This window comes from Bacillus sp. NPDC094077, from assembly GCF_050279465.1.
GTDB lineage: Bacteria > Bacillota > Bacilli > Bacillales > Bacillaceae_G > Bacillus_A.
On the sequence record NZ_JBNNUF010000016.1, the window covers coordinates 1 to 57671 of the forward strand.

Annotated in this window: 57 protein-coding genes, 1 pseudogene and 1 riboswitch (1 of these 59 running past the window's edge); of the genes and pseudogenes, 35 read left to right on the forward strand and 23 right to left on the reverse strand. The window is 35.3% G+C overall.

Annotated elements, in window-relative coordinates; genetic code table 11:
- Nucleotides 1–133: 133 nt before the first annotated feature.
- A complete protein-coding gene (locus ACQKNR_RS24835) occupies nucleotides 134–1591 on the reverse strand; it encodes an ArnT family glycosyltransferase (RefSeq protein ID WP_427321535.1) in 1458 nt (485 codons plus the stop codon).
- Nucleotides 1592–1682: 91 nt separating this feature from the next.
- Entirely contained in the window at nucleotides 1683–3236 is a 1554-nt protein-coding gene (locus ACQKNR_RS24840) for an ABC-F family ATP-binding cassette domain-containing protein (RefSeq protein ID WP_427321537.1), read from the reverse strand.
- 171 nt (nucleotides 3237–3407) lie between these two features.
- Between ACQKNR_RS24840 and ACQKNR_RS24845 the strand changes: the two genes are divergently transcribed.
- Together ACQKNR_RS24845 and ACQKNR_RS24850 are read left to right on the forward strand one after the other, a co-directional pair.
- Nucleotides 3408–3980 carry a TetR/AcrR family transcriptional regulator gene (locus tag ACQKNR_RS24845; protein WP_427321539.1) on the forward strand — a complete coding sequence of 191 codons (573 nt, stop codon included), beginning with the start codon at nucleotides 3408–3410 and terminating at the stop codon, nucleotides 3978–3980.
- Nucleotides 3981–4034: 54 nt separating this feature from the next.
- A complete protein-coding gene (locus ACQKNR_RS24850; protein WP_427321541.1) occupies nucleotides 4035–4967 on the forward strand; it encodes an NAD(P)H-binding protein in 933 nt (310 codons plus the stop codon).
- Between the two features lie 66 nt (nucleotides 4968–5033).
- Here the strand turns inward: ACQKNR_RS24850 and ACQKNR_RS24855 are convergent, their stop codons facing one another.
- The 3 genes from ACQKNR_RS24855 to ACQKNR_RS24865 form a co-directional block, all read right to left on the reverse strand.
- Nucleotides 5034–5855, reverse strand: coding sequence for a glycosyltransferase family 2 protein (locus tag ACQKNR_RS24855; protein ID WP_427321543.1), 822 nt, complete (start codon nucleotides 5853–5855; stop codon nucleotides 5034–5036).
- A 29-nt stretch (nucleotides 5856–5884) separates the two neighbouring features.
- The gene (locus ACQKNR_RS24860) at nucleotides 5885–7339 is read right to left on the reverse strand and encodes an oligosaccharide flippase family protein (protein ID WP_427321545.1); all 1455 of its coding nucleotides are present in this window, start codon (nucleotides 7337–7339) and stop codon (nucleotides 5885–5887) included.
- Nucleotides 7340–7792: 453 nt separating this feature from the next.
- Complete coding sequence (locus ACQKNR_RS24865) at nucleotides 7793–8305, reverse strand: acyl-CoA thioesterase (protein WP_427321547.1); 513 nt, start codon at nucleotides 8303–8305, stop codon at nucleotides 7793–7795.
- A gap of 320 nt (nucleotides 8306–8625) precedes the next feature.
- On the opposite strand from ACQKNR_RS24865, the gene ACQKNR_RS24870 reads away from it, so the two are divergent.
- Entirely contained in the window at nucleotides 8626–9939 is a 1314-nt protein-coding gene (locus ACQKNR_RS24870) for an ArnT family glycosyltransferase (protein ID WP_427321549.1), read from the forward strand.
- 92 nt (nucleotides 9940–10031) lie between these two features.
- Here the strand turns inward: ACQKNR_RS24870 and ACQKNR_RS24875 are convergent, their stop codons facing one another.
- The 3 genes and pseudogenes from ACQKNR_RS24875 to ACQKNR_RS24885 form a co-directional block, all read right to left on the reverse strand.
- A complete protein-coding gene (locus ACQKNR_RS24875; RefSeq protein ID WP_427321652.1) occupies nucleotides 10032–10733 on the reverse strand; it encodes a methyl-accepting chemotaxis protein in 702 nt (233 codons plus the stop codon).
- Between the two features lie 102 nt (nucleotides 10734–10835).
- Nucleotides 10836–11330: pseudogene (locus ACQKNR_RS24880) on the reverse strand (protoglobin family protein); the annotation flags it as partial.
- Nucleotides 11331–11455: 125 nt separating this feature from the next.
- Nucleotides 11456–12088 carry a trimeric intracellular cation channel family protein gene (locus ACQKNR_RS24885; protein ID WP_427321551.1) on the reverse strand — a complete coding sequence of 211 codons (633 nt, stop codon included), beginning with the start codon at nucleotides 12086–12088 and terminating at the stop codon, nucleotides 11456–11458.
- Between the two features lie 271 nt (nucleotides 12089–12359).
- On the opposite strand from ACQKNR_RS24885, the gene ACQKNR_RS24890 reads away from it, so the two are divergent.
- The 8 genes from ACQKNR_RS24890 to ACQKNR_RS24925 all read left to right on the forward strand — a co-directional run bounded on the left by ACQKNR_RS24890 (nucleotide 12360) and on the right by ACQKNR_RS24925 (nucleotide 21655).
- The gene (locus tag ACQKNR_RS24890) at nucleotides 12360–13766 is read left to right on the forward strand and encodes an O-antigen ligase family protein (protein WP_427321553.1); all 1407 of its coding nucleotides are present in this window, start codon (nucleotides 12360–12362) and stop codon (nucleotides 13764–13766) included.
- A gap of 75 nt (nucleotides 13767–13841) precedes the next feature.
- Nucleotides 13842–14942 carry a glycosyltransferase family 4 protein gene (locus tag ACQKNR_RS24895; protein ID WP_427321555.1) on the forward strand — a complete coding sequence of 367 codons (1101 nt, stop codon included), beginning with the start codon at nucleotides 13842–13844 and terminating at the stop codon, nucleotides 14940–14942.
- Nucleotides 14943–14957: 15 nt separating this feature from the next.
- Nucleotides 14958–15698: a WecB/TagA/CpsF family glycosyltransferase gene (locus tag ACQKNR_RS24900; RefSeq protein ID WP_427321557.1), complete on the forward strand. Its 741-nt coding sequence runs from the start codon at nucleotides 14958–14960 to the stop codon at nucleotides 15696–15698.
- A 305-nt stretch (nucleotides 15699–16003) separates the two neighbouring features.
- Nucleotides 16004–17203, forward strand: a complete 1200-nt coding sequence (locus ACQKNR_RS24905; RefSeq protein ID WP_427321559.1) for an MFS transporter — start codon at nucleotides 16004–16006, stop codon at nucleotides 17201–17203.
- Nucleotides 17204–17343: 140 nt separating this feature from the next.
- Nucleotides 17344–18060, forward strand: a complete 717-nt coding sequence (locus ACQKNR_RS24910) for a LytR/AlgR family response regulator transcription factor (protein WP_427321561.1) — start codon at nucleotides 17344–17346, stop codon at nucleotides 18058–18060.
- A gap of 122 nt (nucleotides 18061–18182) precedes the next feature.
- Nucleotides 18183–20258 carry a carbon starvation protein CstA gene (gene cstA / locus ACQKNR_RS24915; RefSeq protein ID WP_427321563.1) on the forward strand — a complete coding sequence of 692 codons (2076 nt, stop codon included), beginning with the start codon at nucleotides 18183–18185 and terminating at the stop codon, nucleotides 20256–20258.
- On the forward strand, nucleotides 20251–20454 hold the full coding sequence (locus ACQKNR_RS24920) for a YbdD/YjiX family protein (RefSeq protein WP_427321565.1): 204 nt from the start codon (nucleotides 20251–20253) through the stop codon (nucleotides 20452–20454). Before cstA ends, ACQKNR_RS24920 begins: the two co-directional genes overlap by 8 nt.
- Nucleotides 20455–20599: 145 nt before the next feature.
- Nucleotides 20600–21655: a diguanylate cyclase gene (locus ACQKNR_RS24925; RefSeq protein WP_427321567.1), complete on the forward strand. Its 1056-nt coding sequence runs from the start codon at nucleotides 20600–20602 to the stop codon at nucleotides 21653–21655.
- Nucleotides 21656–21739: 84 nt separating this feature from the next.
- Here the strand turns inward: ACQKNR_RS24925 and pdxK are convergent, their stop codons facing one another.
- The gene (gene pdxK, locus ACQKNR_RS24930) at nucleotides 21740–22564 is read right to left on the reverse strand and encodes a pyridoxine/pyridoxal/pyridoxamine kinase (protein WP_427321569.1); all 825 of its coding nucleotides are present in this window, start codon (nucleotides 22562–22564) and stop codon (nucleotides 21740–21742) included.
- Nucleotides 22565–22698: 134 nt separating this feature from the next.
- Between pdxK and ACQKNR_RS24935 the strand changes: the two genes are divergently transcribed.
- From ACQKNR_RS24935 to ACQKNR_RS24945, 3 genes are all read left to right on the forward strand, one after another.
- Nucleotides 22699–24270: a GAF domain-containing protein gene (locus ACQKNR_RS24935; RefSeq protein ID WP_427321571.1), complete on the forward strand. Its 1572-nt coding sequence runs from the start codon at nucleotides 22699–22701 to the stop codon at nucleotides 24268–24270.
- A gap of 20 nt (nucleotides 24271–24290) precedes the next feature.
- Nucleotides 24291–24938, forward strand: a complete 648-nt coding sequence (locus tag ACQKNR_RS24940) for a response regulator (protein ID WP_427321573.1) — start codon at nucleotides 24291–24293, stop codon at nucleotides 24936–24938.
- A 190-nt stretch (nucleotides 24939–25128) separates the two neighbouring features.
- Nucleotides 25129–25755 (forward strand): FMN-dependent NADH-azoreductase, encoded by a 627-nt coding sequence (locus ACQKNR_RS24945; protein ID WP_427321575.1) that lies wholly within the window; start codon nucleotides 25129–25131, stop codon nucleotides 25753–25755.
- A gap of 59 nt (nucleotides 25756–25814) precedes the next feature.
- Here ACQKNR_RS24945 and ACQKNR_RS24950 read toward each other — a convergent pair whose 3' ends face one another.
- Nucleotides 25815–26486 carry a transcriptional regulator YeiL gene (locus tag ACQKNR_RS24950; protein ID WP_427321577.1) on the reverse strand — a complete coding sequence of 224 codons (672 nt, stop codon included), beginning with the start codon at nucleotides 26484–26486 and terminating at the stop codon, nucleotides 25815–25817.
- 107 nt (nucleotides 26487–26593) lie between these two features.
- Here ACQKNR_RS24950 and ACQKNR_RS24955 point away from each other — a divergent pair, with 107 nt between their 5' ends.
- On the forward strand, nucleotides 26594–27289 hold the full coding sequence (locus tag ACQKNR_RS24955) for a YjjG family noncanonical pyrimidine nucleotidase (protein ID WP_427321579.1): 696 nt from the start codon (nucleotides 26594–26596) through the stop codon (nucleotides 27287–27289).
- A gap of 42 nt (nucleotides 27290–27331) precedes the next feature.
- Here the strand turns inward: ACQKNR_RS24955 and ACQKNR_RS24960 are convergent, their stop codons facing one another.
- On the reverse strand, nucleotides 27332–28564 hold the full coding sequence (locus ACQKNR_RS24960) for a chloride channel protein (protein ID WP_427321581.1): 1233 nt from the start codon (nucleotides 28562–28564) through the stop codon (nucleotides 27332–27334).
- 373 nt (nucleotides 28565–28937) lie between these two features.
- A riboswitch (SAM riboswitch) is annotated at nucleotides 28938–29042 on the forward strand.
- Between the two features lie 145 nt (nucleotides 29043–29187).
- On the opposite strand from ACQKNR_RS24960, the gene ACQKNR_RS24965 reads away from it, so the two are divergent.
- The 3 genes from ACQKNR_RS24965 (at nucleotide 29188) to ACQKNR_RS24975 (ending at nucleotide 32967) form a co-directional block, all read left to right on the forward strand.
- Nucleotides 29188–30486 (forward strand): bifunctional O-acetylhomoserine aminocarboxypropyltransferase/cysteine synthase, encoded by a 1299-nt coding sequence (locus tag ACQKNR_RS24965; RefSeq protein ID WP_427321583.1) that lies wholly within the window; start codon nucleotides 29188–29190, stop codon nucleotides 30484–30486.
- Entirely contained in the window at nucleotides 30470–31375 is a 906-nt protein-coding gene (gene metA / locus ACQKNR_RS24970; RefSeq protein WP_427321585.1) for a homoserine O-acetyltransferase MetA, read from the forward strand. The genes ACQKNR_RS24965 and metA overlap by 17 nt, the downstream gene beginning before the upstream one ends.
- Nucleotides 31376–31671: 296 nt before the next feature.
- The gene (locus tag ACQKNR_RS24975) at nucleotides 31672–32967 is read left to right on the forward strand and encodes a homoserine dehydrogenase (RefSeq protein WP_427321587.1); all 1296 of its coding nucleotides are present in this window, start codon (nucleotides 31672–31674) and stop codon (nucleotides 32965–32967) included.
- A gap of 30 nt (nucleotides 32968–32997) precedes the next feature.
- Here the strand turns inward: ACQKNR_RS24975 and ACQKNR_RS24980 are convergent, their stop codons facing one another.
- Nucleotides 32998–33624, reverse strand: a complete 627-nt coding sequence (locus tag ACQKNR_RS24980) for a YczE/YyaS/YitT family protein (protein WP_427321589.1) — start codon at nucleotides 33622–33624, stop codon at nucleotides 32998–33000.
- Between the two features lie 97 nt (nucleotides 33625–33721).
- Here ACQKNR_RS24980 and ACQKNR_RS24985 point away from each other — a divergent pair, with 97 nt between their 5' ends.
- The 5 genes from ACQKNR_RS24985 to ACQKNR_RS25005 are packed head-to-tail and all read left to right on the forward strand — an operon-like array spanning nucleotide 33722 to nucleotide 38187.
- Nucleotides 33722–34699, forward strand: coding sequence for a LacI family DNA-binding transcriptional regulator (locus ACQKNR_RS24985; RefSeq protein WP_427321591.1), 978 nt, complete (start codon nucleotides 33722–33724; stop codon nucleotides 34697–34699).
- A 10-nt stretch (nucleotides 34700–34709) separates the two neighbouring features.
- Complete coding sequence (locus tag ACQKNR_RS24990; RefSeq protein WP_427321593.1) at nucleotides 34710–35591, forward strand: SGNH/GDSL hydrolase family protein; 882 nt, start codon at nucleotides 34710–34712, stop codon at nucleotides 35589–35591.
- Entirely contained in the window at nucleotides 35588–36505 is a 918-nt protein-coding gene (locus ACQKNR_RS24995) for an ABC transporter ATP-binding protein (RefSeq protein ID WP_427321595.1), read from the forward strand. The genes ACQKNR_RS24990 and ACQKNR_RS24995 overlap by 4 nt, the downstream gene beginning before the upstream one ends.
- Entirely contained in the window at nucleotides 36498–37490 is a 993-nt protein-coding gene (locus ACQKNR_RS25000) for an ABC transporter permease subunit (RefSeq protein ID WP_071710833.1), read from the forward strand. The genes ACQKNR_RS24995 and ACQKNR_RS25000 overlap by 8 nt, the downstream gene beginning before the upstream one ends.
- A 19-nt stretch (nucleotides 37491–37509) precedes the next feature.
- Nucleotides 37510–38187, forward strand: coding sequence for a uracil-DNA glycosylase (locus tag ACQKNR_RS25005; RefSeq protein ID WP_427321598.1), 678 nt, complete (start codon nucleotides 37510–37512; stop codon nucleotides 38185–38187).
- A gap of 38 nt (nucleotides 38188–38225) precedes the next feature.
- Here the strand turns inward: ACQKNR_RS25005 and ACQKNR_RS25010 are convergent, their stop codons facing one another.
- The 3 genes from ACQKNR_RS25010 to ACQKNR_RS25020 form a co-directional block, all read right to left on the reverse strand.
- Nucleotides 38226–38516: a DUF3817 domain-containing protein gene (locus ACQKNR_RS25010; protein ID WP_427321600.1), complete on the reverse strand. Its 291-nt coding sequence runs from the start codon at nucleotides 38514–38516 to the stop codon at nucleotides 38226–38228.
- Nucleotides 38517–38725: 209 nt separating this feature from the next.
- A complete protein-coding gene (locus ACQKNR_RS25015) occupies nucleotides 38726–39547 on the reverse strand; it encodes a Cof-type HAD-IIB family hydrolase (protein WP_427321602.1) in 822 nt (273 codons plus the stop codon).
- 357 nt (nucleotides 39548–39904) lie between these two features.
- The gene (locus tag ACQKNR_RS25020) at nucleotides 39905–41188 is read right to left on the reverse strand and encodes a purine/pyrimidine permease (protein ID WP_427321604.1); all 1284 of its coding nucleotides are present in this window, start codon (nucleotides 41186–41188) and stop codon (nucleotides 39905–39907) included.
- Nucleotides 41189–41283: 95 nt separating this feature from the next.
- Between ACQKNR_RS25020 and ACQKNR_RS25025 the strand changes: the two genes are divergently transcribed.
- The 3 genes from ACQKNR_RS25025 (at nucleotide 41284) to ACQKNR_RS25035 (ending at nucleotide 43003) form a co-directional block, all read left to right on the forward strand.
- Nucleotides 41284–42276 carry a potassium channel family protein gene (locus ACQKNR_RS25025; protein WP_427321654.1) on the forward strand — a complete coding sequence of 331 codons (993 nt, stop codon included), beginning with the start codon at nucleotides 41284–41286 and terminating at the stop codon, nucleotides 42274–42276.
- A 6-nt stretch (nucleotides 42277–42282) separates the two neighbouring features.
- A complete protein-coding gene (locus ACQKNR_RS25030) occupies nucleotides 42283–42570 on the forward strand; it encodes a YwdI family protein (protein WP_427321606.1) in 288 nt (95 codons plus the stop codon).
- A gap of 64 nt (nucleotides 42571–42634) precedes the next feature.
- Nucleotides 42635–43003: a DUF423 domain-containing protein gene (locus ACQKNR_RS25035; protein ID WP_002174422.1), complete on the forward strand. Its 369-nt coding sequence runs from the start codon at nucleotides 42635–42637 to the stop codon at nucleotides 43001–43003.
- Between the two features lie 29 nt (nucleotides 43004–43032).
- On the opposite strand, the gene gerQ is transcribed toward ACQKNR_RS25035, so the two are convergent.
- The 4 genes from gerQ to hemQ form a co-directional block, all read right to left on the reverse strand.
- Nucleotides 43033–43476, reverse strand: a complete 444-nt coding sequence (gene gerQ, locus ACQKNR_RS25040; protein ID WP_427321608.1) for a spore coat protein GerQ — start codon at nucleotides 43474–43476, stop codon at nucleotides 43033–43035.
- A gap of 27 nt (nucleotides 43477–43503) precedes the next feature.
- Nucleotides 43504–43926 carry a cell wall hydrolase CwlJ gene (gene cwlJ, locus ACQKNR_RS25045; protein ID WP_427321610.1) on the reverse strand — a complete coding sequence of 141 codons (423 nt, stop codon included), beginning with the start codon at nucleotides 43924–43926 and terminating at the stop codon, nucleotides 43504–43506.
- A gap of 173 nt (nucleotides 43927–44099) precedes the next feature.
- Complete coding sequence (locus tag ACQKNR_RS25050; protein WP_427321612.1) at nucleotides 44100–45371, reverse strand: serine hydrolase; 1272 nt, start codon at nucleotides 45369–45371, stop codon at nucleotides 44100–44102.
- 202 nt (nucleotides 45372–45573) lie between these two features.
- Entirely contained in the window at nucleotides 45574–46317 is a 744-nt protein-coding gene (gene hemQ, locus ACQKNR_RS25055) for a hydrogen peroxide-dependent heme synthase (protein ID WP_427321614.1), read from the reverse strand.
- A gap of 267 nt (nucleotides 46318–46584) precedes the next feature.
- Here hemQ and pta point away from each other — a divergent pair, with 267 nt between their 5' ends.
- Nucleotides 46585–47556: a phosphate acetyltransferase gene (pta, locus tag ACQKNR_RS25060; RefSeq protein WP_427321616.1), complete on the forward strand. Its 972-nt coding sequence runs from the start codon at nucleotides 46585–46587 to the stop codon at nucleotides 47554–47556.
- 49 nt (nucleotides 47557–47605) lie between these two features.
- On the opposite strand, the gene ACQKNR_RS25065 is transcribed toward pta, so the two are convergent.
- Nucleotides 47606–48451 carry a lipoate--protein ligase family protein gene (locus ACQKNR_RS25065; protein WP_427321618.1) on the reverse strand — a complete coding sequence of 282 codons (846 nt, stop codon included), beginning with the start codon at nucleotides 48449–48451 and terminating at the stop codon, nucleotides 47606–47608.
- A 151-nt stretch (nucleotides 48452–48602) separates the two neighbouring features.
- Nucleotides 48603–49295, reverse strand: coding sequence for an RsfA family transcriptional regulator (locus ACQKNR_RS25070; protein ID WP_427321620.1), 693 nt, complete (start codon nucleotides 49293–49295; stop codon nucleotides 48603–48605).
- A gap of 284 nt (nucleotides 49296–49579) precedes the next feature.
- On the opposite strand from ACQKNR_RS25070, the gene ACQKNR_RS25075 reads away from it, so the two are divergent.
- The 6 genes from ACQKNR_RS25075 (at nucleotide 49580) to ACQKNR_RS25100 (ending at nucleotide 55515) form a co-directional block, all read left to right on the forward strand.
- Nucleotides 49580–49804, forward strand: a complete 225-nt coding sequence (locus tag ACQKNR_RS25075) for a DUF1450 domain-containing protein (RefSeq protein ID WP_193413828.1) — start codon at nucleotides 49580–49582, stop codon at nucleotides 49802–49804.
- 236 nt (nucleotides 49805–50040) lie between these two features.
- On the forward strand, nucleotides 50041–51096 hold the full coding sequence (locus ACQKNR_RS25080; RefSeq protein ID WP_427321623.1) for a FecCD family ABC transporter permease: 1056 nt from the start codon (nucleotides 50041–50043) through the stop codon (nucleotides 51094–51096).
- The gene (locus ACQKNR_RS25085) at nucleotides 51093–52109 is read left to right on the forward strand and encodes a FecCD family ABC transporter permease (protein ID WP_427321625.1); all 1017 of its coding nucleotides are present in this window, start codon (nucleotides 51093–51095) and stop codon (nucleotides 52107–52109) included. The genes ACQKNR_RS25080 and ACQKNR_RS25085 overlap by 4 nt, the downstream gene beginning before the upstream one ends.
- A 15-nt stretch (nucleotides 52110–52124) precedes the next feature.
- Nucleotides 52125–52937, forward strand: a complete 813-nt coding sequence (locus tag ACQKNR_RS25090) for an ABC transporter ATP-binding protein (RefSeq protein WP_427321627.1) — start codon at nucleotides 52125–52127, stop codon at nucleotides 52935–52937.
- Nucleotides 52938–53125: 188 nt separating this feature from the next.
- Entirely contained in the window at nucleotides 53126–54064 is a 939-nt protein-coding gene (locus tag ACQKNR_RS25095) for an ABC transporter substrate-binding protein (protein ID WP_427321629.1), read from the forward strand.
- A 146-nt stretch (nucleotides 54065–54210) separates the two neighbouring features.
- Complete coding sequence (locus tag ACQKNR_RS25100; protein WP_000262739.1) at nucleotides 54211–55515, forward strand: HD domain-containing protein; 1305 nt, start codon at nucleotides 54211–54213, stop codon at nucleotides 55513–55515.
- Nucleotides 55516–55554: 39 nt separating this feature from the next.
- On the opposite strand, the gene ACQKNR_RS25105 is transcribed toward ACQKNR_RS25100, so the two are convergent.
- On the reverse strand, nucleotides 55555–55740 hold the full coding sequence (locus ACQKNR_RS25105) for a 2-hydroxymuconate tautomerase (RefSeq protein ID WP_001147171.1): 186 nt from the start codon (nucleotides 55738–55740) through the stop codon (nucleotides 55555–55557).
- A gap of 112 nt (nucleotides 55741–55852) precedes the next feature.
- On the opposite strand from ACQKNR_RS25105, the gene ACQKNR_RS25110 reads away from it, so the two are divergent.
- On the forward strand, nucleotides 55853–56527 hold the full coding sequence (locus ACQKNR_RS25110; RefSeq protein ID WP_427321631.1) for a site-2 protease family protein: 675 nt from the start codon (nucleotides 55853–55855) through the stop codon (nucleotides 56525–56527).
- Between the two features lie 25 nt (nucleotides 56528–56552).
- Nucleotides 56553–57062 (forward strand): YwhD family protein, encoded by a 510-nt coding sequence (locus ACQKNR_RS25115; RefSeq protein WP_427321633.1) that lies wholly within the window; start codon nucleotides 56553–56555, stop codon nucleotides 57060–57062.
- Between the two features lie 221 nt (nucleotides 57063–57283).
- Here the strand turns inward: ACQKNR_RS25115 and ACQKNR_RS25120 are convergent, their stop codons facing one another.
- Nucleotides 57284–57671 carry the 3' end of a transglycosylase domain-containing protein gene (locus ACQKNR_RS25120; RefSeq protein WP_427321635.1) on the reverse strand. 1664 nt of this gene lie beyond the right edge of the window, so only the last 388 of its 2052 coding nucleotides appear in the window; the start codon falls outside the window, past its right edge; the stop codon is at nucleotides 57284–57286.

Below are 57671 nucleotides of genomic sequence, written 5' to 3' on the forward strand. Positions count from 1 at the left end.
TAGGGCGTTTCCTGTTCAAAATTGAACAAGAAGCGCCCTATCTTTCTCGAAAATGAATTTATTTATAAAAAACGCAAGTTTTTCAGTGCCCTCGTGTTGCACCGAGCTCACGCCTTTTTTATTTGGCTTTATTTTATATTTTTGTAGTCTTTCTTTTAGACATGAGACGATAAACTACATATAGTCCATAACCTTGAATGATTGTAAAGCTAGGGATGATAAAATATCGATATCTTGTTTGATATTCGATTAAGAAGTGAATCGTTATATAACCAATTATTAATAATAAAAATAGCGTGTAATGTGTGTTGTTTTGCTTAGTTAATATGAGATAAAGGGTTGCTAACGTACCAAATAACATAGTTGTGATATATATATACTTGTCGTATGTCTTAAGGTCGTCTTGTAAGGTAACCATATCACTCTCTGTGTTACTTAGTGTTGCTAGGCTCCATACTGGGGCGGAATCATAATCTGCCCACATAATCGTGAATTTATCACCAAATAAAGATAAAACCTTTTGTGGATCAGCTAGTCGCTCTTGAATCAATTTCTTCTCAACGGCTTCTCGTTCTTTTCCAAGCTCAAAGGACATAACATATTCTACATCTGCTGAAGAATATCCACCTCTTGTTTCGTGATTAAGTCCTACTGTGAATTTCCAGAGAGGATCCCGGTTAGATAGCGGATATTGGGTAATTCCGGCAGATATAAATGAAGAACTTATAATGTAATGAACAAGGTAAAAAACGATGAAAATCCCAGACAATTTTTTTATAGAAGTTAAAATATCCTGTTTTGATTTTCCTAATATACCTTGTAAAAAGACATAAAGAGCTACTGCAATCAAAACTAAAGCGCCAAGTGGACGCATAATATCTCCTAAAGCTAGGGAGATCCCTATAAAAATCCACATATATTTATGGGTTAGGCCTTTTGTAATTAATAAATAAAACCCAAGATAAAATAGGAATGTGGCAATATGTTGATTCGTTAGTACTGAGCTCATTACAATGCTTGGGATATATAATGCATATAGTAATCCAGCCATTCTTCCAGACCATTCATTAAAAACATAGGAAGTTATTTTGTAAATTAGCAATGTTGTTCCTGTGCAATACATTATATTTAAAAGTTTTAGAAGGAAAGGCCCTTCACCGAATAACTTAATAATGAAGGCTTGGTACATTGTAAATCCAAGTTGATAAACCCATGAAGTATAATAGTCATCTTGTGCAAAACTAAAATCGCCTTTAGTAGCTTGAATAGCACTATTGTACATCACTGAAAAATCTGATTCGATAGGAGTTGGAACGTTGAGAACCCAAATTAATCGAACGGAAAAAGCTAAAATAATAAGTAAAACGGTAAATATAAATGTAGACATATACTTATTAGAAATATAGCCAATAAGCAAAAATAGAAGACCTATTAGAATAATAATCGGGATTATAATAAAGGAAAGTGTGTCGGTTTTTTCTTGAATTACGCTTATTGATTGCCACGTTATAGCAGCAGAAATAATTAGACACAGTACTAATAAGCACTTTACAAAAAATGTATTAAGCTTTAGGGGGAATGTGCGTTGCATTATTAAAAACTCCTTATCAAATTGTATGGTTATTTTAAAACGAAATCCCTTTACACACTAAATATCAGTGTAAAGGGATGTTTTTAGGCGATTAAGAATTTTCTTGGGCCCACTTTTCTACATCCCAAGTTTTTGTGACCCAATCTTCATAAAAGTCCGGTTCGTGACATACAAGGAGAATTGTTCCTTTATATGCTTTCATCGCTTTCTTTAATTCGTCTTTAGCTGTAACATCAAGGTGGTTTGTTGGCTCATCAAAGAGTAACCAGTTGCTTTCTTCACCCATTAGTTTACATAAACGAACTTTTGCTTGTTCGCCACCGCTTAATTGATTCAGTGGACGAGAAATGTGTTCGTTTTTTAAACCGCATTTCGCTAACATCGCACGTACTTGATGTTGGTCTAAACTAGGGAATGTATTCCAAACATCATCAATTGGTGTTATATTATCAGCTTTCACTTCTTGCTCGAAGTACGATGGGTTTAAGAAGTCACCAAGACTTGTTTTTCCGTTTAATGGTTTAATTTTACCTAAAATTGTTTTTAAAAGTGTTGATTTACCGACACCATTACATCCAACAATTGCAATTTTTTCACCACGTTCAATTGTCATTGTTAATTTTGGTAATAACGGATGTGTATATCCAATTTCTACATTTTCCCCTTCAAAGACGAATCGACTACTTGCACGACTTTCTTTAAATGAGAACTCAGGTTTAATAGCTGTTTCAGGACGATCGATACGTTCCATACGATCAAGTTGTTTTTGACGGCTCTTTGCACGGCCTGTCGTTGAGTAACGAGCTTTATTTTTCGCAATAAAATCTTCTTGCTTTTTAATAAACTCTCGTTGCTTTTCATAAGCGTTTATATGTTGGTTTTTATTGATTTCTGCTAGCTCTAAGAATTTTTCATATGTCGCTGTATAACGCGTCATTTTTGTGAATTCTAGATGGAAAATAACATCGACACATTTATTCATAAATTCCGTATCATGGGAAATTAATAGGAATGCATGTGGATATTCTTTTAAATAAGTTGTTAACCAATGAATATGTTCAACGTCTAAATAGTTGGTAGGCTCATCTAATAGTAGTACTTCTGGTTGCTCAAGTAGTAACTTTGCAAGTAATACTTTTGTACGTTGTCCACCACTTAATGCAGCAACATCACGATCTAAACCAATTGCGTCAATTCCAAGACCACGCGCTGCTTCTTCAATTTTAATATCTAATAAATAGAAACCACCTGCTTCAAGGGCATCTTGAATTTCTGCCATTTGCTCAAGAAGCTCTTCTAATTCTTCTGGTGTAGCAGTTCCCATTTTTTCTGTAACTTCGTTTAAAGCTTTTTCTTTTTCAAATAAAGGTAAAAACGCATCTGCTAATACATCACGAATTGTGCGACCAGGTGTTAAGATTGTATGTTGGTCTAAGTAACCGTAATTTGTACCAGGTGTCCATTCTACACGACCTTCATCATGGATAAGCTGACCAGTAATTATATTCATAAATGTTGATTTACCAACACCGTTTGCTCCAACTAATCCAACATGTTCCCCTGCAAGTAAGCGCATGGATACATCTTTAAATAATGTACGATCACCAAATGTATGGCCTAATTTTTCAACAGTTAATAAGCTCATAATGTCCTCCGTTCATTTCTAAATAGTGTCTTGAATCATGATACTAAATTCTTTGATAGAATGCTATCATTTCAAAAATGTATATTTTTATAAAAACAGATAGTTGCATTATTTTGGAAAAAATATATAATGTAATTGAACGGTGGTTAATTAAATTGTGAGGTATAAAAAATGTCGCCAAGAAGAGCAGTTAAACAAGAGTTAACAAGAGAAATGATTATGAACGTAGCAAGAGATTTATTCGTGCAGCAAGGATATCAACACACTTCAATGCGTAAAATTGCGACGGAACTAGGATATAGCCATGGTTCAATTTATTACCATTTTAAAAATAAGGCCGAACTTTTTTATGCGATGGTAGAACAAGACTTTCGATTGTTAAATAAAAAGTTAGATGAAATTAGTAAAAGAAACTTATCTCAAGAGGAGCAGTTAAAAGCAGTTTTATTTGGTTATATAGAGTTTGGTTTGAAAAATCAAAGTCATTACGAAATTATGTTTTTAATTAAAGATGAAGAGCTAAAGGAATGTTTAGCAGACGGTCCAAATGTTAGTTATGAAAAGTTTGCAAAGGTTATTTTTTCTTTATGTAATAAAAAAATAGATACAATGACAATATGGTCTGTCTTTTTATCATTACATGGGTTTGTCGCACATTATTGCGGAAGTGGGCAAACATTTGACGAGTTAAAGGGGCTCGCTCAAATGCATGTAGAGTTTATTTCAAAATCGCTTCTAATGTAAGTGATTTTATTTTTATAATTAATTGAACGGTGGTTAATTAAAGGGGGAATTGTGATGAAAAAGGCGTTAGTACTGGGAGCATCTGGAGCAATGGGATATGCGATTACAAAGGAGTTGTGTAATAGAGGGATTGATGTGATTGCTTTTGCAAGAAATAAGGGGAAGTTGGAGAATTTATTTCAAGGAGAAGAACATATACAAACAGTAGCAGGGGACGTATTTGTAAAGGTGGATATATTGGATGCCGCAAAAGACGTAGATGCTATATTTCATGCTGTAAATATCCCATATTCAGATTGGGAAGAGAAACAACCCAAATTATTAAAGAATATATTAGAAGTAACAAAAGAGAAGGATATTAAGTTAGGAATCGTTGATAACATTTATGCATATGGAAGGCAAAATCAAGGTCTTGTTAAAGAAGATGTAGAAAAGAAGCCTCATACGAAGAAGGGGAAAATTCGATTGCAACTTGAAATGATGGCAAAAAAGAGTGGGGCCAAAATGTTTATTGCTCATTTCCCGGATTTTTACGGTCCAAAAGCAGAAAGTACACTCGTTCATCATACTTTAAATGGCGTACTGGCAAATAAAATGTCTAGCTTTGTTGGAGATAAGCGGATTGCGCGTGAGTACATTTTTACGCCAGATGGTGCGAAAGCAATGGTTGAGTTAGCGCTATGCGATGAGGCTTATGGGCAACATTGGAACATACCAGGTTGTGGTGTTATTACAGGAGAAGAGATGGTTCAACATATACGTGAATTAACGGGATATACAAAACGAGTAATGACTGTAAAAAGAGGTATGATCAAGTTCATTGGTTTATTTGATAAGCAGATGAAAGAATATGTAGAAATGCTATATTTGACAGAAAATCCAGTTGTATTGAGTGGAGAGAAATATGAAATGCTTATTGGAGAATTACCGAAAACACCTTACCGCGAAGGATTAAAGGAAACCATTTTATCCATGCGAGGGGAATAAAAAACAAGGTGTAACCATTTAATAAAAATGGTTACACCTTGTTCATATTCATAGGGAGTATATAGCTTATTTTAAATATCCACGAATAATCCCGCGTAAGCGATTCGCGTGGAATTTACGCTTATCATTAGAGATGTTTTGTGTCATGCGGAATGTTGCCGCAGCGACAGCACGTAAGAAATAAGGGAATCCATAATGTAAACGAATAACTCTACCAAAACCACCAGCATAAGAAATAGCACGTTTTAATGATTGCTCATTTATAACTTCTTCTTTTACAGGATGATATACGAACAGGTCTTTTCTAAATAGACCTGTATAATTTTGTTTCATGCCACGTAGTACAAAGTCAGTTTCTTCACCAGCCCCATAAATTGTTCCAGAGCCAACACCTAAATCTTCATCAAATGTACCTACATCTTGTACAAATTGTTTTGTGAAGAATAGTGTGAAAGAAGGTCCCATGAATCCATATTTATTATTTAAAATAATGTCTGTATTCGGTGCGTGTATTAAAGAACCCGTTCCTTCAACATTTGTAGTGTTTGTTGATATAAATTGAATATCTTTATTAGAGTTGAAGGTTTCTAATATACTTTCTAATACGTTTGTTTCATAAATACAATCATCATCTGGAAAGGCGATGATATCGCCATCAGCTACTTGTAAGCCTGTATTACGAGCTCTAGATAGCCCTTTAATAGGTGTATAAATGTAGTTAATGGGAAACTTTTCTTTGTATTCATCAAAGAGATCAGAAATTGGATTATCATTTTGATCTACTACAATGAGCTCGAAATTTTGGTAAGTTTGTTTTTCAAGTGACTCCAGTAAGTCAAGAATATCATCACGTCTGCCACAAGTAGCCATGATTAAAGAGAATTTCAATTTTAACAGCTCCTTTTAAGAATTTACGTTTAAGCTTTTTTAAATCGTGCTTGTATTTTTTCTATTAGGGTAAAGAGAATTTCATCCTTTGTTATGAAAAGGATAAGGGCATATGTTAATCCGCACGCTATTATCACTAGGACAACTTGTAGTATTTGTCCAGATACGATCATATTAATAACGAATGCTATTGGTACAAATGTTAGTGAATAAAATAGATATTTAAGTTTTTGTATATCGAATAATGTATAATTCACTTTTAATTTCTTTTTCACATAAATATATTCAAATGTGATTAAGAAACAATTCGCAATTGTTGTTGTGAAAATTGCGGTTGTTGGTGTAAGTACATGGAAGAATATTAGTGCAATATTGGATGCTAAGTTGATAAATCCGCAAATAAATAAAAATCGCACTAAAATGCTTTCTTTCTTTTTCACATAGATAATTTGATTCGATAAAATGGACTCAATACCAACTGTAATCATATAGAAGGCGAAAACAATTAATGTATTACCAGCCCCAGCAAATTCTTGTCCACCGTAAATAACAACAGCTCCATGAGCAATGAGCATTAAACCAATTGCGGCAGGGAATAGGGTAATGAAATATACTTTTGAAATTTTATTTAATAAAGATTCATACTCCATTTCAGATGCATTTCCTGATAGATAAGACAGCCTTGGAACGGTTACTTGTACAACACTTAACATAAGTGTATTAATAATGGTCATAATTTGAAATGCCATTACGTAGTATGCAACTTCTACTTTTCCGACATATTCCCCTAAAACAAGACGATCTAATTGTGTATATAAAATATTAGCATTTGAAAAAATCACGACTAATAGTAACGGTTTTAAATGAGGAATAATAGTTAAGTCGGAAAAATCAAATTTGACTTGGCGTTTCACATATACAAAACTAATGGAGTGATTTAAAAATGTCGATAATACTAATAAACCAGCAAATGTTTTATAATCGTCAACTCCATGAACCAAAGAGAAAAGAAGAACAACATAGATTAATCGAACGATAACTGTTTTTTTAGTGATGAAGTCATAATTTTCATATGCTTCATTGAACCATTCCACATAAAACATGTTGGAAATAAAATTGAAACCGAAAATAAGAAGAACAGGAAATAAACTTTCATGTCCATATCCAATATAACTAAAAAGTACAAAGGCTAATAAGGCCAAAATACTAGTTGTAAAGTTAATTACATAGAGACTTGTAAATAACTTAGAAACTTTTCTTTTATCGTTTTTAATTAAGCTGATTTCACGTAAACCATATTGATATACACCAAATACGGCAAATACGAAAAAGTAATTAAAAAGAGTTTCAGCAAAGTTAACTGTTCCTATTGAATTTGCTCCTAACGTTCGATATGCGTAAGGACCAACTAGAATTGGAAGTATAATATTAAACGTGTTGAGCAGTATTTTATAAAAAATATTTGAAGCAATTGATTTCTGCATAATTTCACCTTTCCATTAAAGTAATACAATTTAATTAAAATAGTTGTTATATTAAGGCTTTTCTAAGTAGAGCTACTTACTTCAATTTATATGAAATTGTTTTTAATTGGTAAAGCATAATGATAGATCTTGATTGTATTTTGATATAGTGAAATATAAGGTGTTTTCTACACAATTTGCAAACCTTTAAATGTGTTTGCTGACCGCCCGTATAAGTGTACCCTACATAAACTTTGTAAAGCAACTATTCCTCGAGTAGAAACGTGTTATAAGTGGGATTTTATAAATTAGAAAAAGTTAATGTAGAAATAGTTGAGCTGAGATATGTATAAAAATATTACATAATATTTGTGAAAAGATGTAGAAATTGTAGGGGAGACTAAGGCTGTTTATAAAGAAATGAGCGAATACAAGTTAGTTATCCGCTCAGAAGGTACTTTCAATATTGAAATGTTATACACTCCAAGGTTTATTTAAAGTTAATACCTCAGCCATTTCTTTGCTTTTTAAGCGTCCTTTTTTTCGGGCCTCAGCACGTTCGGAACCAGTTTTATGCAACCAATGCTCTTCCTCAGTTTCTGGTAATACTTGTGGTACAGAAGAAGGTTTTCCATCTTTTAATGCAACGAATGTAATAAAGCAAGTAGCAGCGATACGGCGTTCTCCCTCTAATAAATTTTCTGCGATTATTTTCACGAAAACCTCCATAGATGATTTCCCAGTATAGCAAACAAATGCCTCATAACAAACAGAATCAGCTTGATGAATAGGTGTTAAAAAATCAACGGAATCAATGGATGCAGTCACGCAATGCTTACGGCTATGTCTTGCTGCTGCAATAGAGGCAATACTATCAATTTCGGCTAATAATTTGCCACCAAATAATGTTTGATGGTTGTTTAAATCATTTGGAAAAACACGTGTTGTTTTAATTGCTTTTGATTCTCTCATAAATTTCTTTTCCATATAATCAGCCCCTAGTTTACATTTTCAATCAGAGTGACATGTTTTTTATGATATAAAAGGAGGATTAGTTCCTATTTGATTTTACTGGATGTTTAAACAAGTAAAATGTATGAGTAGAGGAGTAATAACGCTTCTGCAAGTATATTCATGTAACTGAAAGAAAATTTATTTTGTCTAAAGTGTAGTGTAAAAGAGGATTCGCTTACATTGCAAGTGAAAAGTGAAGACTATACATTTGTCATATAAATTCCCTACCAGCCGTACGCCTATTCATGATAGAATCGTTTTGTTATGAATGGAAATAGAGGTGCAATAGACATATGAATCATATACAAACGAATTTTTCATCTTTCTTCAGTAAAGTAATAATCGGTACGATGCTCGCATTTTTTGTTTATAGTTGTTGGTCAGCATTTGAAACAAGTAAGCAATTTTTTGGAGGAAGTACAACAAGTGTAACAATCGTATTGGCGATTTTCGTCATCCTTATATTGTTAGTGGCATCAATTTTACAATATCGTTTTACAGATAAACAATTTCTTATTTTTCTTATGAGCATATCTGTAGTTGTGAGACTTAGTACGGTTCTATTTGTAGATGTTCCGATAGTCGGTGATATGAAAGCGATGTATGAATCTGCAAAGCAGATTGCAATTGGCAATAATATAGAGAATGTAATGCAATTACCTTTTATTATTTATGAATCAACTGTTATGCGTATATTTGGTGATACGATATTTGTTTTGCAGTTATTTAATATTTTATTTTGTACAGGAACCGCATTTTTCATTTATCGTATTGCATCAATTGTTTTTGGGGAAGAATGTGGTCGTATTGCGTCTATATTTTACGCTTTATATATTCCAAATATATTTATGAGCTCCTTATTAACACAGGAATCGCTCGCAATATTTTTATTTTATTTTGCTTGTTACATACTTTTATATAAAGGATTAGATCATCCTTATATGTGGGTGTTTTCAGCGAGTCTATTTGCATTTAGCAATATGATTTTCCCAATGGGGTTATTTCTTCCTATTTTTATCTCTGTATATGTATTGTTAATTGAATTATTCCAATCAGCAACGAAACAAAAAGTGCTATTAAAGATGATAGGGATACTTATTCTATTTTATAGTACTCATTTTGGTGTGAATTATGGAATTAAGACAATGGGAATGTCACAATATACAATTTCGAATGAGATGTATGTTCAATCTGTCTTAATTGGAAAAGGTAAAAATGAGGAGAAAATGCCGAAAAATCAAAGTGTAACAGAACATATTGATCAAAAATTAAAAGAAATCGAAGATGAAAGATTTAAACTTTTAAAACCAGTAATGAATCAGTTTTCAGACGAGGGAATAAATTCTATTCTTTTCAAATGTGAAAAACTTATATATATAGCCGTGACATTATTTATGGCCATAGCTTTATTACACTTTCTTATTAAGAAACAACAAAATGAAGGATATATGTTGTTCTTATTGTTAATTAGTGGATATGTATTGTTAAGACTCTTCCAAGTAGATATGGCATATTACAATATTATTATGCCAGCTTTGTTTATTTTACAAAGTTTTGGCGTTTATATGAGTTATGTGTATTGTCAAAAAATATTTTTCAGAAAATAAAAAGAATCCATTTTGGATTCTTTTTTTGTAGATGGATGATAAGGATTAATACAAAGGGGAGATGAAGAATCTCCCCTTTGTATTGGTTCGCCTTATCGGTTTAATTCTAGCTGCAAACTATCCGCTGTTAAGGCCATTTTCGAGGAATCGTCTTGAATACTCTTCATTACCTGTGAAATAGTTTCTAACTCATTTTCAATTTTTTTATTTTGCTCTTTTGAATTAGACATATCTTTTACGATTTCTTGGAAATATTGATCCGTCGCATGCATACTATCTGTCCCATCAGATACAAGAGAACTAATTTGTTCTACGGAAGAAGAGACGTGGATAATTTGTTTATTAGTTTTTTCAACGAGTTTTGTAACGTTGGAAATGGATTCTTTCGTTTGCTCTGATAACTTTCGAATTTCCCCTGCTACAACTGAAAAACCTTTGCCAAATTCGCCAGCACGTGCAGACTCAATAGCAGCATTTAATGCGAGTAAATTTGTTTGCTCAGCGATTGATTTTACAATATCAATGATTTCGTTAATTTTATTAGAAATATCAAGAAGTTCACGAGTATCTGTAATAATAGTCTCCATATTCGTTTGAATGCTTTCCATTCGTTTGTTTTGCAGATTTAATTGTTCTTTTCCTTTATTCGCTTTTTCTTCCGATGTCGTAGCTAATGATGTACCTGTCTTTGCAATTCCTACTATATTTTCTGATCTAGATGTTAATTTTTGAATAGAAGAGCTTGTTTTTTCAGATACAGCTGCTAGTTCCGTTGCAATATGTGTAATCGTCATAGCAGTCAGTTCTTTTTCTTTTTCATGTTCTTTTTGAATTCTTTCGTATTCAGACTCATAGGCCGCAATAACAAGTTCTTGTTCTAGTGTGAATAATTTGTTTATTACATTTATAGAATAAGAGAAATCGTCTATCGTTGTAATCTTTGTTTTCAAAATCTTCATGATGGAACGGAATAATTCTTGATAGGCTGCAGTATACCATTTTCTATGTAAACCAATTTGTACATGCCTTTTTGCAATTCTAATACGTTGTTCAATAAAGTCTTCATGCATATTTCCACTGAACAATTCTTTAATATGTGTCTTTAAAGTCTGTTTTAATTTTGGAATAGAGCTGTAACGTTCAATAATAGTAATTAAATTAGGTTGTTTTGTAATATTGGTATAAAATTTTTCTGTGATCCAATCTATTTCCTCATAAATAAACGGCTGTAATACTTTTACAATTTGTAAATCTTCCTTTGAAATATGTAGCATATCCATTTGAGTTTTTAGTTCAGAATTAGCAGGCACGTTAAATATTATTTGTTGGCCTTTACTTATTTCAATTACACTGGTGTTTGTTTTATTTTTTTTAAAAACCCCAAGCATCATTCTTCCCCCTGTTTGTAAAACGTTTTCATTTTTGTATTCTTATGTAATTATATATTGTTATATGAAATTACTCTATAGTATATGGAAGTGTATATAAATATAAGAGAATTCTATTTAGAATTCTCTTAATGACCTTTATTAATTTTTGCATGTGTTTTAAAGAAAACAGGGAAATGTACATTATATATTACAGTGACGACACGGATAACGAATGTTATTAATAAACAAACGTAGAAAGCTAATACGTGCGCCCCCATTGTATGTGTGATTAAGAAGCTAATTGCTCCTAAGATAGAAGCGATTGCGTAAATCTCTTTTCGGAATACGTAAGGGATATCTTGAGCACAAATATCACGCAAAATACCGCCTCCAATACCTGTAATGACTCCCATGGAAACAACTAAAAATGAGGCGTCAACATGATGTGACATTGCCGCATTTGCCCCAATAGCTGTAAAAACACCTAAGCCAACAGCATCAGAAAGCATAATAACGACTTGTAGTTTATTGATACGCTCAAAAAACATACAAGTAAATAATGCTGATAATACGCTTACGAAAAAGTAAATGGGTTTTACAAATGCGACAGGAGGCAGGTTACCGATCATAATATCACGAATAATACCGCCGCCGAGCGCAGTAGCTACAGCTAAACAAAGGACACCGAAAAAATCTAAATCTTTTTTTAAACCAACTAATGTACCAGAAATAGCAGCGGCGATAATGCCAAGAAACGTAAATATATCGATTAATAACATGGCTGTAATCCCTTCTTCTTAAAGATATTCCAGAGAAAAAATATACACTAAAGTTATGTAAATAACAATGTATTTTCGTTACATGTAGAAAAAAAGAAAAAATAAGGAAAGAAAGCGCTTGAAAATACAAATTTGCTTTTTCTATAAGGTAAGGTTGGATAGAAATGTGAGACGTTTAATTAAAAAATATATGCTATAATAAATACTTGAAATAAGAAAAATAATAATAATTGCATAGAGTGAAATTAGGTATTAGTTATGGAGGTTCTAGATGTTAAGGGAAAGTAGTAAAAGTAATAAATTTGAAAATTTTCTATTAATCTTTATTTTGTTGCAACCCATTTTAGATTTGCTCACAGCATTCTGTATAATGGTTTTAAAAATTGATACGACTATTGGAGTTATTACCCGCTTATTCGTTATGTTTCTAAGTGGAATATATATTTTAATTCAAACAAGGAAAAGAGAGAGTATAAAATATATATCGTATATAATCCTAGTTGGAATAGTTTTCACTATTGGGTTGATAAATAATAAATTTACAAAGAATCCTATGGTGCTTACAGAAGAAATTAAATTTATAGCAAAAGCTTTATATCCGTTTGTTATGCTTACTTGCTATGTGTTTGTTTTTAAATCGTTAAAAGAAAAAGGGCATTCAAAAATGCGTGACTATATTACGTATGCATCGTTAATCATAGGAGTAGTAATGGTAGCTTCGATTGCGACGGGGACAGATTACAATAGTTATGAATGGTTGAAGTTGGGATCACGTGGTTGGTTTTATGCAGGTAACGAACTAGGCTCTATTTTAGCCATCATGTGCCCAATTGTTATTTTGTATTCAATTGAAAAAACAAAAAGTATAGGTAAAGTATACTATTGGATTCCTTCAGTTTTAGTTGTTTATTCACTATTTGCAATTGGGACAAAGGTTGGTGTAGGAGCAATCTTTGCAACAATGGCTATTGCAGTTGTTATGTGCTTTATCCAGGCATTTACACAACGTAAAGATGGAAAGAAAAATGTCTATTTATTAAACGGTTTTGTTGCAATGACTGTTTTTGTAGGCATATTGGCATATACACCTTTTTCGCCATTTATGAAAAATATGGGAGTTCATTTCCAATTGATTGAACAACAACAAAGTGCGAAACAGGAAGAGAAAAAGAAAGAGGAAGCGAAAGAGCATAAACTTCCAGCTACAGAGAAAGAAAAAGCGCAAGAAAAAGAAAGAGAGAAAGAAAAAGCAGCGGAGAAGAAGGAAGAAACTCAAGCTATTATTTTCAGTGGGCGTCAATTATTTGAGCAAATGTATAAAGATTTCTATAAGGAAGCTCCAACATCTCAGAAGTTACTAGGGATGGGTTATGCTGGTAACTATAAAGAGCAGCCGAAATTAATTGAACGCGATTTCCATGATTGGTTCTACTCTTTCGGAATTATAGGGTTTATTTTACTTATAGTGCCATTCTTATACTTTGGCATTAAATTTATTGTATGTGTGTTTACTAAGTTTAAACAAGTATTTACAGTGAGGTATGCAATGGTAGTTGCAGCGATACTGCTAGGATTAGGTATTTCATTTATCGCTGGGCATATTTTAATGGCACCTGGAGTGAGTTTTTATCTAGTGTTACTCATGGCCTATTTAATAGTTGACTTGGGAATTGAATGATAGAAAAATAAAAGCTAGCATATGTTAGCTTTTATTTTTGTTATAGTAAATAAAAATAAAATGGAGGATTAAGAAATGAAAGTGTTGCATATTAATGCTGGTGCAGAAGAAGGTGGGGGAAAAACACATATTATTTCACTTTTATCTCAGTTTCCGAAGAAAGAAGTGGAATTAATGGTATTTGAAGAAGGTGCGATCGCTAGAGAAGCGAGGGACCTTGGTATCCAAGTACATGTTTTTACTCAATCATCTCGGTACGACTTATCAATCCTTTCAAAAATAAAGTCATTTATTAATGAAAGCCAATTTGAAATTGTGCATACACATGGCGCACGAGCGAATTTCTATCTCTCCCTCTTGAAAAAAGGTATAAAAGCGAAATGGATAATGACTGTCCACAGTGATCCAACCTTGGATTTTATGAAGAGGGGATTAAAAGGATGGGTATTTACGAAGTTAAATTTACGTTCTTTCAAGAAAGTAGATTTGTTTTTTGCAATTACGGAAAATTTTAAGGAAAATATAATAAAACTCGGTGTACCAGGAGAAAAGATTTGTACAGTTTATAATGGGATTGAGTATGATAATATTCCAGCAAAACCTTATGATAAGAGTGAATTTGGCATCGATAAAGGAGTATTTACAGCCATTCAAGTAGCTCGTCTTCATCCTGTTAAAGGTCATAGCATTTTATTTGAAGCGTTACAAAAAATTAAGATTCCAAATATAAAGGTACTTTTACTTGGTGATGGACCTATAGAGATAGAATTAAAAGAGATGGTGAAACAAAAAGGCTTAGAGGATAAGGTGATTTTTCTAGGTTTCCGTACAGATTCAAAAGAATTATATGCATCTGCACACATTAATTTGTTAACCTCTTATAGTGAAAGTTTCCCCCTTGTTTTATTGGAAGCTGCAAATCAACGTTTAACATCTATTGCAACAAATGTGGGTGATATGAAAAAGTTAATAGTTGATGATACGTATGGATGGATTGTACCGATTGGTGATGTAGATTCGCTAACAATTGCATTAGAAAATGCTTATGAAAAATGGCTAAGTGGTGAATTAGAAGCGATGGGAAATCGTTTATACAATCATGCATCTACTCATTTCTCGTTAAAGAATTTGTATGAAGATACTCGTAATGCTTATAAGAAACTTTTATTGAAATAGAGAGGATAGTTAATTATGGAAGTACAAACGGTTGATATTCTAGGTGTTCCTTTCTCTACAATGACAATGGATGAAACAGTTCAATATTTAAAGGAACAATTAGAATTGGAGCAAGCTCATACTTTTCAGGTAGTAACAGCAAATCCTGAAATTGTTATGTGTGCAAAAAAAGATGAAAAGTTCCATAAAACGTTGTTAAATACGGATTTGATTACACCTGATGGTATTGGAGTTGTAAAAGCAAGCGGTATGCTTGGCACGCCTTTAAAAGAACGGGTAGCAGGGTTTGATTTAATGTGTAATTTATTTGCGAAGTTATCAGAAGAGCATAAACCAGTATCTGTTTTCTTATTAGGTGCAAAACCACATGTTGTACAAGCTGCAGCAGATCATTTAACGAAGACATATTCGGCCGTATCTATTGTGGGTACACAAGATGGATATTTTAAACAAGAAGAAGAGGAAAATATTGTTTCTCGTATTCAAGAAGCAAAACCAGATCTATTACTTGTTGCACTTGGTTTCCCAAGACAAGAAAACTTTATCCAAAACAATAAGCATCGTTTAGAAACAAAAATGGCTGTTGGAGTAGGTGGTAGTTTGGATGTTTGGGCTGGAGAGGTAAAGCGTGCTCCAAAATGGATTCAAGCGATTCATTTAGAGTGGTTTTACAGATTATGTAGTAATCCAACACGCTGGCGTCGTCAGCTAGTATTAGCGGAATTTTTAAAAGAGGTAATGCGTTCAAAAAAGTAGCGGAACATCGCTACTTTTTTATTTGTTCATTTTTGATAAAGTGAAACTTTAATCAGTGGGGGCTTTGTTCATCCCCCACTGATTATTAGTTGAACCAATCGGGCGTTTACGGGCAGTTGATCTCCCAACTAACTTCTTTGCTCTAGCTGGATTTTGAGGTGGGAGTTTTACTGCCCGTTAATGCGGGATAAATACTTTGCTTTTTGGGAATGATGAAGGAGAATTTTTTACACGAAAATATTTTACTTATACAATTCACACATGTAAAATGATGTGTAAAGACACCTGTGTGAGGAGGACTTCTTGTGGGTAAGGTAAAAGAAATTTCAAAGCGAAAGCTACTTGGTATAGCGGGGCTTGGATGGCTGTTTGATGCAATGGATGTCGGAATGCTTTCATTTGTAATGGTAGCACTGCAAAAAGATTGGGGATTAAGTACTCAAGAAATGGGCTGGATAGGTAGCATTAATTCAATTGGTATGGCAGTAGGAGCGCTCCTTTTTGGGATACTATCAGATAAAATAGGGCGGAAATCAGTCTTTATTATTACATTATTACTATTTTCTATCGGTAGTGGTTTAACTGCTTTAACGACGACACTCGCGATGTTCCTCGTTTTGCGATTTTTAATTGGTATGGGGCTTGGCGGAGAGCTTCCAGTTGCCTCTACGCTAGTATCAGAGAGTGTTGAAGCACATGAACGCGGCAAAATAGTTGTGCTATTAGAAAGTTTTTGGGCAGGTGGCTGGTTAATTGCAGCTCTTATCTCATATTTCATTATTCCGAAATATGGTTGGGAAGTTGCGATGGTATTGAGTGCAGTTCCGGCACTATATGCTTTATATTTAAGATGGAATTTACCAGATTCCCCGAGATTCCAAAAGGTTGAAAAAAGACCATCTGTTATCGAAAATATAAAGTCAGTTTGGTCTGGGGAGTATCGTAAAGCAACAATTATGCTATGGATTCTATGGTTTTGTGTTGTCTTTTCCTATTATGGAATGTTTCTTTGGTTACCTAGTGTAATGGTATTAAAAGGATTTAGTTTAATAAAAAGTTTCCAGTACGTACTCATTATGACATTAGCTCAACTTCCAGGGTATTTTACAGCTGCTTGGTTTATTGAACGCCTTGGTCGTAAATTTGTTTTGGTTACGTATTTAATCGGTACAGCGTGCAGCGCTTATTTGTTTGGAGTTGCGGATTCATTAACAGTTTTAATCGTGGCAGGTATGTTACTATCCTTCTTTAATTTAGGTGCTTGGGGTGCATTATACGCTTATACACCTGAACAGTATCCAACGGTGATTCGTGGTACAGGTGCAGGGATGGCAGCAGCATTCGGCCGTATTGGTGGTATTATCGGGCCACTATTAGTGGGATACTTAGTTGCTTCACAAGCTTCGCTATCACTAATATTTACGATTTTTTGTGGATCAATTTTAATTGGAGCATTTGCTGTAATTGTACTTGGGCAAGAAACGAAGCAACGGGAATTAATATAAAAGGATAGGGGAACCGTGGTGGTTTCCTTTTTTCTGTTTTTTTAGATAAATAATGGTATAGTAAGAAAAAGGGATTGTTTCTTATAAAAGCGAATGTATACAATAGGACATACGGACAAAAGAATTAGGTGGTTGAAGAAATGAAAATTTTACTGATCATGGAAAATGCAGAAGAACGAAGAGTTTTAGCTGAAAAATTTACTGAAAATATGCGAAATGTAGAATGTTTTGAAGCAAAGACAGGAACAGAATCTTTATTTATGATGAAAAAACATACACCAGATTTTGTTTTTTTAAATTCAACATTATTAGATGGTACGGGTTTTGAATATGCGAGTTTATTACGGGAAGTAAATTGCTATACGAAATTTATTTTTATGGGTGAAGATATAGAAGAATCCATTACAGCTTTTCGTTTCCAAGCATTTTATTATTTACTACGACCATTTCGTGAAGAAGATTTACAATTTCTCTTATATAGAATGGGTAAAGAGCAAGGTGAGAGAGCAAAGAGTTATTTGCGAAAACTACCGATAGAAGGTCAAGAAGGAATTCGTTATATTTTCCCGGAGGATATTGTATACGTAAGTAAAAATAAGGAAAATAAAACAGTTTCAATTTATACAACAAATAATCAGTATATTTCAACATATACACTTCAGGAATTAGAAAATAAACTAAATGCATATGATTTTTTACGTGTACATAAAAGCTATTTAATTAATATGTCATATGTACAAGAACTGAAACCTTACTATAATGGCACGTATAATTTGTATTTAGATAGGTATGATGAGCAACCGATTCCAGTCAGTCGTAATTACGTAAAACGCCTTCGAAATAAAATTGAATTATAGCAGGTAATGAGAGTATTTTAACATGATAAACTAAAAATCCTTCATGATAAGGAGGATTCAACTTAAATATTCAGAAAATTTAGTACAATCACCACTAAGAAGTAGTATTGGGGGGATTGTATGTGAAGACATTGAAGTCAATCTTACTTTGGGGAGTTATTGCAGCAGTAGGAGCAGGTGCGTTTGGAGTAATAGCTTTATCACAAGGTGAAACAATTAATGCTGTATGGCTTTTAGTAGCTGCGGTATGTGTATATGCAGTTGCTTATCGGTTTTATAGTAGATTTATAGCGAGAAAAGTTTTTGGCTTAGATAATAATCGCCAAACACCAGCCCATACATTAAATGATGGGAAAGACTATGTTCCGACAAATAAGTGGGTATTATTCGGGCATCATTTTGCAGCAATTGCTGGGGCGGGACCTTTAGTAGGACCGATTCTGGCGGCACAAATGGGATATTTACCAGGGACAATTTGGATTATTGTTGGGGTAGTTGTCGCTGGAGCTGTACAAGATTTTGTAATTTTATTTGCTTCGATGAGACGTAATGGTAAATCATTAGGAGAAATGATTAAAGATGAGATTGGTCCTGTTACAGGGTTAATTGCAATGATAGGTATTTTAGGAATTATGATTATTTTATTAGCGGTATTAGCATTAGTAGTAGTAAAGGCACTTATCGGAAGTCCTTGGGGAATGTTTACAATAGCAGCAACGATTCCTATCGCTATTTTAATGGGAGTTTACATGCGCTACATTAGACCTGGAAGGGTCGGTGAAGGATCAGTAATTGGTATTATTCTACTTATTTTATCTCTTGTTGGAGGACAATATGTAGCTGAAAACCCAACACTTGCAAGTATGTTTACGTTTAGTGGTGAAACGATTGCTATTATGCTCATTGTATACGGATTTATTGCATCGGCATTGCCCGTTTGGATGCTTTTAGCGCCGCGTGATTATTTAAGCACATTTTTAAAAGTGGGAACAATTGTTGGATTGGCTATTGGTATTTTAATTGTAGCACCAGATTTAAAAATGCCAGCAGTTTCACAATTTATCGATGGAACAGGTCCTGTTTTCTCTGGGAACTTATTCCCGTTCTTATTTATTACGATTGCCTGTGGTGCGGTGTCTGGATTCCATGCTCTCGTTTCATCAGGTACGACGCCAAAAATGATTGAACAAGAGGGACATGCACAACCGATTGGTTATGGAGCGATGTTAATGGAGTCATTCGTAGCAGCGATGGCTATGATAGCGGCGTGTGTATTAACGCCAGGAACTTATTTTGCAATTAATAGTCCGGCAGCACTTATCGGTACGGATGTATCGCAGGCGGCTCAAGTTATTTCTTCATGGGGATTTGCTATTACACCAAATGAATTAAAAGATCTTGCTGTAAACGTTGGAGAGCAAACGATTTTATCACGTACAGGTGGTGCACCAACGTTAGCGATAGGTATGGCACATATTTTCTCACAAGTAATAGGTGGAACGGCAATGATGGCATTTTGGTATCATTTTGCTATTCTCTTTGAAGCTCTATTTATTTTAACAACGATTGATGCAGGAACGCGTGTAGGACGATTTATGATTCAAGATATTTTAGGGCATGTATATAAACCGTTTGCGAAAACGGATTCTACATTAGCGAATGTAATAGCTACAACGTTATGTGTATTAGGATGGGGATATTTCTTATACCAAGGGGTCGTAGATCCGCTTGGTGGAATTAATACATTATGGCCACTTTTCGGTATTGCAAATCAAATGTTAGCAGGTATTGCATTATTACTTGGAACGACAATTTTGTTCAAAATGGGGAAAAAGGCATATGTTTGGGTGACACTTATTCCAACTGTCGGATTGCTTATTGTAACAATGACAGCTGGTTATCAAAAGTTGTTTCATGAAAATCCTAAAATAGGATTTTTATCCCACGCAAAGGTGTTTCAGGGAGCGTTAAATGAGGGGAAAGTGTTAGCGCCAGCTAAAAATGTCGCTCAGATGAAGCAAATTATTTTCAATGATTATATTGATGCAGCACTATGCGGGATTTTTATGATAGTTGTAATTGCTGTATTAATTTCTGCACTTCGAATTTGGATTCAAGTAATAAGAAATAAGCCGATGCCGTTAAAAGAGGCGCCATATATTCCTAGAGATGAAAGTGAGTCGAGGAACTATGCTTAAAAGAATGTGGCGAGTATGGGGAAAAAGGAAACAATTTATTAGTTTACTTGTTGGAGTACCCAGTTATGAAATATATGTAGACCATATGAAAAAGCATCATCCGGAAAAAGAGGTGGTATGTCAAAAACAATTCTTTGCTGAGGCGCAAGAAGCTAGATTTAATGCAAAAGACGGAAAGATATCACGTTGCTGTTAATAAAAAGGACGAATTTTCGTCCTTTTTATTTTTTGCTGTTTCACGTGGAACAGCAAAAAATAAATAAAAATATTTAGGAATTATAGGCATTTCGTATACAATAAAATAAGGAAAGGGATAGATGGAAAAGTAGGGAGATTATTTTATGTTAAGGGATCTATTTGTAAACACAACAATTATTCTTTCCTTTATCTTTATTGGAGGTCAGCTTTTAAGAGATAAACCATTAAAAGAAGGATTCTCTTTTTGGCAAAAATGTGTAGTAGGTATTTTTACTGGAATATTAAGTATACTGTTGATGCATTTTGGTGTACATATTGAAGATATTATGTTGGATCTACGTTATCTAGCTGTTATTTTGGCAATTATAATTGGAGGTCCGATAGCTAGTAGTATAACAGTTATTGTTATTTTAATCACTCGGCTAGTTTTTACTGAGTACTCTTTAGCTTCTGAATTGGCTTGTTATACTATTGTATTGATAGGTATTGGAATTATCTTTATTTGGCGGATGAAAGTTTCTATATTTACAAAATGGATAGGGTTTAATGTGTATAGTTTATCTATTTTTATAGTACCGCTTTCCGTTTTATTCAAGGATATATCTATAGTGGCATTATATTTAGTTTGTAGTAGTGTCGCAGCATATATCACATTTATAAGCGCAAATTATGTATTGCAATCCAATGAATTATTTCAAACGATGAAGCAATACGCAACGATAGATGCATTGACAGGTCTAGGAAACGTAAGGCAGTTTGATTTAGAGATGAATCGTCATATTAGTAATAAGCGTATGAAAAATGATTCACTTTGTTTACTACTTATAGATATTGATCACTTTAAGCATGTAAATGATACGTATGGACATCCTGCAGGAGACGAAGTGTTAAAACAAGTAGGGCGTATTTTACGAGAAATTTCAACATTTCCGGATTTGGCTTTTCGAAAGGGTGGAGAGGAGTTTGCGCTTTTGATACCGAAGAAGGGAATAGCTTATGGAATTCGTATGGGGGAACAAATTCGTACAGCTGTTGAAAAACATTCATTTCAATTGTTAGATGGAACAAAAATAAAAATTACGGTTTCAGTAGGAATTTCAGAGTATGAAGAATCACCAGAGCAATTTATTCAAGCAGCTGATGACGCATTATATTACTCAAAAAGAAATGGTAGAAATCAGGTCAGTTCTGCATCTTAAAGGTAAGATGACCAGAAGACATAAGCTTATTAAAAAACACCCACAGAGGCAATGTATGAACTCTGTGGGTGTTTTATTTATATATTAGACAAGTTCATTCGATGCAACGAATTTACGATATGCACCATGATGAGTTGGACCTACGTATTCGTTAATTTTGAATGAGTAACGAATAGCAGCTGTGATAAATTCTTTAGCAGTTTTTATTGCTTCTTTCACAGGTTTTCCTTTTGCGAGTTCTGCTGTAATTGCAGCAGAATATGTACAACCTGCGCCGTGTGTATTTGTAGTATTAATTTTTTCCGATTCTAGAAGATCAAATGTTTCTCCATCATATAGGACGTCGATTGCAGTTTCCGTACCAAGTTTGCTACCGCCTTTAATTAGGACGTATTTAGCACCTAAAGCATGGATTTTCTTCGCTGCTTCTTTCATGTCCTCAAGGGAATTAATTTTCACACCACTTAATTGGTAAGCTTCAAATAAGTTTGGTGTTACAACTAATGCTTTTGGAACAAGAACGTCACGTAAGCAATCGTTCGTTTCAGGATGTAATGCTTCATCTGCACCTTTACATACCATAACAGGGTCAACTACTACATTTTTGAAATTGTGCTTTTCAATTGTATCCGCAACCATTTCAATAATTTCTACAGATCCAAGCATACCTGTTTTTAAAGCATCTACTCCAACGCCTTCAATTGTTGTTTCTAATTGTGGTTTTAATGTAGAAGCTGGAATTGGGAATACGTTATGTGCCCAACCGTTATGTGGATCCATTGTTACGATAGTCGTAAGAGATGTCATTCCGTATACGCCAAGTTCTTGGAATGTTTTTAAATCTGCTTGTATACCAGCACCGCCACTTGTATCAGAACCAGCGATTGTAAGTGCTTTATTTAATGTCATTATGAAAGCCCCCTCAAGTGATATAATGAAAACTATGTTTTCACCATTATATCAATGTTACGAATAAGTACAAAGTGAAAAGTAGATGATTTATTTTAGAAGCGATTTAAAATCTTGTATGTAGGAGACTGAGTATGTTCCGAGATAATCGTACAAATGAATTAGTTATATTAAAAGAAATTGCGGAAACGCTAAATACATCAAATGATACATATCATGTATTGCAAGCAGTCTTAGAAAAATTGCTAAGTGTCACAGGCTTGACGACAGGATGGATTTTTCTTGCAGATGAAAATGGGAAGTATACGAAGTTGATCGATTACCAGTTACCAGAGGCACTTACATATGAAAACAAACGCCCAATGTGTGAAGGTGAGTGTTGGTGTTTACGAGGTTTTGTAGATGGAAAATTAGAGCGAGCTGTTAATATTATTGAATGTAAAAGAATTAATAATGCAATTGAATACAATTGGGGAGATACAGAGGGCGTTCTTCATCATGCTACGGTTCCTTTAAAAGCGGGAGGAGAAAAGTTTGGTGTATTAAATGTGGCGAGCCCAGGTAAAACACATTTTTCAGAAGAAGAATTAGTATTGCTTCAAGCCGTTGCGTTCCAAATTGGGACGGCCTTAAAACGAACAAAATTATATGAAAATGAAAAGCGAAGAGCACATTATTATGTGAAATTGGAACGTTTTATTCAATCGTTAAAAACGATTCATAAGTTTAATGTATTACCTGAAAAAGTTGTAAATCATGTAGGTGAAGTATTTCAATGGAATCAAGTGGCGTTTTTTATTAGGGAAGAAAAAGAATTATCTTTGCGGGCGTCTTATAGCCAGGAAGAGTTACAAGAGGATGTCAAAGAAGCAGCAAAGAAGGCATTAGAAAAAGATGAGCCTGTTTTATTAAAACGCCAAATTGGTCATATCGTACATCCAAATCGAGCTGTTATTGCTACGCCAATACACATTCAAAATCATATATTTGGTGTTTTATGTGTGAATTCAAATAATGGAGAGTTTGATGTTAATACAATCGATGTAATTCAGGCACTATCGAATCATATTTCGTTAATAATAGAGAATTTAAGATTAAATGAGCAGCGCCGTGAACTTGTACGAATGGAAGAAAGAAATCGATTAGCAAGAGATTTACATGACTCTGTTTCACAAAAATTATTTTCATTAACATTCATGACGAAAGGCGCTGAGGCAGTTTTAAAAGGTCAAAATGAGAAGGTAGATCAATCCCTGTATGAGATGCGTGAATTAGCACAAGGTGCTTTAAAAGAAATGAGGACGTTAATTTGGCAGCTCCGTCCGGCAGGATTAGAGAAAGGTTTATTACCAGCTTTAAAGCAGTACGGTGAAAACTTAGGATTGAAAATTAGGGAACAAGTTACGGGGGTTCGTGACTTACCCCGTGTAGTAGAAGAAGCATTGTGGCGCATTGGACAGGAAGCGCTAAACAATGTAAGTAAGCATGCAGGTGTAAAGGAAGCGACGATTTATTTTAAAGTGACTGAGAAAAATGTATCATTAGAAATAGTGGATCGAGGCAATGGATTTATAGAAAAGGATATAGAAGAGAAGAAGTCACTCGGCATGACGACGATGCGTGAAAGGGTAGAGTTGATTGGTGGAACAATTAAAATTGTAAGTGAAAAAAAACGAACGAGTATAAAGGTAAATGTACCATTATGATGTGAAAATGAGGGAAGTTTGTGAAAATAAAAGTATTGTTAGTTGACGATCATACAGTTGTTTTAAAAGGATTAGCATTTTTCTTAAGTACACAAGAAGACTTAGAGTTAGTCGGAGAAGCAAATAACGGGAAAGAGGCTTTAGAAAAAGTAGGAGAGACAAATCCTGATGTTGTACTCATGGATTTATATATGCCTGAAATGGATGGTGTTGAAGCAACAGCTTGTATAAAACAAGAATATCCAAATGTGAAAGTAATTGTACTAACTAGCTTTTCTGATCAGGCGCATGTTTTACCTGCATTAAAAGCAGGAGCAAGTGGGTATATTTTAAAAGATGTAGAACCAGATCAACTTGTTGAAGCGATTCGAAGCGCTTATAAAGGGAATATTCAATTACATCCCGATATTGCAAGCGCACTCCTCTCTCAAACATTGCCCCAAGAAGAGAAAGAAGAGGAAAATGTCGTTCATATAGATGTACTAACAGCGAGAGAAAATGAAGTGTTACAATTGTTAGCAAAAGGAATGAGCAATAAAGAAATTGCTTCTGTTTTAGTTATTACAGAAAAAACGGTTAAGGCGCATGTAAGTAGTATTTTGAGTAAATTAAACTTATCCGATCGTACGCAAGCTGCATTATATGCAGTGAAAAATGGGATTGTATAAGACGAAAGTCGTAAGACCTAGTTCGCCTTTAGAAGGTGGACTTTTTTTATGGAAAAATACGTCTATGTGAGGACGAAATTGTCTTGATATAAAGATAAAATAAGTTTGTAAGCAACAAAACAACAATTATAAGGGTTACCTTTTTTAAAGCATATAACAATGTAAGAGTGAGTATTAGGAGGAAAAAATAATGGCAACAGTTTTATTCGTAAAAGCAAACAATCGCCCAGCGGAACAAGCAGTTAGTGTGAAATTATACGAGGCATTTTTAGCAAACTATAAAGAAGCACATCCAAATGATACAGTAGTAGAACTTGATTTATATAAAGAAGAATTACCATATGTAGGCGTAGACATGATTAATGGTACATTCAAAGCAGGTAAAGGATTTGACTTAACAGAAGAAGAGGCAAAAGCGGTAGCAGTTGCTGATAAGTATTTAAACCAATTTCTAGAAGCTGATAAAGTTGTTTTCGGTTTCCCATTATGGAACTTAACGATTCCAGCGGTACTGCACACATATATTGATTATTTAAACCGTGCTGGTAAAACATTTACGTATACGCCAGAAGGTCCAGTCGGTCTAATCGGAGATAAGAAAATTGCATTATTAAACGCACGCGGCGGTGTATATTCTGAAGGTCCAGCAGCTGAAGTAGAAATGGCTGTTAAATATGTAGCAAGCATGATGGGCTTCTTCGGCGCAACAAATATGGAAACTGTAGTTATTGAAGGACATAACCAATTCCCAGATAAAGCGGAAGAGATCATTACAGCAGGTCTTGAAGAAGCAGCTAAAGTAGCAAGCAAATTTTAATTAAAATTATAATCGTCACTCAAAGAAACAGCATTAGCGTTTATGTTAATGCTGTTTCTTTATATTTTTAGCTCTTCAGCAAGTTTTTCTAATTGATTTCGATCTTGTATATAATATGTTCGGCCTTCTTTTTTTAAATAATTTTGCTGGCAAAACTGGTTTAATACATATAAAAGATGGCGGTAGCTGACGTTTAAGTATTCCGAAGCCTCAGTATGTTTTTCCGTATAACAATTATTTTGTTCTGTTAATAGGATAAACGCAGCTAATCGATTTTCAAAAGGATAACTGTAGTTTTTTGCATAATTTTCCGTCCTTGTAATCGTCTTTTTACCAATAAATTTGCATAAATGTTGTAAAAAAGTTGCGTCCTGTAATAAGAGTTGATGACAATCCTTAAGAGGAAGTGCCAAGCAAACACAATCTTCTAGCACTTCAATAGCTTTCGTAATACCTTCTACACCTATTAATCCTAACTCCCCGATAAAAGATGGTGCCTGAATAAAGTTAATTAAGGACACTTTCCCATTTTTATGACTCATATATATTTTTGCTTTTCCAGAAATTAAGTAATAGAGATAAGGGAGATCGTTTCCCTCGTTACATATCATCTCTTTCTTATGAAAAGAGTGCAGTTCTACATATGGTAAGACATGAAAAGAAAAAAGAGTATGGAATTGGTGACTTTGTATGTGTTGATAAATTTCTTCCTCATTTTTGCTGATTTTCATATTTTCACCCCTGTTTATAGTATGAGATATCTCCTATTATTTTTACAAGAAAGAATGATACGATTTATTTAAATTTGTTTTTGTAGAAAAGAGAGTGTGAGAGGTTTATGAAAAAATATAAAACATTGTTATTTGATGTAGATGATACATTACTAGATTTCCAAAAGGCTGAGAAAATCGCTTTGCGGATGCTTTTTGAAGAGAAGGGTATTTTTTTAACAAATGAGATAGAAGCTCGTTATAAAAAAATAAATAAAGGTCTTTGGGATGCTTTTGAAAAAGGTGAACTAGCGCGAAATGAAGTCGTAAATACACGATTCTCCATTTTGTTTAAAGAGTATGGGGAAGAAGTCGATGGGATACTATTCGAAAATAATTATCGTAGCTACTTAGAAGAAGGGAATCAACTCATACAAGGTGCGTTTGAATTTATAAATCAAATTCAAAATGAGTATGATTTGTATATAGTGACAAACGGTGTTTCTAAGACGCAAGATAAACGTTTACGTAATGCAGGGTTACATTCCTTGTTTAAAGGTATTTTTGTTTCTGAAGATACAGGTTTTCAAAAGCCGATGAAAGAGTATTTTGATTATGTTTTTGAGAGGATTCCTAATTTTTTTCCTGAAGAAGGGCTTATTATTGGGGACTCGTTAAGTGCTGATATTAAAGGTGGATATGTAGCGGGAATTGATACTTGTTGGTTTAACCCAGAAAAGAAATTAAATGATAGTGGGATTGTACCGACATATGAAGTGCATAATTTTGAAGAATTATACGCTCTATTAAAGCAGCATGTGTAATAAAAAAATGGGCAGTGGAGTTTTCGCCCCCACTGCCTATTTTTATTCATTTGTAGTTTCGTTACGTTTAGGAAGCGGAAATGCATTACCAATCGCTGCTGCCCCAAGCATTGGTAATAGTAAATTAAGCGGGAAAAACATAAGTAATAGCAATGTTATAGCTATTGGTTTTCTTAGCGCATAGCTTGAAATTGCTGTCGTTACGATGGCCACAGATGCTATTGGATCTATAGGGAGAATAGAAGCCATAGCGTATCCAATACTTGATCCGGAAAATATGATTGGGAAAATATGCCCGCCACGCCAACCTGTATTTAAACAAACGGCAGTAATGCATAATTTTAAAATGCCTGAAAGAAGTAATACCCAAAAAGATAAATGGCTCCATTCAACTACTAATTCTTTTAATTGGTGTTCCCCTGAAAATAATGTATACGGGAGAACTGTTCCCGCAATTCCTAATAAAATGCCACCAATAATTCCAAGTGTAAGTTTGTATTCCGTAAAAGGATGAATGAGCTTCTCTAATGTAAATTCTAATTTGAAATAAAAGAAACCAACTATAGCACCGATACTAGCAAGCGGGAGAAATGCGATCCATTCATTGAAAGAAAGTGAACCTTCTCCAAAATCAACAATAAAGGATCCGCGATTATCGAGTTTACTCAGTAGTAAATAAACAGAAAAACCTGCAAAAGTAGTAGTTAAGTATACAATTGCTTTTTTTCCTTTAGAAAATTCGTTAATTTGCTCACCCTCATTTTCATTTGGAGCTAAGAAACCGAATAATGGTGCATTAAAAATGACACTTAAAGTAGCACCAATTCCAACCTCTGTTAGTTCATTCATTCCCTTTAAAGCAAATTTAAAACGATCACCAACCCATGTGCAAAGTCCGCCAATAATTCCAACAAGTGCGGCTTCTGGACCGAGACTAGCTCCAAATATTAAAACAATAATCGCAGTTAAAGTAGCCTGATGGACAAAACGGTATTCAATTCTACCTGTTTTTTTATATTCACCCATTACCTCTGGCATGAGGCGTGGATATGTACCGAAGTATTTTTGTGATAAACCAACAAGGGTACCACCGATTATTGTTACACAAAGGGTGTAATAAGGGGGAGAAGAGAAAACGTTAGGTAAGTATCCCCAAATAAAGTGGATTCCGATATTTATCGTAACTAAAAATAGCCAGACTGTAGCACCTACTATGGACCCTAGAAGAATGCCATATAAGACGATTATATAGTGCATGTCTTTTGTATTTGTCATGTTATACCTCCATTATGTAAGAAAGGATTAAATATGCTAGTGCAAAATGAATGGAATATGTATAGTATCTTTTTGAGTGGGTGGCTTATTCAACATCTAGTATGCTTTTGTGAAAATTTGAATCTAGATATTAACTTACTTAATTCTATAGACTAATTTGAGTTTTTTAAAGGTCTTTTTTGAAAGGGAATGGAATATATTTCTTTTGTTATTTTGTATGAAACTATTAATATTTATCCCGCTATTTGCGGGCTAATAATCAGTGGGCGATGGACAAAACCCCATTAACTAAAGTTTTACTTTAATTTAGAACATTCAGAAAAACTATTTGACATTAGGAAATTATTGCTATAAAATCAACGGTAATTGCATAGTCTTATCAAGAAAAGGTGGAGGGACAGGCCCGATGAAACCTTGGCAACAGCCGTATAACGGAATTGTGCCAAATCCTGCAGGTAATAATCCTGAGAGATAAGAAAGAGCCCTTAGAGCGTGTTTTCAAACTGCTCCTTTCTTGTTTTCAGGAAAGGGGCAGTTTTTTATTTTGCATAAAGTGAAACTTTAATCAGTGGGGGTTTTGTCCATCCCCACAAATAGCGGGATAAAAGAAAGGAGAATGAGAGATGGGAGAATCATGGGGAAAAGGAACAATTTGTGTGCAAGGTGGCTATACACCAAAGAATGGTGAGCCGCGCGTTTTGCCACTTTATCAAAGTACAACGTATAAATACGATACTTCAGATGATTTAGCAGCACTATTTAATTTAGAGGCAGAGGGATATATATATACGCGTATTGGAAATCCTACTCTAGCTGCATTTGAGCAAAAGCTAGCGGAATTAGAAGGCGGTGTAGGAGCGGTTGCAACGGCTTCTGGGCAGGCAGCTATTATGCTAGCAGTTTTAAATATTTGTAGTAGCGGGGATCATTTGCTTTGTTCTTCAACAGTTTATGGAGGAACTTTTAATTTATTTGGGGTAAGTTTGCGTAAGCTTGGCATTAATGTTACGTTCTTTAATCCAAATTTAACAGCTGATGAAATTGTAGCACTTGCCAACGATAAGACGAAGCTCATTTATGCAGAATCGTTAGGAAATCCAGCAATGAACGTTTTAAATTTTAAAGAATTTTCAGCTGCAGCAAAAGAATTAGAGGTACCTTTTATCGTTGATAATACGTTAGCGACTCCTTATTTATGCCAAGCGTTTGAACATGGAGCTAATATCATTGTCCATTCAACGACGAAATATATCGATGGTCATGCAAGTTCTTTAGGCGGCGTTGTAATTGACGGGGGAAACTTTGATTGGACGAATGGAAAATATCCTGAGCTTGTCGAACCGGATCCAAGTTATCACGGCGTAAGTTATATCCAAAATTTTGGAGCAGCAGCTTATATTGTGAAAGCACGTGTTCAGTTATTAAGAGACTATGGAAACTGTATGAGCCCATTCAATGCATATATTAGCAATATTGGCTTAGAAACATTGCATTTACGAATGGAGCGTCATAGTGAAAATGCTCTCGCAGTTGCTAAGTGGCTTGCTAATCATGAACGTATTGAATGGGTGAATTATCCGGGATTAGATAGTAATGAAAATTACCCCTTAGCACAAAAGTATTTGAAAAAAGGTGCTAGTGGTGTTTTAACATTTGGTATTAAAGGAGGATTAGAAGCGGCAAAAGAATTTATCGCAAATGTGAAACTAGCGACGCTCGTAACACATGTAGCTGATGCAAGAACTTGCGTTATACATCCTGCTAGTACGACGCATAGACAATTAAGTGCTGAAGATCAGCGTTTAGCTGGTGTGACATCTGATTTAATCCGTTTATCGGTTGGTATAGAAGATGTTTCTGATATTATTGCAGATTTAGCTGCAGCGTTAGTCGGAGGCAAACAACATGCCGATCATAATTGATAAAGATTTACCAGCTCGCAAAGTACTGCAAGAAGAAAATATTTTTGTAATGACGAAGGAGCGAGCAGAAACACAAGATATACGTGCTTTGAAAATTGCTATTTTAAATTTAATGCCCACAAAACAAGAGACAGAAGCTCAATTGCTTCGTTTAATTGGAAATACACCGTTGCAACTAGATGTTCATTTACTTCACATGGAATCACATTTATCTCGCAATGTAGCACAGGAGCATTTAACGAGTTTCTATAAAACATTTCGTGATATTGAAGATGAGAAATTCGATGGACTCATTATTACTGGAGCGCCAGTGGAGACACTCTCTTTTGAAGAAGTAGATTATTGGGAAGAGCTTAAACGTATTATGGAGTATTCAAAAACGAATGTAACGTCTACGCTTCATATTTGCTGGGGGGCACAGGCTGGTTTGTATTATCATTATGGTGTTCCAAAGTATCCTCTTAAGAAGAAAATGTTCGGTGTATTTGAGCATGAAGTCTGCGAGCAACACGTGAAACTGTTACAGGGATTTGATGAATTGTTTTTTGCTCCGCATTCTCGTCATACAGAAGTACGAGAGAGTGATATTAGAGAGGTGAAAGAATTAACACTATTAGCAAATTCTAAAGAAGCTGGTGTTCATCTTGTTATTGGTCAAGAAGGAAGGCAAGTTTTCGCTCTCGGACATAGCGAATATAGTTGTGATACGTTAAAAGAAGAATACAAAAGAGATCGTCAAAAAGGGTTAAATATTGATGTGCCAAAAAATTATTTTAAATATAATAATCCAGATGAGAAGCCGCTTGTTAGGTGGAGAAGTCATGGAAATCTATTATTCTCTAATTGGTTGAATTATTACGTGTATCAAGAAACCCCTTATATATTGTAAATAAAGTGAAACTTTAATCAGTGGGGGTTTTGTCCCTCCCCCACCGATTATTAGTTGAACCAATCGGGCAGTTACGGGCAGCTGATCTCCCCACCTAACTTCCTCACATTCGCCGAATTTTGAGGTGGGAGTCTTATACTACCCGTTAACGCGGGAGAAAGATTGTGTAACACGTGGCACCGTTTTCTTTGTAAAGATTACCTTTTGTTTTTCCGAATGTTCAAAATATATTGTTTTTCAGGTTTTTTACTCATATAATTTCATCTAAACACAATTTTTGAGGGGTGGACAGTATTATGAAAGAAATTCAAGTTGGATTATTAGGTCTTGGGACAGTGGGTAGTGGGGTAGTTCGTATTATTACAGATCATCAAGAACGACTTATACACCAAGTAGGTTGTCCAGTGAAGGTAACGAAAGTATTGGTACAAAACATTGAGAAAGAGAGGGAGGTCGAGGTGCCTTCTACTCTATTAACACAAAATGCAAATGAAATTTTGGATAATCCAAATATTGATGTTGTCATCGAAGTGATGGGTGGCATTGATGATGCAAAATCATACATTTTACAAGCTTTAAAAAGTGGAAAGCACGTTGTGACTGCAAATAAAGATTTAATGGCGTTACACGGAGCGGAACTCTTAGCGGTAGCAAAGGATAATCAGGCTGATCTATTTTATGAAGCAAGTGTGGCCGGAGGAATTCCGATTTTACGGAGCATCGTAGAGGGACTTTCTTCAGATCTTATTACAAAGGTAATGGGAATTGTAAATGGAACGACAAATTTTATTTTGACGAAAATGTCAGACGAAGGGAGAGCATATAACGACGTGTTAAAAGAAGCCCAGCAGCTTGGATTTGCAGAAGCAGATCCAACATCAGATGTAGAAGGTTTAGATGCAGCAAGAAAGATGACGATTTTGGCTACTCTCGGGTTCTCTACAAATGTAGAGCTTGGAGATGTGAAGGTAAAAGGGATTACTTCTATTACAGAAGAAGATATTGAATATAGTAAGAGTTTAGGATACACAATTAAATTAATTGGTCTTGCAAAGCGAGATGGTGAAAAATTAGAGGTTACAGTTGAACCGACTTTACTTCCAAATACTCATCCTCTTGCGGCAGTTCAAAATGAATATAATGCTGTATATGTGTATGGTGAAGCGGTAGGGGAAACGATGTTTTATGGACCAGGTGCAGGGAGCTTACCGACAGCCACAGCGGTTGTTTCAGATCTTGTTGCTGTAATGCAAAATATTAGATTAGGTGTAAACGGAAATAGTGCGGTATCTCCGCAGTATAAAAAAGTATTAAAAGAGCCAGATGAAATTATCGTGAAAAAGTTTTTAAGACTTCATGTGAAAGACGAAATTGGTGTATTTGCAAAGATTACATCATTGTTCTCTGAGCGTGGTGTTAGTTTTGAAAAGATTATTCAAATGCCACTTGAAGAGAAAGGGAAAGCAGAAATTGTAATTGTAACGCATCGTGCTTCTCTTGCGGATTACGAGTACATTCTACATACATTGCAAGGGTATGAAGAAATTGATTGTGTTAAAGCAAATTATCGAATTGAAGGAGATGCTAAGTAGTATCTCTTATAATAAAATAGAAAGAGCCTATTAAGTAGCTTGTTTAATAGGCTCTTTTCTATTTAAAATCTGCGTACCAATTTGAATAAATGCTTGAATAATCCAACCTGTTGTAAAGGACAAGATAATTGTTCCAAAATAGATGGGTCCATCTAATAAGAAGCTTAATGTTAAAAATAAAAATGCTAATGAAATTTCCGTTCTTCTAAATGTCCATTTCTTTTTCTCGGCAACAGTTAAAACGAAGGCTTCTTGAGGTGCTGCACAAAGATTTGTAGAGACATAAAGGCCAATGCCGGCCCCGACGAATAGATTTCCACAAATAAGTGTTATATATTTTGGAAGAGAGCGGATAGCGTCCATAATAGTTGTGATGGAACCAATCCAATCAACAAAAAGAGAAATAAGGATCATCGTTACAATTGTGCCAATGGTAATTTGTTTTTTATTCCAAAAGAGTACGATAAGTGTAAATGCAAAATTAATCATGAAAATCCAAAAACCAATACTTATCCCAAAATTTTGATATAGTGCAATAAAGAAGGAATCATAAGGGCTAAGTCCAAAGGAAGTAATTGTCGTCATCATATTAATACCGATGGAGAGAATGAGTAAACCACCAATGAAAAAAATATATTCTAATTTGAATCGAAGCATAGTTGTATATCCTTTCTAAATGTATTTGCTAGGAAAGGATATATTGTGGAAAGCTTACCAGGTCAAGTGAGAATTTTTGCGAGAAGGGGAGAATGGAATGACGAATATAAGGAAGATTGCTGAACTCGCTGGGGTATCTGTTTCAACCGTTTCACGTGTACTTAATAATCATCCGTACGTAAATGAACAGAAACGAAAAGAAATTTTAGCGATTATAGAGGAATTAAATTATACACAAAATGTGAATGCGATTCATTTAGTGAAAGGTAAAACGAATATAATTGGCGTTCTATTGCCGCACGTAAATGATCAATATTATAGCGCTATTATTGAGGGCATATCAAAGGAAACCGCAAAGAAAAATTATAATATGATGCTTTGTCAGACGAACTATAGTGAGGAAAGAGAACTAGAAATTTTGAATATGTTAAAAATGAAAAAACTTGATGGAGTTATTATATGTTCCCGGGCAAATAGTAAGGAAAAACTTGAAGAATATACAAAGTTTGGCCCAATTGTTATGTGTGAAGAGATAGATTCGAAATTCATTTCAAGTGTGCACATTGATTACTATAAAGTTTTTTCACGCGGCATGAAAAGCTTAATAGATGCCGGTCATACACGTATTGGATATTGTATTGGAAGAAGTAATAGTATTAATAGCCAAAGACGAAAAAAAGCGTATGAAGATTCGCTTCAACAGATTAACGTAACATCGTTAGAGACCTGGAAGTTTAAAGGTTGTTTTACGGTGGAAGATGGACGTAATGTAGTCAGGGAGTGGGCTTGTATGCCTGTGAAACCAACGGCGTTCCTTGTATCTTGTAACCATATTGCTGCGGGAATGGTAACAGAAGCGAAAAAACAAGGAATTCGAATTCCAGAAGATATTACGATTATCGGATGTGATGATCAAGAGGTGGCAGATATATTAGGTATAACAACGATTTCGCACCCTAGTAAAAATGTCGGGATAAAAGCGTTTGAATTATTATATGAAAAGATTAATGAAGAGAAATTAGATGTGAAGCATGAAGAGTTATTACCAGAGTTAATAGATAGAGAAACGACGTAATTGAGAAGGTGTGAAAATCGCTTTTCAAAATTTCGTTTGGTATAATTATGGACAATCTATGAGGGCTAAAAGGGGTTTTGATATGAGATCAAAAGTGGTAAAAGTAATTCTACTCATTACAATTGCATCTTTTTGTTTATTTGCATATGGCTTTGTTTCAGGTGTAAATGATGTATTAAATCCGAAAGCTTCAAATTTAATTAAGAAAACCGATGTAGTGGCAAAAGAGAAAAAGAAAACTGGAATGTTACAAATCGTTAGTTTAGGCGATTCGTTAACGCGCGGCGTTGGTGATAAAGAAGGAATTGGCTATATTGGACGAATGAAAGAAGATTTACAAAAAGATTATAAGCAAAAGGTTGCATTAACAAACTTGGCAGTGAGTGGTGCGAAAATGCCTGACTTATTAAAACAAATTGAGAGTAGTGGTGCTCAATATTCAATTAAGCAAGCAGATGTAATCGTTTTAACAATTGGAGGAAATGATTTATTCCCAGGATGGGAATCGCTTGGGAAAATAGATTTAGAGACGTATCGCCCTGATACGGAAACATTTCAAAATGAAGCGAAGAAAATTATAGAAGAAATTCGTAAATTAAATACGGATAGCCCTATTTTTTGGCTCGGTTTATACAATCCTTTTGAAGACGTAGAAGATTTAAAAGGGTCTTCAAACATTGTTGTAGATTGGAATGCATCTTTAGAAAAATTAGCGCTAAACGATAAAAATGTGTATATTACACCGACATTTGATTTATTCCAAAACCGTGGAAAAGATTTATTATACTCTGATCATTTCCATCCGAATGAAGTAGGGTATACATATATGGCAGAAAGATTAGTTCAAAATGTTGCAAGTAAATTAAAACTAGAACAAGGAGGGGTAAAATGACGACGATACTTTCCGTACGAGACGTGAAGAAGGTAATTGGAAAGAAGACACTTGTAGAGAAGATTTCATTTGATGTGAAGCAAGGAGAAGTGTTTGGCTTTTTAGGACCAAACGGGGCCGGGAAAACGACAACGATTCGAATGTTAGTCGGGTTGATTAAAGCGACAGAGGGTACCATTTCTATCGGTGGTTATTCGATTAAGGAAAATTTCAGAGAAGCGATGCGTCAAATTGGAAGTATCGTTGAAAACCCGGAGCTGTATACATATTTAACGGGGTGGGAAAATTTAAAACAATTCGCTCGTATGCTTGGTGGTATATCAGATGAACGTATTATTGAAATTTCAAAAATGGTTCATTTGGATGAAAGAATTCACGATAAGGTAAAAACGTACTCACTCGGTATGAAGCAGCGCCTCGGAATTGCACAAGCGCTTCTTGGGAATCCTAAATTACTCATATTAGATGAGCCAACAAATGGTTTAGATCCAGCTGGGATTCGTGAACTTAGGGAATTTATACATAAGCTTGTAAAAGAAGAAAATATGAGTGTGTTTATTTCGAGTCACCTACTAAGTGAAGTGCAAATGATATGCGACCGCGTTGCTATTATTCATAAAGGAAAAATGATAACCGTTGCACCGATTGAAGAATTGATTAAAACAGCGAGTGATCGTGTGGAGTGGATTGTTACACCAATTTCCAAAGCGAAAGATATGTTAGATCATGCTGAAGAAGTAAGAGAAGTGAGTATAGAAGGTGAGCGGTTGCTATGTCGCATGGATATTGCAACTATAAGTAGTTGGAATAAACACTTTGTAGAAAATGGGATAGATGTGCATAGCGTTAAGGAACTTGTGTTTACACTAGAGGATTTATTTATTGAACTCACAAGGGGTGAGCAATATGCGTGAATTTGCGAATCTAGTTTTAAATGAATCGGAAAAAATTTATCGTAAGAAACGTATTTTTGTTGTCATGCTTATTTTAGCAATCTTGATTCCACTTTTTGTGTATGCGCAGTATCGTGAAATAGAAACAACACAAAAAAGGCTTGGTACGACTGATTGGAAAGTATCATTGCAGCAGCAAATTGTTGATTCTCAAAACCGTTTGAACAATTCCAGATTGCCAGAAGAATGGCGTGATTGGCTCAAAGTACGGGTAGAACAGCAACAATATTATTTAGATCATGATATTAACCCGATGGCACCAGGGGCACCGACATTTGTAAGGGCATTTATTGAACAAGGAATTACATTGTTTATTCCGCTTCTTGTAATGATTGTCGCCATTGACATTGTTTCGGGTGAGAGAAGTGATGGAACGATGAAAATGTTGCTGACAAGGCCGATAAGGCGATGGAAAATACTTCTCAGTAAATATGTGACGATGTTATTTTTTATTTCTCTCATATTACTCCTTGTTGGTGTATTTGCTTACGTATTATCGGGGCTTGTATTTGGGTACTCGGGATGGAATTTACCTGTGTTAACAGGATTCGTCATTGATAAGGAAACGTTAAATACGAATTTTGTACATCTTATTCCGCAGTGGCAATACATCTTAATGGCATACGGATTAGCTTGGTTTGTTGCTATCGTTGTTGGAACTATATCATTTATGGTTTCTGTTTTAATTCGTAATACACCAGCTGGTATGGGCGTCATGTTAGCAGCGTTAATTGCAGGTGGCATTTTAAGTTCATTCGCAACGTCTTGGGAAGGTGCGAAATATATTTTTAGTGTGAACTTATCGTTAACGGATTATTTATCAGGAAAATTACCTGCATTACAAGGTTTATCAATGGGATTTTCTTTAATGAATTTAACGGTTTGGGCAGTTGTTTCTCTTATCATTTCATTTGTAGTATTTACAAAGCAGGATATGGTGAATTAATTGGACAGGAAGTGAAGGCATGGAAAATGTTTTAAAGAATGATTGGGGACCGTTATTGGCACCAGAATTTGAGAAAGAATATTATCAATCATTAGCTGTTTTTTTAAAAGAAGAGTATGAGACGCATGTGATTTATCCAAAGAAAGAAGATATATTTAATGCTCTAGAGTATACAAGTTATGAAAATACAAAGGTTGTTATTTTAGGGCAAGATCCGTATCATGGACCGAATCAAGCGCATGGCTTAAGTTTTTCTGTGCAACCGGGTGTCAAAACACCACCGTCGTTGTTAAATATGTATAAAGAACTTCGAGATGAATATGGTTATGAAATTCCGAATAACGGTTATTTAGTAAAATGGGCAGAGCAAGGAGTATTGTTATTAAATACAGTATTAACAGTTCGACAAGGTGAAGCCAATTCTCATAAAGGAAAAGGATGGGAGCATTTTACGGATCGTGTCATTGAGCTATTAAATGAACGTGAAAAGCCAGTTGTTTTCATATTGTGGGGACGTCACGCACAGGCGAAGAAAAAGTTAATTACGAATACGAATCATCATATTATCGAGTCTGTACATCCAAGTCCATTATCAGCAAGACGTGGTTTCTTTGGTAGTAAGCCATACTCTAAAGTAAATACAATTTTAGCTAATATGGGTGAAAAAGAAATTGATTGGGAAATTCCAAATTTGTAAATAGAAAAGGTAGTTAACCATTGTTAACTACCTTTTTATTATTGCTCGTTCTTTAATTTTGCGTCGAGTACAAAAGTACCAAATGGGATAACTGATGCAACAAGTGCGCCAAGTGCCCATAAAATTGATTTACGGTGTACGATTGTTACTTGAATTACCGCGAAGATGAATAGTATGAATAAAACACCATGAGCCATACCTGTAATTTTAACAGCTGTTGCAAACCCCGCGAAATATTTTAACGGCATTGCTACAAATAATAGTATTAGGAAAGAAATCCCCTCAATTAAGCCGATTGCTCTTAATCGTCCGATTGGTGTAGATAACATGAAATAGCCTCCTTTAACGTATGCTTGTATATAGTAAATTTGTATTCTTTTTCAAAATGAAATAGTCTATTTTGTTCCATTATATACAAAAAGAAAGTTTACACTACGAGAATAGTGCAAAGTTCAAAATATAGTCACAAAAGCATGGCAATTTAAACAAAAACCTATTTGAAGTATTTGACTTCAAATAGGTTTTATGAATGAAAATATTAAACAAGCACTTCCGTTTTTAAAACGAATTTCTCTACAACTTTTGCAACGCCATCGTTCATATTTGTATCTGTAACATAGTTTGCAATTTCTTTAATATCATCTGGTGCATTTCCCATTGCAACGCCAAGTCCAGCAAATTCAATCATTGCTTGGTCGTTATAGCTATCGCCCATTGCGATAACTTCTTCGCGTTTAATACCAAGTTTTTGGATTAGTTGATTTAGACTTGTTCCTTTTGTAACACCAGCTTCAGTAAATTCTAAGAAGAATGGTTTAGAGCGCATAACACTTAATTGACCTTCTAGTTGTTTTTGTAGTTTCTTTTCTACTTCAACAAGGCGTTCAGCTTCTTTATTCATTAATACTTTTACTACAGGCTCTTTAACAGCAGCTTTAAAATCATCTACTACAACAATTGGCATACCAGTAATTTCGCCCTCAATTTCAGTATAAGGATTATTTTCTTCGGTTACGATATCATCACCAATATAAGTATGAATCCATACATTTTCAGTTTTACTAATTTCAAATAGGTTGTGAACGATTTCAGGAGATAGTGTACTACTAAAGATTTCTTCATTTGTTTTACAGTTAATAATTTTTGCGCCGTTAAAAGACAGAATGAAACTGCCGTATTCTTCTAAACGAAGTTCTTTTGCTACATTGCGCATACCAAACGTCGGACGTCCAGAAGCCAGTACAACTTTTACTCCTTGTTCTTGCGCAGTCATTAAAGCTTCTTTCGTGCGAGGTGAAATAGTATGGTCATCACGTAATAAAGTATCATCTAAATCTAAAACAATCATTTTATAAGTCATATAGAAAGTTCCTCTCTTTGTCGAAATAGAAATAAATTTTTATGAAGGTATTGGGGAAATATATGGTAAGACATCGAACCTCTTTGCGTGAAGTTAAGAGAAGTTCTACATTGTTAGTATAAATTATCATGAGCGTGTTGCCCATGATAATTTATACCGCTATTTGTGGGCAGTAAGACTCCCACCTCAAAATTCAGCTGGAGCAAAGAAGTTAGGTGGGAGTCGGGCTGCCCGTAAACGCCCGATTGGTTCAACTAATAATCAGTGGGATGAACAAAACCCCCACTGATTAAAGTATCGCTTTATCATTATCGTAACAACTCTAAAGGTAGAGTGCAATAATGGAAGTTTTCCAATTTACGATAGTTGTTTTTCGTTAGAACGAGAAAATAGTATTTCCAGTAAGATAGCCATTACAGATCCAAGAACGAGACCGTTACTTAAAAATGATGCTAGAAATGGTGGGAGTGTAGAAAATGCTCCTGCTGGAACGAACATAACTCCAATTCCTGTGAAAATGGAAAGGCCAGCTACTTTAAATAATCGCTCTTTATTTTGTACAGTATCGTATTCACGGAAAGCGAGACCAATCATACTTGCAAATACAGGATAAATAGCAGCATATCCGACTGCAACTGGAATTGCTGCAAAGAATGAAGTGATCTTTGGGAATATACTAACGGCAATAATAAAGGTTGATCCTAATATAAATGGGAGACGTTTATAAATATTAGTCGTAGCAATAAATCCTGCCGATCCAGAAATGGCAACAGGTCCAATAGCCGAAAATAAACCGCCTAGCAATTGGTTGATTCCCGTTATAATGCCGGCTTGCCTGAAGCGATCTGGAGCTGCAGCATCTTCGTATTTAGAAACAACCTTTTGTACAACACGAATACTTGCTAACATATTTGTTAGAAGTAAGAGTGTAACGAAACCGACTGTAATTGCCATGTTCCATTCCACGCGAGGCATTCCAAAAACAAATAGAGATGGAAGACGGATTATGTCCGTTACAGGTGTTACTGGATTGGATAATCCGAAGCATGCGAATAATATCCAGCCACAGACGATACTGAAAAGAACGGAATATTGTCCAATAATAGGTAGCTTCATGATGAAAAAGGATAGTAAAATAACAATAAGTGAAAGAATAAATACGTCAGCTTGAACTTCTGTATGTTTTCCGTCAAGGCCAAACATTCCTTTTAGGAAGGAGCCACTAAGTTGTGCGACAAGAAGAAATAAATATGTTCCAATAACTGTCGGTGTAAAATAGCGAACGAGTTTATCGATAAGTCCAAAAACGCTAAGAATAATGCAAATGATACCACTTAATAGGAAGGCGTATTGAAGGACTTTAAGCGTTTCAGTGTTTGATCCAAATAATACGACACCTAAACTTGCATAAAGGGAGAAAATTCCCCACCAAAGGCCTGCAGGACCTTCTTGAATAGGAAGTTTATGTCCAAATATAGCTTGCAATAGACCAGCAAAGCCAAGAACAAATAATGTTCTTTGTACAAATGCGATAGCCTCAGCACCATCAAGGCCGTAACTAGTTGCAACACTAATTGGTACAATAAGACTTCCAGCTAAAATAAATAGTGCCCATTGTAAGGCGGAAAGAAATGTCTTCATTATATCAACCTCTTTCATAGATTCCGTTTCTAGTATATACGTATTTCATTTCCACTGGCAAAGATTGTAGATAGAGAAAAGAGTTGAAACATGTTATGGATGCACGTAAACAATTATGGATAGCAGTTATATGTATGACTTTTGTTGTAATTCTAGGAACACTTGGATTTATGACAATTGAAGAGATTAGTTTGTTTCAAGCATTTTGGATGACGATGATTACTGTATTAACCGTTGGATATGGAGATGCGATTCCGGTAACGCAGGCGGGAAAAGTATTTGCGCTCCTTATTATTCCTGTTGGCGTTGGCATTGTTACGTATGCAATTGGGGTAGTGGCAGCGATGATTATTGAAGGGAATTTATTTCATGCAGTACGGAGGAAGAAGATGGATAAACAAATAGCACAGTTACAAAATCATATTATAGTATGTGGTTGCGGTAGAGTTGGGCTTCAAGTTGTACATGAATTACAGGAAAAGAAAATTCCATTTGTTGTCGTGGATAAAGATGAAAATATATTAGGGCAGGAAAAACTTTTATATGTACATGGAGATGCAACGGAGGACCAAGTATTACTTAACGCTGGGATTTCGAAGGCGGCCGGTCTAGTTGCTATTGTAGCAAATGATGCTGAAAATGTATTTATTACATTAACGGCAAGAGGATTGAACGATGCAATTAGAATTGTAGCAAGAGCTGAAAAGTCAGAAACAGAAGAGAAATTAAGACGCGCCGGTGCAGATAAAGTGATTAATCCATCTAGTATGGCAGGAATTCATATCGCAAAGGGCATTGCGAATCCGCTAACAGTTCATTATATTGATACAGTATTGTATGGAGTAGAGCAGTCATTTGTCATTGAAGAAATTTTAGTTGGCCAAGATTCTATATTAGTCGGTAAATCATTATTAGAGAGTGATGTGAGGAATCAGTTTGATGTAACGATATTAGCGATTTCAAGAGATGGGAATATTATACATAATCCAACAGGGCAGGAAAAATTGCAAGAACGTGATATGATAATAGTATTTGGTTCCGTAGAGAAACTGGGACAATTTGAAAAAGAACTACAAAGTATGAGGTGATAAGGAATGCAAATATCTAGCGGCAAGATTTTAAATAAAATGGCGAATGAAATTGCAAAGGCAAAAAGTAGTGAAGGACAACAATCAAAAGAGCATGTATTAGTTGTGCGTGCATTATGTGATTTATTATTAGATGAACAAGTTGAGTCGCATATGTATAGAGAACCACAAGTTCAAACACAAATAATCGGATCTCAGCCTATGACAACAGTTCAACCAGCTATTCCAGTTTCTGGAGAAAAAGTATATATAAAAGAAAATGATGCAAACGGTAATTCTTTATTTGATTTTTAAAAGAAAAATCGTTTGGCTTACATGCAAAAATTGCTTATGATAAAGGTAAAAAAGGGGAATTAAGATGAAAATTTTCTTTTTACTAGGTTGTATTGCAGCGGGACTATCTGTTGCGTTAGGCGCTTTCGGAGCACATGGTTTAGAAAATAAAGTGTCTGCCAAAATGTTAGAGGTTTGGAAGACAGGTGTTACATATCAAATGTTTCATGCAGGAGGATTATTCGTAGTTGCGTTATTAATGGATAAGATTCAATCATCGCTTTTAAGCACTGCGGGTTGGCTTATGGTAGCCGGGATTATTATGTTTTCAGGCAGTCTTTATGCATTAAGTACAACAGGTATTAAATTCTTTGGCCCAATTACTCCTCTTGGTGGCGTAGCATTTATTGTGGCGTGGATTTTAGTAGGAACTGCAGTTGTAAAAGGATTATAAAAAACAAAAGCTGGCATATGCCAGCTTTTTTATGGTCTTGGAGCATAAGTTGCTTGTTGACTAGGTAAATACGTAATTTCTTCTGGAAACTCTACATAATCTAAGTAAATCATTAGTAGTAAATAACGTTTTCCAGATTGTGGCTCACTAATTACGATATGATCACGACCAGCGGCTTCGATAATACCTGTATAAGATTGTGTGCCAAGTGAGCTACCACGCTCATAAGTCATTACAATTGTAGCTTGCTTACCTTTGTTTAAACGAAGTATATTTTCAATATACGATTGTTCTAGAGGTAACATGCCTTGAGAAACTGCGTATTGGGCTTGCGCGGCTTGAACTGCTTGTTGTTGCATCGCTTGCTGCTGTTGCTGTTGTTGTTGTTGTGGAGTCATTTGTTGCGGTTGTACATAAGTTCCAGATGGTTGATAAAAACCTGTTCCGTAATATGGATTTTGTTGCTGTGCCATTCAAAAATCCCTCCTTATTTTCATTCTTCAATATACGCTTGGACAGTCTCCAGCAGATGGTTGGAAGAAGCAGTGCTTTTTAAAGCGACCAGAATTTTGCTGGTTATACCAAGTTGGCGGACAGGCACCTTCAGGCCTAAAGAACCATAAGGCAAAGTTAGCGGGCCAAAAACGTTGCCCTTGAATCGTCCGTCTTGCTAAAGCGATATCTTGCTCTCTCGCTCGCTGATAAAAATACCCTTTTTGAGTTGCCTCAAAACCACCAGGATTTTGATAAACCATTTGACGTAAATTTCGGACCTGTTTAAAATCTAAGCAATTTCCGCGGACACGATTTACCCCAACGTTTCCGACCATCAGCATCCCTTGTTGCCCTTCTCCTTCAGCTTCAGCACGCATAAGCCTAGCCAATAACTTTACATCTTCTTCTGTATGCGCAATAACACCCATTATGTGTCGCCTCTCTTTTGGAATCCTTTTTGGAAAGAGGTTTATTTCTAGATGAAGTGTGGAACAATTACTAGTTCATACGTATGAGAAAAAGGACTCAGATATGACAACCAAACGAAGTTTTACATTGAGAGGAGAAAATAAAAAAAGCTAGCGCGGGCTAGCTTTTTTTATTAAAACACTTTAGACCATAAGCTCGAGAAGAAATCACCAACAGAACGCATTGATAATACGAACCAGTTTGCCTTCTCCACGTCTTCAGTTGCTTTTGCAGCAACTTTCATACTTTTACTTCCGTCTAAGAAACCGTATTTATCAGTTGATTCTAAAACGATGGAACCAACCTTTACATCTTTTTTAATAGGCGCAACTAAATGTCCATCTTCAGCAAGTGATTTACTTGCTTCAGTCCCAATTTTGTAAGTTGGTTTACTACCTTTTTTCGTAATCACCGTTATTTCTTTCTCAGGTGCAACAGTTATGTGATCTTCTTTACCTTGTACTACAGGGATTGTGTTGTTTTTATCAACTTTTAACTTTTGTTTTTCAAAGTTATTAAACCCGTATTCAATTAATGCACGAGATTCTGTGAAGCGCTCGTCCATTGATTTCGTTTTAATAATAACTGAGATAAGGCGTAAATCACCGCGCTTTGCAGTAATAGTAAATCCGTATCCAGCTGTATCCGAACTACCTGTTTTTAAACCATCTGTACCTTCGTAAGCGAAAGCAGCACCTGGCAACATCCAGTTCCAGTTTTCCATACGAATTGGTTTTGGATGATTATCTGGGAAGTTTCTAAATCTTTGTTTTGTATCCTCTAGCATTTCTGGATACTTTGTAATAATTTCTTTTGAAAGAATACCCATGTCGCGAGCTGATAAAGAGTTTTCTCCATTTGGATCAGTGCCCTCAGGATGTTTCCCTTTTAAATCAGCGTTATTTAAACCAGTAGCGTTTACAAATTTATATTTCTTTAACCCTAGTTTTTTCGCAAGATCGTTTGCGAGATTTAAGAAGTTTTTCTCACTTCCTGAAAGCAGTTCTGCTAAAGCAATACTAGATCCATTCGCAGAGAAGATAACGATAGAATGATATAATTCTCTTACAGTATATTGACGCCCTTTTTCAAATGGTACGTTAGAGAATTCGTTATTACGAGAGACTTCATAAGCGTAATCAGAAATATTTACTTTTGTATCCCAAGTAATTTTCCCTTCTTTAATCGCCGCTAAAACAGCATAAACGACAATTAATTTTGACATACTAGCAATAGCTAGCAATTCATCTGGATTTTGCTCATGTAGTATTTTTCCTGTATCTGCATCAAACAGAAGTGCAGCAGCTGCTTCTATATGTATTTTTTCTTCCGCATGGGATGTTGTTACTCCTAAGGGAGAAATTGACAATAAAAGCACTAGTAAAATAGACAAGATTTTCTTCATATAGTTTATCACCTTCGCATCGTTATTAGCATATAGCTCGTATCATTTTAGCATAATTTTATATATTTAAAGGTTACAATTTTGCTATAAATTTGAAAAGAATTTGTCGATTTTTGTTCAAATTTGCAGAGATAAGGGGTTTTTTGAGGAGAAGTATCGAGAATAATAAAAAAAGGAACGAATTTCGTTCCTTTTTCAATATTTATATGTGTAAAAAATTCTCAACTTTTTCGTTTGGTAAAATGTTTCCAACAAAGAATGTTCCAAATTCACCATAACGAGCACTTACTTCATCGAAGCGCATTTCATATATAAGTTTTTTAAATTGAAGAACATCGTCAGCGAATAATGTTACGCCCCACTCGAAATCATCGAATCCAACAGATCCTGAAATAACTTGGCGTACTTTACCTGCGTACTGGCGGCCGATCTTGCTATGACTGTACATCATCTTTTTACGCTCTTCCATAGGAAGCATGTACCAGTTGTCATTACCCTGGCGACGCTTATCCATCGGATAGAAGCAAATATGATTTGCTTTCGGTAGTTCAGGATATAAGCGAGCTAAAATTTGTGGGTTTTGGTATGGATCTTCATCAGCTGGAAGGTAGTTGCTTAGTTCAACAACAGATACGTAAGAATATGCAGGAACCATATATTCAGCTAATGTTGTTTTATTCAGCTCTGTTTCAATTTCATTTAACTCTTCCATTGTTGGACGTAAAATCATAAGCATAATATCCGCTTTTTGACCAACAACTGTATACATTGCGTGACTACCTTTTTTCGCGGTAGCTACTTCGTTCCATTTTTCAACGACATTTAAAAATTCAGACACTGCTTGTCCGCGTTCGTCGCTAGATAATGTTTTCCATGCAGCCCAATCAATAGAACGTAAATCATGTAAACAATACCAGCCATCTAACGTTGTTGTTGCTTCACTCATTCTATTCACCTCAGTTAATGATAGTTTTACACGTTAACTATAGCATATATAGTTTTAAAATCACCTATATAAAATCTTGGCGCATAAAATTGTCACATTTAAAGAAGAGAGGAGCCTCTTAAGTAAGGTGAATTTCATGGCTGAATTTTATGAAAATATAATCATTTTTATTTTATCTATTTTTTGGGAGCTATAAGTTTAAAATATAGAGGAAAAGCAGTATTCTTAAAGATAGAGTTTTTTTAACATTTGTAGGAGGGTTTATTCGTGAGCAATTTATTTACAACAGTAAAAGCAAAAGTTCAAGGAAAAGGCATTTCTATCGTACTTCCTGAAGGAACTGATGAAAGAATTTTAGGCGCTGCAGAGCGTTTAGCAAAAGAAGAGTTAGTAAAACCAATCTTAGTTGGTAATAAAGAAGAAATTAGCGCAAAAGCCGCTAGCATGAATTTAACATTAGCAGGCGTTGATATTTACGACCCAGCTACATATGAAGAAATGGATGCAATGGTAGCATCTTTCGTTGAACGCCGTAAAGGTAAAGCAACAGAAGAAGATGCTCGCAAAATCCTTAAAGACGAAAACTACTTCGGTACAATGCTTGTATACATGGGCAAAGCACACGGTTTAGTAAGTGGTGCAGCTCACTCTACAGCTGATACAGTTCGTCCAGCACTTCAAATTATTAAAACAAAACCAGGCGTTACAAAAACTTCTGGCGTATTCATCATGGTACGTGAAGAAGAGAAGTATGTATTCGCTGATTGCGCAATTAATATTGCACCAAACAGCCAAGATTTAGCTGAAATTGGTATCGAAAGTGCGAAAACTGCTGAATTATTCGGCATTGATCCACGCGTTGCTATGTTAAGCTTCTCTACAAAAGGTTCTGCGAAGTCTCCAGAAACAGAAAAAGTTGTAGAAGCAACTCGCATTGCAAAAGAAATGGCTCCTGAGTTAGCTTTAGATGGAGAGTTCCAATTCGATGCTGCATTCGTACCGTCTGTAGCTGAGAAAAAAGCTCCAGGTTCTACAATTAAAGGTGATGCGAACGTATTCGTATTCCCAAGCTTAGAAGCTGGTAATATCGGTTACAAAATCGCTCAACGCTTAGGTAACTTCGAAGCAGTAGGACCAATCTTACAAGGCTTAAACATGCCTGTAAACGACCTATCTCGTGGATGTAACGAAGAAGAAGTGTACAAGTTAGCTTTAATTACAGCAGCTCAAGCACTTTAATTCTATAAGGAATTGATATGAAAAACCGTCGCTATAATAGCGACGGTTTTTATTTTTCTAAGCCAAGTGCTTTATTATTACGATCAATAATACGTTGTAAATTCGTCTCGTATAAAGGGATTTCATCTAACGTTAGTTGAGATGGTGTTAACTTTGGAGCGAATTGCTGTAATGTTTTTAAAAGGCGCATCATTAAATCTTGTACGGTAATTGTTTCACCAAGTAGTTCTGAGAGTGAGGCCATCGTATTCGGTACAATTTCAGGATACGTAAAGCGTGTTTCTTCGCCTTGAATTGCTACATTGTAAAAGTCGCGAACAAGTGCAGCGCGTTCAGATCCGCTTCCTGTAGCGCATAAGTAAATTTGTACAGCAACGCCACCGCGAATGCGGCGCTGGGAAATACCGGCGAATTTTTGATCGCGAATACTTAAGTCGTAACTACCAGGACAGTAAGAACCAACAATCTCTTTTGCTTCAATAGTAATGTCGTAATCTTTTAACATTTCCTTAATTAAATGCCACATCGTATCGTATCCAAGATCAATATCGATACCCTTTTCTGTTTCTTGGAACAAAAGTGATACGTTTAAAACACCTTCATCAAGTACGACTGCAAGTCCACCTGAATTACGAACGATAACATGAAAGTCGTTTTGCTTTAAAAAGGAAATACCTTCTTGTAAATGTGGTAGGCGTGAATCTTGAATGCCAAGAACGATTGTATTGTGATGAACCCAAGAGCGCATTGTTGCGGCTGATTCGCCATTTCCAATACTTGTGCACAATGTATCGTCCATTGCGAACGACTGAAGTGCATGGAATGTTGGTCCTAAACTAGACTGGTCTACAATACGCCACTCTGGCTGAGATAAAATTGAACGGGAATTGCTCATATAACTAACCCCTTATCTTTAAAATGACAATTTCTATTATAGCAAAAAATGAAGAGAGGAGTTTTCTCGGACATAAAGAGAGATTTTAAAGTAAAAGAAGCACATATGATTTGAAATAAAATAATAAAAAGGATGCATGCATGCATCCTTTTTATTCTGCAATTTTTTCTAAATTACCGTTTCGATCCATTCGAAACGATGTTTGGGAACGTTCTTCATCATCCATTACCGCTAATTTACGAGCTCGGTTCATAATATTCATAAGCGTTTCGTAATCTTCCTGTACAGTATTAGATTGCTTTTCTAATTTTTCAAGTTTCTTTTCTAGTTCTTCGTTTCGAAGGATTTGTGTTTTCATTTCTTGTTTCAATCTCGTATTCTCGTTTTCAAGAGCTGTTACCTTTATATTTGAAGATCCTACTGTTTGTAAAAAGTAAATAACATCTTGCATTGTTATAGAGCTTTTTGAAGTAGGAACAATTGGTTCTTGATACGAAGGAGCTTCTTTATATGATAAAGTTGCTTCATTTGAAACTAAATCTTCATAATCGGTTATCGCTTCTGAAGCTGGTGGCGTATAAAGTAAACGTTTTTTCGCTTGTTCACCACTTGCAGCGCGCATTTTATCTTTACGATGTTTTTTTGCTAGTTGAAGAGCTTGTTCATAGCTATAACGAACGACAGCATTCCAACGGAAACCACAAGCAGCCGATGTGCGATTTAATTGATCTCCTACTTCTTCAAATGCATTTAATTGAGTACTTCCTTCTCGAACGTGACGAAGTACAGTTTCAGCAAGTAATAAATCATCTTCGTCCGTCCAAGCATCTTGTCTTACTTTCATAGATTCAACTCCCTTACTTTTTATGAACTTCCTATTTTTATAATGGGCAAAAAAATGAGCTTTTATACAAAGCTTTTAAAAATATGGTAGATTTCGATGGAAGGTATAAATTTTGCCATGGATGATGGAAGCTTCTGAAGGAGAACATATAAATATGTAGAGTTATACAGAGAATGGGCTATGCAGGGAAACTTGCAACAAGCTTCAAAGAGCGGTAAAATACCATTTAGTGTTTAATTTTAAATGTACTTGAGAAAAGTTTAAAATAGAGGAAGTGTTATATAATGGGAAACGAATTTCGTGTGTGCGATGATTGTCAGGCGACGAACGTTAAAACGTTAATTCCGAAGTTAAAAAAAGTAGATTCATGCGCAACGATTGAAGTTGGATGTCAGTCTTACTGCGGTCCTGGTCGTAAAAAGTCATTTGCATTTGTAAATAATCGTCCAGTTGCGGCGCCAACAGAAGATGAATTAATCATAAAGATTGAAGCGAAATTAAATAAGTAAGAAAAAGAAGAGTGAACAGATTACTCTTCTTTTTTTATGCCCACAAGTTAAATACTTTATGCGAATTCATATTTCAAAATAATGGTTGACAGTCTTTTGAAGCGATAGGTAGAATAGAAAGTGTGATTCTGAGAATCATTATCAAAAAGAGGTCGATTCATCTAATTTTTTTTATTACTATTTGAGAATAAATTTCATTTTATTAAATATATGTTGTTGGTTGGGATGGTTGTAGGATGGAAGCGAGCGCAAGGAGTATAGAACAGCAAGCAGAGAGTGTGAAAGAGATTAAGAGCAGGCCGCTCATCGCTTCTATTATTTTAGTAGCGGGTACAGTTTTATTAGCTTTAAGTATGGCAGTTTCTATTTCGTTTGGCGCTGCAGATATTAGTTTAAAGACTGTATGGCAAGCTGTATTTCAGTTTGACGGATTATTGACGCATCATAACGTAATTCAAGAACTTCGCATGCCTAGAGCGATAGGGGGCGTAGTTGCAGGTGCCTTCTTAGCGGTATCAGGAGCAATTATGCAAGGTATGACGCGAAATCCACTTGCTTCACCATCGCTAATGGGGATTACAGATGGGGCTGTATTTGGAATTGCAATTATGTATGCATTTTTCCCTAATTCACCTTATTTAATGTTTGTTATCGCATCTTTTATTGGAGCTGCGTTTGGTGCGAGCATTGTATATGGAATTGGGTCTTCTTCACCAGGTGGATTAACACCTGTGAAATTAGCTTTAGCAGGTGCAGCAATTAGTGCTTTATTAGGGGCAATTTCATCTGGAATTGCGCTGTATTTTAACCTTGCCCAAGAGGTGAGCATGTGGAATGCAGGTGGAGTTGCTGGAGTGAAATGGCAAAGTATTAATATGTTAGTGCCGATTGGTCTTGTTTGTCTCTTTATCGCAATTATGATGTCGAGGTATATTACAATTTTGAGCTTCGGTGAAGAAATTGCGATTGGACTTGGTCAAAATACAACATTAATTAAATTTATCGGAACAGTACTTGTTCTTGTGTTAACAGGTTCTGCGGTTTCTATGGCAGGATCAGTTGGATTTGTTGGTCTTGTCATTCCGCACATGACTCGTTTCCTTGTAGGCTCAGACTATAGATGGGTTATTCCATGTTCTGCGGTCTTAGGTGGGCTGTTAATTGAATGTGCAGATATGTTATCTCGCGTTATTAACCCACCGTTTGAAACGCCAATTGGAGCAATTACAGCGCTAATTGGGGTTCCATTCTTCCTCTACTTAGCACGTAATGAAGGGAGAGGAAAGATGTGAGGACGAGTATCTTAACAAAAAAGAACATTTCTATATTAACGATTTTAGCAGGACTAATCGTTTCTATATTTCTTATTAGCTTAAATACAGGAACTTTTAAAATACCGCCAATGGATGTATTAAAGTCATTGGTTGGATTAGGGGCTGAAGATCAGTCCGTCATTTTATTTGAATTCCGTATGCCGCGTATGGTTATTGCTATATTAGTCGGATCTGCTTTAGCTATGTCAGGTGCAATTTTGCAAGGTTTATCACGAAATCCACTTGCTGATCCAGGGATTATCGGTATTAATGCAGGAGCGGGATTAACCGTTGTTGTATTCGTATACTTCTTCTTTGGAAAAGTTGGAACTGGAACGCTCTTATCAGTATTTATTCTTCCGTTCTTCGCATTAATCGGTGCGATATTGGCCGCGGTTATTATTTATTTATTAGCGTGGAAAGATGGCGTTTCATCAACTCGTTTAATACTTGTTGGTATCGCCGTTGCAGCTGGATGCAGTGCTATTAGTTTAATTTTTTCTATGAAGATGACATCTAACGATTTCCGTTTTGCTACAATTTGGTTGGCGGGAAGCTTGTGGGGTACAGATTGGAAATTCGTACTAAGTGTACTTCCATGGATGGTTATTTTCTTACCGCTTGCTATTAGTAAAGCACACATATTAAATGTAATGAACCTAGGCGACTCTACAGCAGTCGGCCTTGGTGTAAATGTAGAAAAAGAAAGACGTAAATTATTATTTATTGCAGTTTGTTTAGCTGGTGCATCTGTCGCTGTTGCCGGAGGAATTGGTTTTATCGGTTTAATGGCCCCGCATTTAGCGAGGCGCCTTGTTGGTGGTAAGCATCAAATTATGTTGCCTACAGCTGCGTTAATAGGAACGTTTTTACTTTTATTTGCAGACGTAATTTCAAGAAGTGTGTTAACAACTTCAGAAATACCGGTCGGTCTTGTTATTTCTGTAATTGGTGCACCGTATTTCATTTATTTACTTATGAGGACAAAATAAAGGGAGGCTTTTTGTATGGCAACTTTAGCGGTTGATTCGGTATCTGTTGGCTATAACGAAGGATTAATTATAGATGGATTAACAGTTGAGATTCCAGAAGGGAAAATCACAACAATTATTGGGCCGAACGGTTGTGGGAAATCAACATTATTAAAAACGGCTTCTCGTATTTTGAAGGCGAAACAAGGTACTGTGTATCTTGACGGAAAAGCAATTGAGAAACAGCCAACGAAAGAAATCGCAAAGAAAATGGCGATTTTACCACAAACTGCAGAAGTGCCAACAGGCCTTACTGTATTTGAACTTGTTTCATACGGAAGATTCCCCCATCAAAAAGGGTTTGGAACGTTGAAAGAAGAGGATTATCGCTACATTAACTGGGCACTTGAAGTCACAGGAATGAAAGAATTTGCGAATCGTCCAGCAGAAGCGCTATCAGGTGGTCAACGTCAACGCGTATGGATTGCGATGGCTCTTGCACAAGGGACAGAATTACTTGTATTAGATGAACCAACAACGTACTTAGATATGGCTCATCAATTAGAAGTATTAAACTTATTGAAAAAGCTAAATGAAGAAGAAGGTAGAACGATTGTTATGGTTATCCATGACTTAAACCATGCTTCTCGTTTCTCCGATCATATGATTGCACTAAAAGCAGGTAAGTTAATGAAACAAGGAACGCCAGATGAAGTTATGACAAGTGAAACACTTCGTAACGTATTTGAGATTGAAGCTCAAATCGTTCCATGTCCAGTAAACTGTAAACCGATTTGTTTAACATACGATTTAATGATGATTAATAATCAATTGCGTAAAAAAGCATAAGTAGGACCCCCTCTTAAAGAGGGGGACTTCTAATGGACGTTGAGCTTCTTACTTCTGAATGGGAAGTTGAACGCCCGTTAGAATGGGTTATTAACAACGATTAATAAAAATATATTAATTAATTGTTATTTTGTTTCTTATGGTTCATTGTAACTTATAAGAGAAATACAGCTAGAAGGAGTGGGAACATGAAGAATTTTAAAATGGCACTATTAGCAATGGTACTAGTTGTTACTTCTGTACTATTTGCAGCTTGTTCTAACAAAGAAGAAGAAAAGAAAGCAGATGCGAAGACTGAAGAGCGTACTGTGAAACATGCAAAAGGGGAAATTAAAATCCCTGCAAATCCAAAGAAAATTGCTGACCTTAGTGGTTCAACAGAAGAATTATTAATCTTTGGTATGAAACCAATTATTACTGCTAATACATCTCAAGAAAAAATTGATACGCATATTGCAAATAAATTAAAAGACGTAAAACCAGTTGGTTCTGCTTGGGGTGATAAAATTAACATCGAAGCAGTAGCTGCTGCAAAACCAGACTTAATTCTTGTAAACAATCGTCAAGAAAAGATTTATGATCAATTATCTAAAATTGCACCAACAGTTATGTTAAAAACTCCATTAGATCAATGGCGTCCAAAGTTCGAGGAAGTAGGTCAAATCTTCGGTAAAGAGAAAGAAACAAAAGAATGGTTCAAACAGTATGATGAAAAAGCAAGCAAGTTACATGATAAAATCGTTGCAAAAACTGGTGATGCAACATTTATGAAAATGGCTGCATATCCAAATGCGTTCCGCATATACGGTGACTACGGTTACGGCAGTGTAATCTTTAATGATTTAAAATTACCAGCAGTTAAAGGTACACCAACTGATAAACCGCTAGTACAAGTACAAAAAGAAGCTTTAATCGATTACAATCCAGATTACTTATTCGTATTTACAACTGGTGACGGTTCTCAGCGTCTAAAAGAATTCCAAGAAGAATCAATTTGGAAAAACATGAATGCTGTTAAAAACAACCATGTATTTACAATTAAAAATGAAGACTTAAACAAAGGTTACTTCCCATTAGGTAAAGAAATGATCTTAGACGAAGTTGCTGAGTTCGTTTTAGGGAAATAATGTATAAAAGAAATCACTTTTACTTCGGTAAAGGTGATTTTTTTCTTTTTATAAAGGGAATTAATATAGTCTTTCATTTCTTTCTGTTTCTCATTTCGTTTATAATATAAAGTAAGAATGTAGTAAAGAAAGGGGGATGTCGGAAGGTGGTATATTTAAACGACAAACTCAGCGAAACAAAAGTGTTTAAAGACCCGGTACATAAATATGTGCACGTGCGCGATCGTGTTATTTGGGATTTAATCGGAACGAAAGAATTTCAACGCTTGCGCCGTATTAAGCAGCTTGGAACGACATTTTTTACATTTCACGGTGCAGAGCATAGTCGCTTTACTCATTCGTTAGGTGTATATGAGATTATTCGTCGTATGATTGATGATGTGTTTGATGGCAGACCAAATTGGAATGCTGAAGATAGATTGTTATGTTTATGCGCGGCATTACTTCATGATGTCGGTCATGGTCCGTTTTCTCACTCGTTTGAAAAAGTATTTTCATTAGATCATGAGAAATTTACGCAAAAGATTATTGTTGGAGATACGGAAATTAATCGTGTATTAAGCCGTGTGGATAAAGATTTCCCGCAAAAGGTGGCCGATGTAATTGCGAAAACATCTACTAATAAATTAGCGATTAGTATGATTTCAAGCCAAATTGATGCGGATCGTATGGATTATTTATTAAGAGATGCTTATTTCACAGGCGTAAAGTATGGAAACTTTGATATGGAACGTATACTGCGCGTAATGCGCCCGTACGGGAATCAAGTAGTCATTAAAAATAGTGGCATGCATGCTGTTGAGCATTATATTATGAGTCGTTATCAAATGTATTGGCAAGTATACTTCCATCCGGTAACGCGTAGTGCAGAAGTTATTTTAACGAAGATTTTACACCGTGCTAAATCGTTGCATGAGAAGTATTATACGTTTAAAAATCATCCAGTTCATTTCTATTCTTTATTTGAAGAAGAAGTAACAGTAGAGGATTATTTAAAGTTAGACGAGAACGTTATGTATTATTACTTCCAAGTATGGCAGGATGAAGAAGATCCAATTTTAAGTGACTTATGTCGCCGTTTTATGAATCGAAATCTATTTAAATATGTAGAGTTTACAGATAAACACGGTTTAGATAATTGGATGGAATTAAGTAGCTTATTTAAAAAGATTGGATTAGATCCAGAGTATTATTTAGTTGTTGATTCAACATCAGACTTACCGTATGACTTTTATCGTGCAGGAGAAGAAGAAGAGCGTCTGCCAATCTTACTTCTTATGCCAAATGGAGAGCTTAGAGAGCTTTCACGTGAATCGGATATTGTTGAGGCGATTACTGGTAAGAAGAGAAGGGATCAAAAATTATTCTATCCACATGATTTAATCTATGAAGATGGAAGAAAAGGAAAATATAAAGAGAGAATTATCGAGTTATTAGAGGGAAAGAAATAAGAAGCAGCTAATGGCTGCTTCTTATGAAAAAAATTGAAATTATTTGTCGCTTAAGCGTTTTCCGCCAACTGCATAATGGTTTTTAGACATTTCTTCGATGAAAACAACGATGTTTTCTTCAGGAGCACCAGTTGTTTCGCTTACTGCTGCTGTTACTTTCTCAGCAAGAGCTTTCTTTTGTTCCTCTGTGCGTCCTTCTAGCATTTTCACTGTTACGTATGGCATGTACAATCGCTCCTTTTATGTAAGTTACACTCTTATTATAGCGGATTATGGGGAAGAACAATCGAAAAAACAAATATTTTCTTTTTTTGACATATTGAAGAGGAGATGAAGTATGGATCAGTTATTTAGATATCCATTGCACCAAATTCCGTTGGTAGCAATGGCGATTATTATTGCGCTATCTGTGCATGAATTTGCACATGCGTATGTCGCATATAAATTTGGAGACGATACAGCGAAAAGACAGGGGCGTTTAACGTTATCACCGATGGCGCACTTAGACCCTATCGGTATGATTGCAGTATTAATTCTTGGTTTTGGTTGGGCAAGACCGGTTCCCGTTAACCCGTACAACTTTAAAAGACCGCGTCTTGCAGGCATATTAGTTTCTATTGCAGGACCAATTAGTAATTTGATTTTAAGTGCGATCGGTTTAATTATTTGGTATAGCTTATTAACATTTGGAGTGTTAGACTCCATTCCGTTTGCAGTAGCAGATACGTTAGCTCAATTTTTCCAAATTTTTATTATGCTTAATATTGTTTTACTTGTATTTAACTTATTACCGATTCCGCCACTTGATGGATATCGTGTTGTGGAAGATTTAGCACCGGCAAGTATTCGTGCGAAAATGACACAGTATGAAAAGTATGGATCAATTGCGTTATTAATTCTTGTTATTACACCGCTTAGCAATTACACAATTCAGCCTATTTTCAATGTGGTCATTCCGTATGTATTAGAATTTTTACAAAATATCATTGCGCCTATTTTCGGCCTTTTATAATCATTAAGTGAGGAGGAATTTACATATGACAGAGAAAAAGAAAAAAATTGGCTTTAATATTGTAAAAAATGATTCAACAGATGGACATGGTGGATTTGGTGTTGGAGCACTTAGTTTAGAAAATATTTCCCCTGTATTTGTTGATGTATTAGAGAAAAATGCGTTCGTTGATATCGGTGCGATGCATGCCCGTAGTACAGTAGAAAAAGGAATTAAGTTTTTAACGAATAAAGATGAAGTTCCAAACGGAAAACCATATTGGCTTGTTTGGGTAACGATTGAAAGAACGGCAACCGGTGCTTATTACGCAGGGGTAACGGCTTGTGAAATGACAGTTGACCGTGAAATTCGCCGCGGGTATAAATCACTTCCAGAACACGTAAACAAAATGGATAAATCATTGAAGCGTCACATTATGGTTGACCATATGGATGAATCATCTAAAAAAGTACTTGGTACATTCTTAAAAGAGCATAATGAAGCAATTTGGAACGAATCTAGTGAAGAATTGCGCCATGCATTATTAGGTGAATAAAAGAAAAGGATGTCCCGTAAGTCGAGTTTTTTGACTAGGTGACATCCTTTTTATTTGGTGACTAAGACCATGGTATATGACAATATATCAACGATTTTTCGAATATATCTAACATAACTTGAAATATATCAACGATTTTTCAAATATAACGTAACTCAAAATATATCAACGATTCGACAAGGAATATCGAGTTACCGACAGAGAGTGACAATGGCCTTTTTTTACCAAGGAAGATATTTTTTCCACCAACTTGTTTTTTTCTTTTCTTCGCTAACTTTTTCAAACTCTTCTTTATCGTCGACGTGATCCATACAATATTCAGTCGGTTCGGTGCCTTTAGCGAAATACATTTTAACTGAAATGGGACAATTTTTCGTAGCGATTTTTCCGTTTTCTGGATTGATATTAACCGCTACGACATCAGTCGGTTGTTTAAATTCTTTTTTAGGTTGTCCATCTAGCCCTTTTTCCATCGTATCAGTCCATATTTTTTTCGCATATCCTTGTTCTGCTACATTTGAAATAGATTTAGGTTGATCGTATCCAACCCATACACCGGTTACGAGCTGCGGGGTGAATCCAATCATCCAGCTATCTGTTTCAGTAGAA

Bases quoted from the DNA above. Each gene is read 5' to 3' on its own strand.
- ACQKNR_RS24835 (WP_427321535.1), bottom strand. From the start codon at position 1,591: ATGCAACGCACATTCCCCCTAAAGCTTAATACATTTTTTGTAAAGTGC.
- ACQKNR_RS24840 (WP_427321537.1), bottom strand. From the start codon at position 3,236: ATGAGCTTATTAACTGTTGAAAAATTAGGCCATACATTTGGTGATCGT.
- ACQKNR_RS24845 (WP_427321539.1), top strand. From the start codon at position 3,408: ATGTCGCCAAGAAGAGCAGTTAAACAAGAGTTAACAAGAGAAATGATT.
- ACQKNR_RS24850 (WP_427321541.1), top strand. From the start codon at position 4,035: ATGAAAAAGGCGTTAGTACTGGGAGCATCTGGAGCAATGGGATATGCG.
- ACQKNR_RS24860 (WP_427321545.1), bottom strand. From the start codon at position 7,339: ATGCAGAAATCAATTGCTTCAAATATTTTTTATAAAATACTGCTCAAC.
- ACQKNR_RS24865 (WP_427321547.1), bottom strand. From the start codon at position 8,305: ATGGAAAAGAAATTTATGAGAGAATCAAAAGCAATTAAAACAACACGT.
- ACQKNR_RS24870 (WP_427321549.1), top strand. From the start codon at position 8,626: ATGAATCATATACAAACGAATTTTTCATCTTTCTTCAGTAAAGTAATA.
- ACQKNR_RS24875 (WP_427321652.1), bottom strand. From the start codon at position 10,733: ATGACGATTACACATATTGCAACGGAACTAGCAGCTGTATCTGAAAAA.
- ACQKNR_RS24885 (WP_427321551.1), bottom strand. From the start codon at position 12,088: ATGTTATTAATCGATATATTTACGTTTCTTGGCATTATCGCCGCTGCT.
- ACQKNR_RS24890 (WP_427321553.1), top strand. From the start codon at position 12,360: ATGTTAAGGGAAAGTAGTAAAAGTAATAAATTTGAAAATTTTCTATTA.
- ACQKNR_RS24895 (WP_427321555.1), top strand. From the start codon at position 13,842: ATGAAAGTGTTGCATATTAATGCTGGTGCAGAAGAAGGTGGGGGAAAA.
- ACQKNR_RS24900 (WP_427321557.1), top strand. From the start codon at position 14,958: ATGGAAGTACAAACGGTTGATATTCTAGGTGTTCCTTTCTCTACAATG.
- ACQKNR_RS24910 (WP_427321561.1), top strand. From the start codon at position 17,344: ATGAAAATTTTACTGATCATGGAAAATGCAGAAGAACGAAGAGTTTTA.
- ACQKNR_RS24920 (WP_427321565.1), top strand. From the start codon at position 20,251: ATGCTTAAAAGAATGTGGCGAGTATGGGGAAAAAGGAAACAATTTATT.
- ACQKNR_RS24925 (WP_427321567.1), top strand. From the start codon at position 20,600: ATGTTAAGGGATCTATTTGTAAACACAACAATTATTCTTTCCTTTATC.
- pdxK (WP_427321569.1), bottom strand. From the start codon at position 22,564: ATGACATTAAATAAAGCACTTACAATCGCTGGTTCTGATACAAGTGGC.
- ACQKNR_RS24935 (WP_427321571.1), top strand. From the start codon at position 22,699: ATGTTCCGAGATAATCGTACAAATGAATTAGTTATATTAAAAGAAATT.
- ACQKNR_RS24945 (WP_427321575.1), top strand. From the start codon at position 25,129: ATGGCAACAGTTTTATTCGTAAAAGCAAACAATCGCCCAGCGGAACAA.
- ACQKNR_RS24950 (WP_427321577.1), bottom strand. From the start codon at position 26,486: ATGAAAATCAGCAAAAATGAGGAAGAAATTTATCAACACATACAAAGT.
- ACQKNR_RS24955 (WP_427321579.1), top strand. From the start codon at position 26,594: ATGAAAAAATATAAAACATTGTTATTTGATGTAGATGATACATTACTA.
- ACQKNR_RS24960 (WP_427321581.1), bottom strand. From the start codon at position 28,564: ATGACAAATACAAAAGACATGCACTATATAATCGTCTTATATGGCATT.
- ACQKNR_RS24965 (WP_427321583.1), top strand. From the start codon at position 29,188: ATGGGAGAATCATGGGGAAAAGGAACAATTTGTGTGCAAGGTGGCTAT.
- metA (WP_427321585.1), top strand. From the start codon at position 30,470: ATGCCGATCATAATTGATAAAGATTTACCAGCTCGCAAAGTACTGCAA.
- ACQKNR_RS24975 (WP_427321587.1), top strand. From the start codon at position 31,672: ATGAAAGAAATTCAAGTTGGATTATTAGGTCTTGGGACAGTGGGTAGT.
- ACQKNR_RS24980 (WP_427321589.1), bottom strand. From the start codon at position 33,624: ATGCTTCGATTCAAATTAGAATATATTTTTTTCATTGGTGGTTTACTC.
- ACQKNR_RS24985 (WP_427321591.1), top strand. From the start codon at position 33,722: ATGACGAATATAAGGAAGATTGCTGAACTCGCTGGGGTATCTGTTTCA.
- ACQKNR_RS24995 (WP_427321595.1), top strand. From the start codon at position 35,588: ATGACGACGATACTTTCCGTACGAGACGTGAAGAAGGTAATTGGAAAG.
- ACQKNR_RS25000 (WP_071710833.1), top strand. From the start codon at position 36,498: ATGCGTGAATTTGCGAATCTAGTTTTAAATGAATCGGAAAAAATTTAT.
- ACQKNR_RS25005 (WP_427321598.1), top strand. From the start codon at position 37,510: ATGGAAAATGTTTTAAAGAATGATTGGGGACCGTTATTGGCACCAGAA.
- ACQKNR_RS25010 (WP_427321600.1), bottom strand. From the start codon at position 38,516: ATGTTATCTACACCAATCGGACGATTAAGAGCAATCGGCTTAATTGAG.
- ACQKNR_RS25015 (WP_427321602.1), bottom strand. From the start codon at position 39,547: ATGACTTATAAAATGATTGTTTTAGATTTAGATGATACTTTATTACGT.
- ACQKNR_RS25020 (WP_427321604.1), bottom strand. From the start codon at position 41,188: ATGAAGACATTTCTTTCCGCCTTACAATGGGCACTATTTATTTTAGCT.
- ACQKNR_RS25025 (WP_427321654.1), top strand. From the start codon at position 41,284: ATGGATGCACGTAAACAATTATGGATAGCAGTTATATGTATGACTTTT.
- ACQKNR_RS25030 (WP_427321606.1), top strand. From the start codon at position 42,283: ATGCAAATATCTAGCGGCAAGATTTTAAATAAAATGGCGAATGAAATT.
- ACQKNR_RS25035 (WP_002174422.1), top strand. From the start codon at position 42,635: ATGAAAATTTTCTTTTTACTAGGTTGTATTGCAGCGGGACTATCTGTT.
- gerQ (WP_427321608.1), bottom strand. From the start codon at position 43,476: ATGGCACAGCAACAAAATCCATATTACGGAACAGGTTTTTATCAACCA.
- cwlJ (WP_427321610.1), bottom strand. From the start codon at position 43,926: ATGGGTGTTATTGCGCATACAGAAGAAGATGTAAAGTTATTGGCTAGG.
- ACQKNR_RS25050 (WP_427321612.1), bottom strand. From the start codon at position 45,371: ATGAAGAAAATCTTGTCTATTTTACTAGTGCTTTTATTGTCAATTTCT.
- hemQ (WP_427321614.1), bottom strand. From the start codon at position 46,317: ATGAGTGAAGCAACAACAACGTTAGATGGCTGGTATTGTTTACATGAT.
- ACQKNR_RS25065 (WP_427321618.1), bottom strand. From the start codon at position 48,451: ATGAGCAATTCCCGTTCAATTTTATCTCAGCCAGAGTGGCGTATTGTA.
- ACQKNR_RS25070 (WP_427321620.1), bottom strand. From the start codon at position 49,295: ATGAAAGTAAGACAAGATGCTTGGACGGACGAAGATGATTTATTACTT.
- ACQKNR_RS25075 (WP_193413828.1), top strand. From the start codon at position 49,580: ATGGGAAACGAATTTCGTGTGTGCGATGATTGTCAGGCGACGAACGTT.
- ACQKNR_RS25080 (WP_427321623.1), top strand. From the start codon at position 50,041: ATGGAAGCGAGCGCAAGGAGTATAGAACAGCAAGCAGAGAGTGTGAAA.
- ACQKNR_RS25090 (WP_427321627.1), top strand. From the start codon at position 52,125: ATGGCAACTTTAGCGGTTGATTCGGTATCTGTTGGCTATAACGAAGGA.
- ACQKNR_RS25095 (WP_427321629.1), top strand. From the start codon at position 53,126: ATGAAGAATTTTAAAATGGCACTATTAGCAATGGTACTAGTTGTTACT.
- ACQKNR_RS25105 (WP_001147171.1), bottom strand. From the start codon at position 55,740: ATGCCATACGTAACAGTGAAAATGCTAGAAGGACGCACAGAGGAACAA.
- ACQKNR_RS25110 (WP_427321631.1), top strand. From the start codon at position 55,853: ATGGATCAGTTATTTAGATATCCATTGCACCAAATTCCGTTGGTAGCA.
- ACQKNR_RS25115 (WP_427321633.1), top strand. From the start codon at position 56,553: ATGACAGAGAAAAAGAAAAAAATTGGCTTTAATATTGTAAAAAATGAT.